Origin of the sequence: Rhodococcus sp. 14-1411-2a, from assembly GCF_002259485.1 — a bacterium.
GTDB lineage: Bacteria > Actinomycetota > Actinomycetes > Mycobacteriales > Mycobacteriaceae > Rhodococcoides.
In genome coordinates this window covers 1-57671 of the sequence record NZ_NPGA01000022.1, presented here as the reverse complement: position 1 = coordinate 57671, position 57671 = coordinate 1, and the positions used below count along the sequence as shown (strand labels likewise).

Annotated in this window: 50 protein-coding genes and 1 pseudogene (1 of these 51 running past the window's edge); 26 read left to right on the top strand and 25 right to left on the bottom strand. The window is 63.8% G+C overall.

Annotation, left to right across the window (positions count from 1 at the left end):
* The 3 genes in view from CH291_RS25825 to CH291_RS25815 are tightly spaced (at most 35 nt apart) and all read right to left on the bottom strand, a layout consistent with a single transcriptional unit that may run on beyond the window.
* Positions 1-621: the 5' portion of a hypothetical protein gene (locus CH291_RS25825; protein WP_032386825.1), read on the bottom strand. 1473 nt of this gene lie to the left of the window's left edge; 621 of the gene's 2094 nt are visible here — the first part of the coding sequence; the start codon lies at positions 619-621; the stop codon falls past the left edge of the window.
* Positions 618-2399 carry a hypothetical protein gene (locus CH291_RS25820; protein WP_141214453.1) on the bottom strand — a complete coding sequence of 594 codons (1782 nt, stop codon included), beginning with the start codon at positions 2397-2399 and terminating at the stop codon, positions 618-620. The genes CH291_RS25825 and CH291_RS25820 overlap by 4 nt, the downstream gene beginning before the upstream one ends.
* 35 nt (positions 2400-2434) lie before the next feature.
* Positions 2435-3919 (bottom strand): tyrosine-type recombinase/integrase, encoded by a 1485-nt coding sequence (locus CH291_RS25815; RefSeq protein WP_255175799.1) that lies wholly within the window; start codon positions 3917-3919, stop codon positions 2435-2437.
* Positions 3920-4270: 351 nt separating this feature from the next.
* On the opposite strand from CH291_RS25815, the gene CH291_RS25805 reads away from it, so the two are divergent.
* The 3 genes from CH291_RS25805 (at position 4271) to CH291_RS25795 (ending at position 6835) form a co-directional block, all read left to right on the top strand.
* Entirely contained in the window at positions 4271-4657 is a 387-nt protein-coding gene (locus CH291_RS25805; protein ID WP_094689009.1) for a hypothetical protein, read from the top strand.
* A 150-nt stretch (positions 4658-4807) separates the two neighbouring features.
* Complete coding sequence (locus CH291_RS25800) at positions 4808-5092, top strand: hypothetical protein (protein WP_094689008.1); 285 nt, start codon at positions 4808-4810, stop codon at positions 5090-5092.
* Between the two features lie 90 nt (positions 5093-5182).
* Positions 5183-6835 (top strand): ParB/RepB/Spo0J family partition protein, encoded by a 1653-nt coding sequence (locus CH291_RS25795; protein ID WP_094689007.1) that lies wholly within the window; start codon positions 5183-5185, stop codon positions 6833-6835.
* Positions 6836-6937: 102 nt separating this feature from the next.
* Here the strand turns inward: CH291_RS25795 and CH291_RS25790 are convergent, their stop codons facing one another.
* Positions 6938-7156, bottom strand: a complete 219-nt coding sequence (locus CH291_RS25790) for a helix-turn-helix transcriptional regulator (RefSeq protein WP_094689006.1) — start codon at positions 7154-7156, stop codon at positions 6938-6940.
* 110 nt (positions 7157-7266) lie between these two features.
* Between CH291_RS25790 and CH291_RS25785 the strand changes: the two genes are divergently transcribed.
* The 11 genes from CH291_RS25785 (at position 7267) to CH291_RS25735 (ending at position 12943) form a co-directional block, all read left to right on the top strand.
* Complete coding sequence (locus tag CH291_RS25785; RefSeq protein WP_094689005.1) at positions 7267-7644, top strand: hypothetical protein; 378 nt, start codon at positions 7267-7269, stop codon at positions 7642-7644.
* Positions 7645-7767: 123 nt separating this feature from the next.
* A complete protein-coding gene (locus CH291_RS25780; protein ID WP_141214454.1) occupies positions 7768-7983 on the top strand; it encodes a hypothetical protein in 216 nt (71 codons plus the stop codon).
* The gene (locus CH291_RS25775; protein ID WP_094689003.1) at positions 7983-8639 is read left to right on the top strand and encodes a DUF6349 family protein; all 657 of its coding nucleotides are present in this window, start codon (positions 7983-7985) and stop codon (positions 8637-8639) included. The genes CH291_RS25780 and CH291_RS25775 overlap by 1 nt, the downstream gene beginning before the upstream one ends.
* Positions 8640-8677: 38 nt before the next feature.
* Positions 8678-9625 carry a hypothetical protein gene (locus tag CH291_RS25770; protein ID WP_094689002.1) on the top strand — a complete coding sequence of 316 codons (948 nt, stop codon included), beginning with the start codon at positions 8678-8680 and terminating at the stop codon, positions 9623-9625.
* A 133-nt stretch (positions 9626-9758) separates the two neighbouring features.
* On the top strand, positions 9759-10091 hold the full coding sequence (locus tag CH291_RS25765; protein WP_094689001.1) for a hypothetical protein: 333 nt from the start codon (positions 9759-9761) through the stop codon (positions 10089-10091).
* Positions 10088-10468 (top strand): hypothetical protein, encoded by a 381-nt coding sequence (locus tag CH291_RS25760; protein WP_094689000.1) that lies wholly within the window; start codon positions 10088-10090, stop codon positions 10466-10468. The genes CH291_RS25765 and CH291_RS25760 overlap by 4 nt, the downstream gene beginning before the upstream one ends.
* A 33-nt stretch (positions 10469-10501) precedes the next feature.
* Positions 10502-10858, top strand: coding sequence for a hypothetical protein (locus CH291_RS25755; protein ID WP_094688999.1), 357 nt, complete (start codon positions 10502-10504; stop codon positions 10856-10858).
* Positions 10859-11249: 391 nt separating this feature from the next.
* Positions 11250-11507 (top strand): glutaredoxin family protein, encoded by a 258-nt coding sequence (locus tag CH291_RS25750; protein WP_094688998.1) that lies wholly within the window; start codon positions 11250-11252, stop codon positions 11505-11507.
* 52 nt (positions 11508-11559) lie between these two features.
* The gene (locus CH291_RS25745; RefSeq protein ID WP_094688997.1) at positions 11560-12156 is read left to right on the top strand and encodes a DnaB-like helicase N-terminal domain-containing protein; all 597 of its coding nucleotides are present in this window, start codon (positions 11560-11562) and stop codon (positions 12154-12156) included.
* Entirely contained in the window at positions 12153-12638 is a 486-nt protein-coding gene (locus tag CH291_RS25740; protein ID WP_094688996.1) for a hypothetical protein, read from the top strand. The genes CH291_RS25745 and CH291_RS25740 overlap by 4 nt, the downstream gene beginning before the upstream one ends.
* A gap of 101 nt (positions 12639-12739) precedes the next feature.
* The gene (locus CH291_RS25735; RefSeq protein WP_141214456.1) at positions 12740-12943 is read left to right on the top strand and encodes a hypothetical protein; all 204 of its coding nucleotides are present in this window, start codon (positions 12740-12742) and stop codon (positions 12941-12943) included.
* Between the two features lie 149 nt (positions 12944-13092).
* Here CH291_RS25735 and CH291_RS25730 read toward each other — a convergent pair whose 3' ends face one another.
* The 3 genes from CH291_RS25730 to CH291_RS25720 form a co-directional block, all read right to left on the bottom strand.
* Positions 13093-13398, bottom strand: coding sequence for a hypothetical protein (locus tag CH291_RS25730; RefSeq protein WP_094688994.1), 306 nt, complete (start codon positions 13396-13398; stop codon positions 13093-13095).
* Between the two features lie 9 nt (positions 13399-13407).
* Positions 13408-14361, bottom strand: a complete 954-nt coding sequence (locus CH291_RS25725) for a hypothetical protein (RefSeq protein ID WP_094688993.1) — start codon at positions 14359-14361, stop codon at positions 13408-13410.
* Positions 14362-14479: 118 nt separating this feature from the next.
* Positions 14480-14905, bottom strand: a complete 426-nt coding sequence (locus CH291_RS25720; protein ID WP_094688992.1) for a hypothetical protein — start codon at positions 14903-14905, stop codon at positions 14480-14482.
* A 276-nt stretch (positions 14906-15181) separates the two neighbouring features.
* On the opposite strand from CH291_RS25720, the gene CH291_RS26630 reads away from it, so the two are divergent.
* The gene (locus CH291_RS26630; RefSeq protein WP_143545968.1) at positions 15182-15580 is read left to right on the top strand and encodes a hypothetical protein; all 399 of its coding nucleotides are present in this window, start codon (positions 15182-15184) and stop codon (positions 15578-15580) included.
* A gap of 332 nt (positions 15581-15912) precedes the next feature.
* On the opposite strand, the gene CH291_RS25715 is transcribed toward CH291_RS26630, so the two are convergent.
* The 4 genes from CH291_RS25715 to CH291_RS25700 form a co-directional block, all read right to left on the bottom strand.
* On the bottom strand, positions 15913-16248 hold the full coding sequence (locus CH291_RS25715) for a hypothetical protein (protein ID WP_094688991.1): 336 nt from the start codon (positions 16246-16248) through the stop codon (positions 15913-15915).
* A 110-nt stretch (positions 16249-16358) separates the two neighbouring features.
* The gene (locus CH291_RS26965; protein ID WP_176456966.1) at positions 16359-16913 is read right to left on the bottom strand and encodes a hypothetical protein; all 555 of its coding nucleotides are present in this window, start codon (positions 16911-16913) and stop codon (positions 16359-16361) included.
* A 2-nt stretch (positions 16914-16915) separates the two neighbouring features.
* Entirely contained in the window at positions 16916-17734 is an 819-nt protein-coding gene (locus CH291_RS25705; RefSeq protein ID WP_094688990.1) for a hypothetical protein, read from the bottom strand.
* Positions 17731-18102, bottom strand: coding sequence for a hypothetical protein (locus CH291_RS25700; protein WP_141214458.1), 372 nt, complete (start codon positions 18100-18102; stop codon positions 17731-17733). Before CH291_RS25700 ends, CH291_RS25705 begins: the two co-directional genes overlap by 4 nt.
* A gap of 201 nt (positions 18103-18303) precedes the next feature.
* On the opposite strand from CH291_RS25700, the gene mobF reads away from it, so the two are divergent.
* Entirely contained in the window at positions 18304-24552 is a 6249-nt protein-coding gene (gene mobF / locus CH291_RS25695; RefSeq protein WP_176456967.1) for a MobF family relaxase, read from the top strand.
* 78 nt (positions 24553-24630) lie between these two features.
* Here mobF and CH291_RS26625 read toward each other — a convergent pair whose 3' ends face one another.
* The 9 genes from CH291_RS26625 to CH291_RS25645 all read right to left on the bottom strand — a co-directional run bounded on the left by CH291_RS26625 (position 24631) and on the right by CH291_RS25645 (position 40840).
* Positions 24631-25407, bottom strand: coding sequence for a hypothetical protein (locus tag CH291_RS26625; protein WP_143545967.1), 777 nt, complete (start codon positions 25405-25407; stop codon positions 24631-24633).
* A 300-nt stretch (positions 25408-25707) separates the two neighbouring features.
* Positions 25708-31725 carry a helicase-related protein gene (locus tag CH291_RS25685; RefSeq protein ID WP_255175798.1) on the bottom strand — a complete coding sequence of 2006 codons (6018 nt, stop codon included), beginning with the start codon at positions 31723-31725 and terminating at the stop codon, positions 25708-25710.
* 158 nt (positions 31726-31883) lie between these two features.
* Positions 31884-32498 carry a hypothetical protein gene (locus CH291_RS25680; protein WP_094688986.1) on the bottom strand — a complete coding sequence of 205 codons (615 nt, stop codon included), beginning with the start codon at positions 32496-32498 and terminating at the stop codon, positions 31884-31886.
* Positions 32499-32743: 245 nt separating this feature from the next.
* The gene (locus tag CH291_RS25675) at positions 32744-33193 is read right to left on the bottom strand and encodes a DUF4913 domain-containing protein (protein ID WP_176456968.1); all 450 of its coding nucleotides are present in this window, start codon (positions 33191-33193) and stop codon (positions 32744-32746) included.
* Positions 33190-35088 carry a type IV secretory system conjugative DNA transfer family protein gene (locus tag CH291_RS25670; RefSeq protein WP_094688984.1) on the bottom strand — a complete coding sequence of 633 codons (1899 nt, stop codon included), beginning with the start codon at positions 35086-35088 and terminating at the stop codon, positions 33190-33192. The genes CH291_RS25675 and CH291_RS25670 overlap by 4 nt, the downstream gene beginning before the upstream one ends.
* A complete protein-coding gene (locus CH291_RS25665) occupies positions 35082-35744 on the bottom strand; it encodes a TraI DNA relaxase (RefSeq protein WP_094688983.1) in 663 nt (220 codons plus the stop codon). Before CH291_RS25665 ends, CH291_RS25670 begins: the two co-directional genes overlap by 7 nt.
* 617 nt (positions 35745-36361) lie before the next feature.
* Complete coding sequence (locus CH291_RS25660; RefSeq protein WP_176456969.1) at positions 36362-38140, bottom strand: cutinase family protein; 1779 nt, start codon at positions 38138-38140, stop codon at positions 36362-36364.
* 904 nt (positions 38141-39044) lie between these two features.
* Complete coding sequence (locus CH291_RS25650) at positions 39045-39620, bottom strand: hypothetical protein (RefSeq protein WP_094688980.1); 576 nt, start codon at positions 39618-39620, stop codon at positions 39045-39047.
* A gap of 47 nt (positions 39621-39667) precedes the next feature.
* Complete coding sequence (locus CH291_RS25645; RefSeq protein WP_094688979.1) at positions 39668-40840, bottom strand: ATP-binding protein; 1173 nt, start codon at positions 40838-40840, stop codon at positions 39668-39670.
* Between the two features lie 405 nt (positions 40841-41245).
* On the opposite strand from CH291_RS25645, the gene CH291_RS26620 reads away from it, so the two are divergent.
* Together CH291_RS26620 and CH291_RS25635 are read left to right on the top strand one after the other, a co-directional pair.
* A complete protein-coding gene (locus CH291_RS26620; RefSeq protein WP_094714460.1) occupies positions 41246-41839 on the top strand; it encodes a hypothetical protein in 594 nt (197 codons plus the stop codon).
* Between the two features lie 52 nt (positions 41840-41891).
* Complete coding sequence (locus CH291_RS25635; protein WP_094688977.1) at positions 41892-42512, top strand: HNH endonuclease; 621 nt, start codon at positions 41892-41894, stop codon at positions 42510-42512.
* A 290-nt stretch (positions 42513-42802) separates the two neighbouring features.
* Here CH291_RS25635 and CH291_RS25630 read toward each other — a convergent pair whose 3' ends face one another.
* The 4 genes from CH291_RS25630 to CH291_RS25615 form a co-directional block, all read right to left on the bottom strand.
* Positions 42803-43003, bottom strand: coding sequence for a helix-turn-helix transcriptional regulator (locus tag CH291_RS25630; RefSeq protein ID WP_094639444.1), 201 nt, complete (start codon positions 43001-43003; stop codon positions 42803-42805).
* Positions 43000-46119 carry a type I restriction endonuclease subunit R gene (locus CH291_RS25625; protein ID WP_094688976.1) on the bottom strand — a complete coding sequence of 1040 codons (3120 nt, stop codon included), beginning with the start codon at positions 46117-46119 and terminating at the stop codon, positions 43000-43002. Before CH291_RS25625 ends, CH291_RS25630 begins: the two co-directional genes overlap by 4 nt.
* Positions 46116-47225 carry a restriction endonuclease subunit S gene (locus CH291_RS26615; protein ID WP_179276674.1) on the bottom strand — a complete coding sequence of 370 codons (1110 nt, stop codon included), beginning with the start codon at positions 47223-47225 and terminating at the stop codon, positions 46116-46118. The genes CH291_RS25625 and CH291_RS26615 overlap by 4 nt, the downstream gene beginning before the upstream one ends.
* A gap of 89 nt (positions 47226-47314) precedes the next feature.
* Positions 47315-49270 carry a type I restriction-modification system subunit M gene (locus CH291_RS25615; RefSeq protein WP_094639446.1) on the bottom strand — a complete coding sequence of 652 codons (1956 nt, stop codon included), beginning with the start codon at positions 49268-49270 and terminating at the stop codon, positions 47315-47317.
* A gap of 1346 nt (positions 49271-50616) precedes the next feature.
* Here CH291_RS25615 and CH291_RS25605 point away from each other — a divergent pair.
* The 8 genes from CH291_RS25605 (at position 50617) to CH291_RS25570 (ending at position 57201) form a co-directional block, all read left to right on the top strand.
* A complete protein-coding gene (locus CH291_RS25605) occupies positions 50617-52683 on the top strand; it encodes an MMPL family transporter (protein ID WP_230074946.1) in 2067 nt (688 codons plus the stop codon).
* A gap of 28 nt (positions 52684-52711) precedes the next feature.
* The gene (locus CH291_RS25600) at positions 52712-52963 is read left to right on the top strand and encodes a YgaP-like transmembrane domain (RefSeq protein ID WP_094688975.1); all 252 of its coding nucleotides are present in this window, start codon (positions 52712-52714) and stop codon (positions 52961-52963) included.
* Positions 52964-53005: 42 nt separating this feature from the next.
* Positions 53006-53425 (top strand): DUF302 domain-containing protein, encoded by a 420-nt coding sequence (locus tag CH291_RS25595; protein ID WP_027494150.1) that lies wholly within the window; start codon positions 53006-53008, stop codon positions 53423-53425.
* Positions 53425-54198, top strand: a complete 774-nt coding sequence (locus tag CH291_RS25590; protein ID WP_027494149.1) for a sulfite exporter TauE/SafE family protein — start codon at positions 53425-53427, stop codon at positions 54196-54198. Before CH291_RS25595 ends, CH291_RS25590 begins: the two co-directional genes overlap by 1 nt.
* Before the next feature lie 79 nt (positions 54199-54277).
* Complete coding sequence (locus tag CH291_RS25585) at positions 54278-54547, top strand: metal-sensitive transcriptional regulator (RefSeq protein ID WP_027494148.1); 270 nt, start codon at positions 54278-54280, stop codon at positions 54545-54547.
* A gap of 57 nt (positions 54548-54604) precedes the next feature.
* Complete coding sequence (locus CH291_RS25580) at positions 54605-55966, top strand: MBL fold metallo-hydrolase (RefSeq protein WP_008720030.1); 1362 nt, start codon at positions 54605-54607, stop codon at positions 55964-55966.
* A 73-nt stretch (positions 55967-56039) separates the two neighbouring features.
* The gene (locus CH291_RS25575) at positions 56040-56462 is read left to right on the top strand and encodes a DUF6153 family protein (protein ID WP_094688974.1); all 423 of its coding nucleotides are present in this window, start codon (positions 56040-56042) and stop codon (positions 56460-56462) included.
* An 85-nt stretch (positions 56463-56547) separates the two neighbouring features.
* Positions 56548-57201: a DUF305 domain-containing protein gene (locus tag CH291_RS25570; protein WP_094689067.1), complete on the top strand. Its 654-nt coding sequence runs from the start codon at positions 56548-56550 to the stop codon at positions 57199-57201.
* Between the two features lie 106 nt (positions 57202-57307).
* On the opposite strand, the pseudogene CH291_RS25565 reads toward CH291_RS25570, so the two are convergent.
* Positions 57308-57671 (bottom strand): annotated as a pseudogene (locus tag CH291_RS25565) (heavy metal translocating P-type ATPase); the annotation flags it as partial.

Here is a 57671-nt window from a genome sequence, read left to right as displayed (position 1 = left end):
CAGACTCCATGTGAGTAGGGGTCCGAGCACCGCCTCCGGAATTCTGGCGGTCGCGTTGTCTGGTCCGCTCCTGTCGCCGGACTCGCTCCAACCATCGATGTGGTACGGGTCGAAAGTCAGCTGATCGGTAACCATGAGTCCGCGGTAGCGATAGAGCGACCGAACCGAACTGCGATAGCGATCACGAACCGTGAGAGTGGGTTGCGTCGCGAGCAAATGCATTTGGTACGCAATCAAATCGGAAGGTTGCAACTCCGATAGCAGCGGCTGGCGCAGGTTGGGTCGCGAGGCGAGCCAGGAGAAGAAGTGGCGTAGCGTGGGCAACATCGAGGCAATCGTTGCTACCTTCGGTAAGCCGCGTCCTCTGGCGGGTGCAGGCCCGCCCAGTAGCCCGATGAAAAGTTCTTTGGCCACGGTGCGATAGACAGATGGCACGGATGTGAAGTCGAGGATCAGAGCAACATGATGTTGCTGAAAGAAAGCTGGACTGAGATCCCAGACGTCGTCTACGAATCGGGAAGCTCGGCTGAGTTCTGTCTCCGGGCGCACCGGCCGCCCGTTCAATACGCATCGTTCGTCGAACGGATGCGACGTCGACGGTTGAGGGTGGGCGTTGGTCATGTTTGCTCCCATGGTGATTCGACGAGATCGAGAAGTGCATCGGTGGGTTTGATCTCCGTTGCCGCCAGGATCTCGGACCGATTGAACTTCGAGAGAACGTCATGGCGGATGGCCGCCCACGTCGGTCCGTATCGGACCCACCAATCGGCCTCCGACAGCTGATCGCGGCGGGCCGCCAGCGCATCGAGCAATCCGAGCAGTCCAGGAAGGTGATCCGGTGTGACCACGCAGTTTCCGCAGTGAAAGCAGTCGAGAAACGATGCGCGACAGCTTCTCCCGGTGGCGGGATGGTGGTCGTGATCCCGGCACGCTGACCAGGCGGTATCGGCTGCGTCTGCATGCGTCGACGGGGTTTCACCATCGGGATCGGTGGCGGAGCGTTCCGGCTGCACGTTCAGTGTGCCTCCTGCAACGTGCAGCGCCCGTCTGTGTGCTGCCAGAGCGCTCGATTCGGCGTCGCTGACGGCAGCCGCAACAACGGTGTGTGCCCATTCCTGTGTTGTCGGGTCTCCGCGTAGATAGTTCCGGAACAGAACCGGGATGGTGTTGCTCCGGGCAGCGGACGGGAGGTGACCGCCGATCTGTTTGGTACGGCGCACGTCTGCCGTGGTCTTGATCCGGTTGCCGGTGACCGCAAGCGGAGCCGGGGGCGTTCCGTCGACGACGTCAGCGTGGAGGCAATGCCGGGTGCGCCATCCGGCAAGGTTGATTGCTGTCGCGGTCAGTTCGCGAGCGAATGGGTCGAAATGTTCTTCGATACCGCGAAGGCCGGTGTTGTGGCCGCTACGCCAGATCGACCAAACGGATGCGCTGCCAGAAGTGTTCCTGCTGCGAGTGGTCAGTTCGTGTAGCAGTAGGTAAAGACCGCCGGGATAGTGCAGTTCGCGACCCGGTGGCCCGATCTCCCACGTCGCGGTCTCGAACCATCGGTGATTGCCGCGGCGGCGTTTGATGACACGAACTTCGACGGCGCGTGTCTCCAGGATTCGGTGTTCCCAGGGGAGCTCTTTGATGGTTTCGATATTGCGGCCGGTCAGCGCCACCATCAACACGAGCATCGGCGCGAGGTCCCGGATCGTCATATAGAGCCGGCTCGCAAGCTCCAGTCTGACAACGTGCGCGCTGAAGCTCCGGCTCGGGGGTACGACTCCTGATTCCGCAATCGCGACGAGCTCTTTGTCGCCCTCCAAGCCTTCCCGTTCACCCGTTTGTCCTATTGCAGCTTCCGAGAGTCGAATCCGATCGCGCAATGCGGTGATGTCAGACCGAGCGGCTGAGAGAATACGATCGAACTCTCCGTCCGAGTAGCCAGGTTGGCCAATCCGGGTCTGCCCGATCTGGCGGCAGGTGTAGTCGATCACTGATGAATTCACCGTATCGACCAGCGGTGGCAACGTCAGGAACTGTCCGAAAAGTGCGATGCCTCGCCAGGCGTAGACGTCCTTCTGCGTTACTCTGCGCTGGTTGTAGACAGATTGGAGGTGGGCGGTCTCCAGCAACGGTGGTCCGGTCGGCGGATCCCGCAGTTCCGAGAGGGATCGCAGCATGGATCGCACCCTCGTAACCAGTCCCTTCGCTGAGCTGAGCGTCCTGCTGCGTCCCGTCGCCCCGAGGGCAAGGGCCAGAGCCTCTGCAACTGCCGTGTGCCAACCGGGCAGCGCCATCTTCGCGACGTCCACCAGCAGAGTCCGGCCGTCTTCACCATCGAATCGGACCGTGAGGCCGGAGGCGATGGCGTGTTCGCCTTCGGTCGGTGTGTACGGGCCAGATGGGAGCATCGCGCGGCGCCCGGTCCCGGTACTGCCGCGACCGCTCACTGCGTTTTGTTCTCAGTGGCGACGTCGAAGACATCGAGTGGAGTGTCGCGGGGATCTTCCCATGTGTTGGGCACCAACATCATTCGCGTTTCCATTTCCAATTCCGACAGCGCGTGTAAGTAGATCTGTGTTGTCACCACGGAGCGGTGCCCGAGCCGACGTCGCACCCAGTCCAGAGGGTCACCGAAGATCTGTGTCCATTGCCCTCGCTGTTCGGCAGTCATCTCAGTCATCGCGCTGATATGTCCGCGCTGAAGCTGTTCCAGAGTCACCACCGCGAACGTGTGCCGCAGGAGGTGAGCATGTGCAGACAGAGGAACTCCTGCTCGACGACACCGTGTGTTGGCGACTGCGAACATGTCTTTCCAGGTCGAGACCGCCATGGGGGTGCCGAACTCCGACAGCCAGAACGCGGCCGGCGTCAAACCATCGGGCCCGTCGATGAGCAAACGGCGGCGCTCGTCGGCATCGAGGTTGGAAACTTTCACGGTCGATCTCAGACCGGACCGAGTCTGCACGACGACCGGCGAATGCGGATCAGGGATCACGAGCGGGCGGCGAACCTGTTCGTACCGTCCGCAGGCGCGTGCGCGGTCGACGACCTCCGCGCGATCGAGTGTCACGTACCCGATCAGGTCGGCGATCACGGATTCAGGAACGTAGACCCGGCGGGCCGAACGACCTTTGGAGATGGCCGTCGGCAACCAAAAACGTTGATAGCCCCCCAGACTGCGAGCTGCGGGCACATCGAATACCGTCAGCGCCGCTTGCTCGGACAACCGCATCCCGGTGCGCACCATCAAGTCGCAGAATGACGCGTTGCGCGCCGCCCAGCGACCGCGAAACCCGGTGTCGTGGACACCGTCGGCGCGATATCCGCGAATCCCGACATCGCGCCACAAACGGTAGGACTGGGGTGGGAGCCACTCGATACGATCCGTCGCGGCATCGTGCGAGTAGGTTGCCGGTGTTGTGGTCGAAGAGTCATGACGGACGAAGCCCGCGCCGAACGGTGTTGGCTGTCGAACTCTGTGCGGCACAGGGTTTGTCAATATGTGGCCCGCGCGGACCTGCCATTGGTAGAACTTGTCGACTGCGGCAACCTCTCGGTCCCATGTCGCACCTTGTATGTGCGGCCCTTGGGGGTCGATCCTGCGCCAGCGCCAGTACGCCAGATGGTCAGCCTCGTTGACGTCGCGCCAACGAGTTCTGTCTCGTGAGACAGCAACGAAGTTCAAAAACGCGGCTAGATCGCGGGCGTAGCCCACCTGGGTGTTGCGCGCCTTCGTCTGCATATCGACTGATCTGAAGAAGGCATTTAGTTCGACGTCGTACTCGAATACCGGGTCGATGAGGAACGGCGTGCCGGCCACCAACTCTGGCCGCGCGAACCCAGGCCACTCCAAATTTGTGTCCGGAACCGCTGGCCGCGGCACCAACTCGTGTGGAGTGATACAAACACGCCAACCAGGTTTCGGCATGGTGGGCAACAGTACGTGGACATCTGTCCATCCGTGCACAAAACATAGCGCTCACCGTTGCAGGTTCGTCCGGAGGCGGCTCTTTCCGTGACGGGACACCTCTCAAAATCCGTTCCGAAGGTTTGGCAATGGACGTCAAGGTCCCCGGTCTGCTCTCGGCGTGGGTGAAAACATCACGGGGACAGTGGCTTTGCTGTTTGAGCTTCGACATCCCCATTGGTAACGGTAAAGGCTTTCTTCGTCTCGAAGGCCAGTGGTGCCCTGCCGAGGCAGCGACTCCCGTCGACTGACACTCGACCAATCGTCAACATATCTTGACGATATGGAGAGCGTCAAGATATGTTGACGATTATGGAATCGGAGAAGGCCCTCACCGCAACCGAGCTGACGGAGCTCTACGTCCAGTACAAGGACGCTCTCGTCGACGTCGACCTGGCCGATATGGTGCGCGAGCAGGGGCGCAAGGACGCCGGGACGTGGACCGCGAACGCCCAACGACGCATGGACGACGCGGTCTCCGATGTCGACGCACTCGAGATCAACGCCTTCCTCGCCTCGACGATGATCGCCGACCGCTACGCCATCATCGGACGCCTCCGCAGCCAGGAGCGACCCGTGCCGTGGTCGAAGATCGGCGAGATCCTCGGCATGAGCAAGCAAGCCGCACAGCAGTGGTACGACACCTACAATCTGCGCCCTCGCATCGAGAACCCCACCCGCCGCACCGACCCGGCGTGAGTCGCAGGCTCGATCATCCTGCGCTGTAAGCGATCCGAGTGTGCGCGATGCCACCTCTCGAAACCCGCAACGAATCAGCTCCCCTGCGCGTTGGCATCGAAATACGTTGCAGCACTTGACTATACAGTCTGAGACTGTAAGGTTAGGGGCATGGGAGAAACGCAGCGCGACCTCACAGCAGTCACCTCCGAATACGGCGACGAACGCCCCGAACGCGGCCTGGGAGTGTCCATCCGACGGGGCGGCATCGAGGTCGAGTACATCGACGCGACCGGCATCGAGGAGCACGCACCGATGGACTGGACCCCGGACATGGCGCAGGTGCTGCTCGACCGCCGCGGATACGCGGTCACCGGGCGCTGGGTCGACATCAGCGCCCCCTGTGCAGAAGATCCGATCTGGGAACTACCTGTCGCGAAGACCGCCGACCGCTGACCCTCGCTCGACCCTCCACCTGCGAGGCACCGGGCAGCTGATATCTGCCCGGTGCCTCACCTGCACACACTAACCAGGGAGACCGCCATCATGACCATCGCCACGGCTGCACAATCGGCACCGACCTCGACCGGCTACACCCTCGTCCACGCCGACCCGCACGACCTCGACATCACCGCCAACGTCCGCGACGGCGTCGACATCACCGCCGACCCCGAGTTCGTCGCCTCCATCGCCGCCCACGGTGTCCTCCAGGCCGTCTCGGCGGTCCGCCGCACCGACGGAACCCTGGTCGTCCACGACGGACAGCGCAGAACTCTCGGGGCCCGCGAAGCCGGTCTCACCTCGATACCGGTGATGGTCCGGGAGCAGTCCGACGACGAGAAGGCCGCAGGCATCGAACGCATCACCGAGCAGGTCGTATCCAACGATCAGCGCGAAGACCTCACCACCGGGCAACGCGCCGCCGCCGTCACCGGCCTGCTCGACCTGGGTCTGAACGTGCAGAAGGTCGCGACAGCACTGCACGTCCCCAAGGCCTACGTCGAAAAGGCCGGTCGCGCGGGGAGATCCGAGCGCGCTCGCCGCCAGCTCGACGACCGTCAGCTCACCCTCGAAGGGGCCGCGATTCTGGCCGATCTCGAAGACGCCGCGCAGACGGAGCCGTGGATCACCGAGGCAATCGAGCAGATCTTCGACAACAGATTCGGCTTCGAGTACCGCCTGGCCACCCTCCAGCGCCGCATCGACGAACGCGCCGAGACCACTGCCGCCGCAGCCGACTACATCGCGCGCGGCTTCACCCTGCTCCACGACGAACCGTCCACCAGCGAGGGGGAGTGGTACACCCTCGTAGACCTGCGCACCGCCGACGGCGCGGCAGTCCCGGCCGACGCCCCGGAGCAAGCACCGCACCTGTGGCACGTCCACGTCCACGAGACCGGCATCATCTGGGTCGACAAGACCACCCGCGAGGAAGTCGACGAGGACGACATCGACTTCGACACCGAGGGCGATGACGAGGCCGAGGCCGAGGCGTACGAGGAGCTGCGGCACGCAAACACGGTCGAGAAGGTGACCGCCTGGGGCCACGAGTTCTTCCTCCATCACGACAGACGGACTGCGGCCGGCCTCGAACTCTCCCCCGAGAAGATCGCCGCCGCCGACACAGAGGGTGGTGGAGACGCTGAGGACGGGTTGACCCCGGCGCAGCGGAAAGCGGCCCGTGCCGAAGCCGAACGCATCGAGAAAGAGCGGGCCGAACGCCGAAAGGTCAAGGCACTCAATCGCGCCGGAGCGACCGCGACCGAGGCACGGCGTACGTTCCTCACCGGCCTGCTCTCACGCAAGGACGTCCCGAAGAACGCCACCAAGTGGATGGTGACCACCCTGTCCACCCATGGTGATGTGTTCACCGAATCAAAGTGCTCGGAGCGGTACGCCGAGATCATGGGCTCCTCCCTACGTGAGGTCACCCGAAAGGTCGACGGTGCCACCGCCGCCCGCGCCGAGGTGCTGCTCCTTGCTCGCGTGCTCACCGCGTTCGAGGCCCGACTCACCGGCCCCCAGGACGCCAAGGACTACTGGCGCTTCTCCTCCAAGCACTACCGAGGCATGGTCGGCATCGACAGTTACCTGACCTTCCTCGCCGACAGCGGGCACACCCTGACCCCGGTGGAACAGGCCGCGATCGGCAACATCACCGTCGACACCGCCTACGCCGCCGTCGACGACGACGCCTGATCGAACCGCAACAACAGAAGGGCCCCGACCATCACCCGATGGCAGGGGCCCTTCCTGTTCGTCAAGAGATGTTGACGATCGAGGGGTTGGTGGGTTCGCTCGTCACGGTCGGAGGTCGGTCCTTGCACCGCTCCCTGGCCGGTCGGTGATCCACTGCTCGATGTCCTCCCGCGCATACAGCGGCGTGCGCGAGAGGTGTCGCGCCGGTTTCGGGGCCTGCCCGCGCGCGACGTACGACGACCACGTCTTGGTCGATATGGCCTTGCCGGTTTTGTCTTCGATCAGCGCCAGCACGTCGGCGGTGGTGAGTTCGTCGGGCATCGGGTGCTTCCTGGGTCGTGGTTGGCGATGCCCTGACCTTACAGGCTCCGACTGTAAGGACTTTGGTTCCGCACCTTGCACCTTACAGTCTCAGACTGTAAGGTTGGGGCATGGCCACGACACGCACCGAATCACACCAATGTGACTGGCAGTCAACGCTGTTCGATGACTGCGCATTGCCCGGTTGTGCTACCCCCGTTGCCGTGCCGGGGGACGTGTGCCAGTCCTGCCGCGCGGCGTTCGGGGACATGCTGACCGTGCGAGCCGATGGTCCTGACCTCGACCCAGAGCAGGTCCGCGCCGACCTCGCCGCCCGCGACGCGAGCACCCGCGACCAGTACCGAGCGCAGGCCGCGACCGTGGCTGCGGCGCAGCAGGTTTCGGCCCGCAAGCGAAACCAGATCTGCTGGCTCTGCAACGAGCGGCGAACCTGCACCTCTACCGGCGGACGCTGGGAATGCACCGACTGCCAGGCCCTGCCGGTCTGAGTAGCTGCACAGAGCCCGCGCCTCTCTCCCTCATCTTTTCTCCACCCGACCTGGGGAGTACTCATGACCGCCACCCTCACCGCGCCCACTATGCCCACGCGCCGCCGCCTCAAAGGAGTTGGAATGAAACTGATTTCGCTCGACACCCAGTTCGACGGAACGGTTGTCGACATTCTCGGCTACCGCACCGCGCCCGCAGGCCGCGTCGAGGTCACCGCCATCCTCGACGCACCCGGTGCCTGGTACAGCCGCACCCACCCCGTCGTCCTCGATGCCAGCGACGTACGACTCTCGCTCGCCCTGCAGTCCCTCACCCGCCCCGAGCTGGGCGTGCGGTGATGGCCGAGACCGTAGGCCAGATCGACATCTTCGAGGTGCTCGCCGCCGCCGAAGCCGAGGTGCAGAACAGCCGCGTCGACCGCCATGGCATCCCGATCCTGTTCGCCAGCCCCACCCGAGGGGTGGCAGCTCGCATCGCCGAATTCGAGACCTGGGCGACCACCTGGGGACGGCACGGCTCGAGCGCCGCTTCCCACGCGTTCGCACCGGGGATCTGCGACCCCACCACACCCACCGACACCTGCCAACCAACCTGCATCGCAGCGGACCTCGACTGCCAGTGCCCGGACACGAGCAGGGACGCTCCATGTCAGTGCGTCGGCGGCGACCTCTACCGCGGCGCGTGCACCGGCTGCCCGTGGGAAGGGGAGAACCGCGCCGACGAACACGAAGCAGTCTGCGACGCCCTCGATCACGCCCACCCCGGCTGGATCGACGACCTCCCGACCGTGATCCCCGAACGCAGACCGTCGCAGAAGGACCAGGTGTGGGCAGCGAAGGTCATCGAGGTCGTCGGGGAACGCCCCACCGGATGGCCCGTCATCACCCGACGTGGAGACACCATCGGCCTGCGCTCGGTCCCGAACCGCTCACCGTGGGGTGGCTACGACGTCGCCGCCGCCTCTGCTGACGCACACCTCGCCCGCCACTCCTGATCTTGATGCCCCACCGAGCCGGAAAGGCCCCATCTCCGATGAACAACCCGATACCTCAGCCGCCTCTCGCCTATACCGCCGATCTGGAAGTGTTCCTGTCGTACGTCCTGTGGGGATGCACCGCGCTCGGTATCGCGGGCATGATTTACGGCGGAGCCACGCTCTACTGGTCCCGCATGTCAGGTGGAGAGGCCAGGACAGCCCCGCAAATGTGCGGGGGAGGGCTCCTCGTTGCCGTCGCCGCCACCGCAGTCCGAGTGGTCCTCTTGCCGGTGTCGACCGAGGAGGCGACGGATCTCCCGTCCGCCGACCCGCTCGCGATTCCGGCAGCCGCCCCGGCACCGCCGATAGTCGATGCCGCACCCGACGTTCCGATGGACTGGACTCCGTTGGTCGGGATGGTCGTGGTTGTGCTTGCCCTCGCGCTGGCCGCGTACCTGAGCGTTCGGACCCGCAGCCATGTCGTCGACCGACGCAACGCCAAGAAGGCACTCGAAGCCGACTACGCCGCCGCCCACGCCGTCTACAGCGAGGTCGCGGACGCCTACGCCGCCTACCTGGCCGACCCGTACTCCATCTTCATCAGGCCCCTGCTCGACGACCTCACCGAGCCGCGCACCGCAGCGTTCATCGACGCCTTTGCCGCCATGAACGATGTCCGGCCCGAACAGTGCCCCGACACCGCAGAGCGCGTGCAGGCCTTCGCCGTCGCTGCGCAGAAAGCACGTACCGCCTGGCGCAGCGCCGACGGCTACGCCCGCACCATGGGGCTGCGCGTGACAAGCGTCGAGGGCCAACGAACCGTTCGCCGGATCCGCAGCGCACTCGGTATCGCCCTCGACACCTCGGCCACCGGGCAGGAACGCGAGACTGCGCTACGCACCGTCGAGGAACTCGCGGTCGGCATTGTCACCGTCCCCGACCGCATCTACGACAACGTCAAGATCGCCATAGAGACCACCACGCGCAAACAGCTCACCAGCTGACCCCAACCCGGCCCCGGTGGTGTCGACACCCAGCAGTGTGTCGGCACCACCTGGCAACATGACCCATCAACGACACAACAACGAACACAACCGTCGACTACGACTGGACCACAGCTCGAAACGGAGACACCCCATGAATCTCGTCAACCCCACAGCGCTGACCGTGTTCGTGGTAGCCGTCACCGGGGCCTACGCCCTCGGTATCCTCTACATACGCAGACCGTCCCGCACCGCACTGCATAGCAACGCACTTGCTCTCATCAGCCTCGCCGTAGTCGCTGCCACTGTCTTTGCCCTTACCTATCCAGACCTCGCTTGGGGATGGAAAGCCGCCCTTATTGCAGGCTTCATCTTGTTCGGCTACCAGTGCGCACGGATGTTCAACAGCACCCGTGAGGAGTACGAGGCCAGCCAGCAGCGCAGCTTCGTCCAGGCCACCGTCGAAGAAGACAGGAACCACCGATGAACCCGTTCACCACCTTCCGCGACCACCGCCGGATCCGCCAGGAATTCCTGTCCGACGACAGCGAAGAGAATGCGGCACGTTACTTCGAGTCAGCGGACGCAATGGACGGGCTTCGGATCGGGCTCAACAGATTCGCCGCTGTTGTGGTGGGCATCCTCGGGATCGCCGCTGCCGCGTACAACGTCAAGATGCGCTTCGACGGATCTGACGTCAGCATCATCGAACTCTTATTTCCCGCTCTTGCAGTGGCATTGGTGTTCGCTCTTGTCCGTATCGGCAACGAGCTGGGCTCGAAAGGGACGAAAGAGATCGTCGCCACCGCGAACAGGGCAAAGTTCGTCGGCGATCAACGCCGCAACAACCCGTCAGACCACTGACCGGCCGACCTCGACACAACGAACGGAGACACCATGGACATCGCCACCGCTGCGGACGGACACCAGAAAGCTCTCGATCTGGTGATGGACGAACCCACACTCGACAATCTCGAACAGTACGACGCCGCAGCGACCATCTACACGGGTTTCCTCAATCATCGAATCAGCCTCTATTTCCGGATCGGCATGGCGGGATTCGTCGCTCTCGGAGCGTTGTACTTCCTTCTCAACGCCCCGCCGGTCCCGGCCACCATCGCGATATGGGTGTGGGTGATCGCGGCAATGGTGCCGATTACCTGGAACATGCGCTGGCTACTCATGGTCCGCAAGCTCGTTGTCTCGGCACATGTCTTCGTGGACACGGCCAGCTCTCTTCGGAACGAAGGCTGACCGCGAACACGAACGTCGCCCGCACCCGACGCTACGAACTCGACCACTGACGAGCCTCGTCACCCTCCATCGCTCCCACGCAGAATCCCCGCCCGCTGTATCCCACAACGCCGCCGTAGAGCACCAGCTCCGGCGGCGTTTCGCATTTCCTGACAACGATGTCTCCTCGGGAATGCCGACGCAATTGAAACTCTATTTCGGCGCTCGAATAAATTCTTGGAATGCCTAATGCACAACCCCCTCGAGTGCATGTTGCGCCTTGTGGTTTCTATTCGTAAAGTCAAGGGCTGCAATGAAATCGAAGGAATATACATCTATGTTACCCATGGCCTATTCGCGCTTTTTGAGATAGAATTGAACCCATCACCGACATTCTTTCGAGGAGTTGTTCATGTCGATCACCGTGTACACGAAGCCTGAATGCAACAACTGCGATCAAACGAAACGGCGTCTGAACAAGCACGGCCTCGAATACGAAACGGTCGATGTCACCGAAGATGAGGCGGCGCGCGAGTTCGTCGCCGATCGACTCGGGTACCGGCAGATGCCCGTCGTGGTCGTCGAAGAGGCCACCGAGAACGGCACACACCTCGAACACTGGAGTGGCTTCCGGATCGACGCACTCGACAAGCTCGCCGCCACCGCCTGACCGATTCGCCTCTGTCCCTGCTCGAAACCCCGCCAGCGAAACGAGTCTTTCGATGACGCCCCTGAGTGCAGTTCCCTCACCCGCCGACGAGCCCACCGGCATCACCGCGCAGGGTCTGGTGTCCGTGGACGACGACGGCGCGGTCGATGACTGGAGCGCAGCCCACCGACCCTCCACCGACCCCGAGGCCCTGCTGCTGTCGGCATTGATGTGGAGCAATCACCCCGACGGGCCTACCGCCGAGACCCGGCGCATCGCCGCCACTGTCACCGCCGCCGACTTCGATACCGCCGCCTACGCGAGTCTGTACGAGGTCATCGCCGCACTCGTCGCGGCCGACGAGCAGCACGACCCGGCCAGTGTCACCCACGCTCTTGCCCGCGCCGGATCCGGCGGACCCGCCGGAGACTCGCTACGTCACCGCCTCACCGGCGTGGCCACCGCCGGTGGTCACGCCGCCGCTGCGGCCCACTACGCCGACATGGTGCTCTCGCAGGCCTACCGACGCAGCTACCGCACCGTAGGCGAGGCCATCGCTCAGGCAGCCGACGAGCTACCCGAGGAGTATCTGTTCGACCACATGGTCGAGCGCGGACGCATTCAACGCGCACTGTGGAACCGGCTCAACACTTTTCGCGGTGAACGATGACCGTCTCCGACACCACCCCGAGCGGCTCACCGCCACGCCGTCACTCATCCGCACCGACGACCCACATCTCCGACTACCGGCCCGAGCGAGGAACCATGACCATCCAGCGACCCTCCGCCGTCGACGACGACGCGACCCCGGCGTGCAGCGCCGACCCGTCGTCCTGGGATCTCGACGCCTCGACGAAGGATCGGTTGAAAATCGCCGTCCGAACCTGCCGGTTCGAGTGCCCGGTCTACCAGGCGTGCCGGGACGCGCTCGCGGCCGGCGCAGTGACACCCGTGTCGATGGTCGTGGCCGGGATCGCCTACGACTACAACGGTGACGTCGTCGACCTCGACAGTCCCCGCGCCCGCACCGGGCCCCGCAACGAACGCGACACCCGATGGATCGACGAACGCGGATACTCCTACAACGGGCACACCGGACGCTGGGAACCACCGGTGAGCGCCACCGAACAACGCCGCCGACGTATCGCCTGACCAACGACTGTCGAGACCCCTGCCTCGTAACAGATTGCGTTCGTAGAACCCTATTTTCGTCAGCAACACGAGCGTCAACGAAACCTGGAAGGTGAAATTCGATGCCCGAATGCATGATCGCAGGCGGTGGCACCCTTTCACCGCCCGCGGACTACCTCGTCTGGTGCAGCGGTGTCGGTGCCGATCCCTTCGACGTCGAGGCGCTCCAAGACTGGGACTACCTCCGCGCCTTCGAGATGACCGAAGCCGAGCAACGCGCCGTGACCGCATGGGCCGTCGGACTGGACCTCTACAGCGCAGCCTGAGACATACGCCGCCGGGCACTGGACTCCACCACATACTGCCCCTGCCGGAACTGAGGTCCTGAACGAAAGGAGACACCCGCACGATCGTGCAGGTGCCTCCTTGTCGTGGCAGTGATTCGGTGGCCATCTTCGGTGGTGCGGTGTGGACGCTACCGATCACACACGTCGACGTCTGCGTCCCAGTCGACCTGGTAGTCCACGAAATACGGGGCGTCGTCCATGCCGCTGCTCTCGAACATCGGGTACGCCCCCTTCTGCTGATCGGTTTGCAGCACCGCGATGTGAATCTCGTCCGCCGACATGTGTATCTGTCGTAGCTCGCCGGTCATCGCAGTGTCGGTCCACCGCAGTGGCGCGAACGTCACCCGGCAGCCGATGTCGCCGCCGTGTAGCCGATGAGCAGGCTTGGTTCCGATCTGTGGTTCGGTTCGCAGCCGATGCCGCCCGTGACCCATGTTCGGCGCTCATCCGAGTCCGTGATCGACCACGCGCGATGTCGCTGCGGTGTGCGCCGCGGGCGGTGGTGTGTGCAGTGTCGGGGAGTCCGCCCGCAGCGATCCGGTCGAGCGGGCCTGCGGGGGAGTGACCAACCCACGAGGCCGCGTCGATGCACGGTCGGCCTTGACCGCGTGCATCACGGGTGACGTCGATACCGAGGCGGACACAGTCGCATTCGCAGTGTCGTCCGGACGGGCGGCCGGCCTCGACCGTGCCCGCAGATCCTCGAGGTCGGCGGCGAGTGCGGTGATGTGTTCGGCGTCGGCGACCGGGTCGAGGACGGCGAGGTTCGCGCGCAGGTTCCGCACCTGCACGGACCGCTCGGCGGCGATGCGATCGGTGTCCGAGACATCCGCTGTGTGGGTCACGCGCAGGACGGTGTCGTTGCGCATCGGTTCGATGGTGCCGCCGAGATCGGCGGCGAGCTGCTCGGCGATGCGGTGCGCGTCATCGGGGGTGTATGAGCCGACGTCGGTGCGTGAGTTGGGGATCGGGCCGGGTCGGGTGGAGTACACCTCCACGTCGAGAACTGCGACTGCGTCGGGACCGTCGACCGCCGAATCGGGAAGCGGCGGTGACGCTTCGACGACGGCGGCTACTGCGGCGGTGACGTTGCGGGGTGCGGGGATGACGGTGCGCCGTGCACCGGAGGCGTAGGCCGGGAGTGCGGTCAGTTCGGCGGCGAGCTCGCCGGGGCTGCCGATGAACTCGACATCACGGCGTGAGGTTCCCTCGTCGACTGCGTCGATGACGACCGAGACGGTGTCGAGCTCGTAGGTGTCTGCCAGTGCTGCTGCTTGGGTGAGGGCGAACTGTCCGGCGGAGCGGGAGGTGTAGAACGCGCCGCGGTAGTGCACGAAACCGGGATCGCCGTTGCGGTCGAGGGTGGCTACTTCGACGTTGAATTCGGGCTGGCTCATAGTCGGTGGTCCTTCTCAGTGATGTGGGTGCGCCCGCACGAGAAGACGTGGCGAGCGCGCAAATGGCAGGGCAGTGGCGCGACCAGTACCGGTCGCAGGTGGTGCGAGAGCGGAAGTGTCAGTGCGCGTCTGCAGCCGAGGTCTGCGGTTCGGACGGCGTACCGGGTGTCGTCGACGAGGCGTCGTCGGGTCGGCGGTCGAGGCCGGTGGTGTTCTCGGCACCGACGCGGCGGCGCGGCGCACCGCGACCGGTCGTCCGCTTGGAGGTCTTGGATGATTTCTTGCCCACCGGTGTCGGAGCGGTCAGACCACTTCCGGTGAGTTCGGCGACCGTCCATCCGGCATCGAGCGCTTCTTTGTACGCGGCCGCGTGGTCGGCGTTCGCGCGTTCGGCCGCGCGGTTTGCGTCGGCGACCTTCTCGCGCGCATCAGCGGACGCCTGGGCGGCGTCGAAGAGTGACTCGATGTATTTGGTGCGGTTCTCGATCGCGGCGCGGGCGCGCGCCAGCGCGGTGTCTTTGTCGACAGCGGGAGAGACAGACATGGTGAGGGCCTTCCAGATTCGGTGCGCGGATATCCCCCACCGGACTGGCACCGATCGCTCACAGAGCTGCACAACCGGCAGTGCGGTGAACGCAGTGCGGAGTCAATCGGTACGGGTGGGGCGCGCTCGAACGTGACCCTCATCGACGCTCGAACTTGGTCTACAGCTTAGGGCAAACCAGTGTGTCCCGCCATGAGTCGCAACCGACGTCTGGGCTTTTGGTTCACAGCGCCCTGGAGGGGTGCAGCCAAAAGCTGGATGCGCCACAATTCCATGATGAGTATGGCGGACGACATCAACTCTCACCGCAGCAGCGTGGAGCGCGACCGACTTGAATGGGAAGCGAAACGTGCCGCTGCGCGCGGCACACTTAAGAAGCATCTCGAAGATCAGGCTGAGGACTTCATTGCCTCAGCTCGCCGTCTGAAAATAAAGCCCACAAATGGGTGGGTTCGACCTCGCTGGGACCTTGACCTCAGCGTCCCCAACGGGGAGATCTTCGATGATGGTTACATAAGTTCCAACGGTGCCAAGGTGCGGATATACAGCAATGGCACGGTTGTCCTGTGCAATCACGGCGGCATGCCCAGCTCCGATCCCAGCTACTCCTCGCTGACGCCTCCAACCGCAGGGCAGGTCCGTGGTGCGCTTATGAGTTGGCTTCGAGCGCGCTGACGACGTTCGCAGTTCCCAAAGGGTGTGTAGTGAGCGCCCGGAAACGTGCGTCACCAGCGTATGTCCAATCAGCTACTGCGAGTGTGTCTGCACCCGGTGGGTTGATGTTTCCCGTAGGCGTCTGCTGGCACTCTGTCGACCGTGACCGACGACGACGTCACCAGTTGGACGCGCGGCAAGGAGGCGTCGACAACCGTGCACCGGCCGCTGGAGGCGGCGCACGCAACGGTTGCATGAACACCGTTTCACGCATACTCAGTTGGCGTTGCATCGCGTGCGCATCGCACAAAGTGCGGTGTGTGCAGAAGCTTCGGTGCGTGCGCTGCGGTCGGTCAGTAGTAGTCGTTGCCGTAGGGGTCGCGGTGGTACCCGCGTCGGGGTCGGCGGTCGGCGACTCCGCTGGCACCGCCGAGTGCGAACAGGGGAAGCATGAACAGCATCACTGCGATGAACGCGCCGATCACTGCGATGAACGCGCCGAACACAACAGCGAGGACGACGAGGTACGCGCCGACGCCGATGACGGTGAGAATGTTCGCCACGAAACCTTTCCATCCGGGGTCGTTCTCGCCGAGGTATCGCACGTACCAGATCAGGAGTCCGGCACCGGCGACGGCGAGCAGGGGCAGCGGTCCGACGTCGTCGGTGAAAAGCGAGGAGAGCGTCATGTCGTACGTCCTTTTCGTTGAGGACTGCTCTCACCGGTGCGGCGGCGCGGCCCAGGCCTGATGGATCTATCTCTACCGAACGCCACCGACATGTGTCGGTGGCGTTCGGTTCAGAACAAGGTTGGTGGTGCTTGTGCGTCGAAGCTGTATCCGGCGAGGGCGGCGCGCAGTCGCTCGGCGTCGTAGCCGTTTTTGAGCGCATCACGGATCGCCACGGCCCGCCCGTAGCGCCCGCGCGGATCGCCGCCTGCGGGCGTCGGTCCGATGTGGCGTCCGGTTGCAACAGCGTGTGCAAGGTTCGCCGATTGGGTGCCCCGCTTGAGGTGACCGTCGTCGACTCGTACACACAAGGTTTCGTCGCAGTCGTGCTCGCCGACGATCCCGTCACCGAGGTCGCCGTGCGCGAGCAACAGCGCGAACCGGTGCGCCGACAACGTTCGTGGTGTGTCGCCGTCGGTGAAGGTGTAGCGACCGTAGCCGTCGGGAAAACTGACGGCCGATCGCCACAGCCAGCACGTCGGAGTGATGACCACTTTCGTCCAGAACCGGGCCACGGTCTTGGCGGTCAACGGTCCCTGCAACGGACGCCACGATCGACGTACCGACATCTCCGGTTCGACGATGGTGTCCCCGCCGAACAGTGCCAGTTGCGTCGTCGCGGTCACGATCAGCGTCCCGATAAGTGGTGACTGTCGGCGAGGTGTCGACGCCGCGCGTTCCGCAGCACAACGAACGCAACGGAGGACGCGTCGGCAAAGGTCGATCTCGTATTCGATCCTCCGGCCGCGAGTTCGATCGTCGGGGCGTGGAAGTCACGAAAACGCGCGTCGGGAACGGACGGTTGCGCGGGTTTCTCACGTCCGCCGAATCGGATCGTGGCTCGCTCCATGAACCCTCGGGTGTCGCGGAAGGAGATCGCGGGCCGCCACATTCCGGAGCTCTGCCCGGCCGACGCGTAGGCGAGGTCGGCGTTGATCATCACCGTTCCCAGGTGTGCCGAGTGCAGCGGAGACAGCACCGACGGTGTGATGCCGAGTTGGTGTCCGCGGGCGGTGCCGAACAAGTCGGTTGCGGTCTCGACGCCGATCTTGTCCGACACGCGGATGCGTGCGTTGTCGGTGTAGACCGCGTAGGTCCCGTGACTGGCGAAATCGGGTTCGAGCCACACCAGCGCCGCGCTGCGCTGCACGACCGACGCGGGTTCGGCGATCACAGTGCCGGTCGCGGCGGCGACACGTGTTGCGAGGTGCGGGTGCAGCAGTGCGACCCAGTCGGCGGCGGACTGACGCTGCGGGCCGAGGGTGAATTGCGCGTCGAGGCGTGCCGCGGTGTGCACGCGCACCCGGCCGGTGTCGTCGACATGGATATGCGGAACGGTGCCGTCGCTGCTCCAGGCGAGCACATTCGGATCCGTGTCCGGTGTGTGGGGAGCGGGGTAGCCCGCGTCGGTCAATGCCGCCACCAGTTCGCCGGTGTAGACGCTCATCTGTGTCCTCCGTTCGTGTCGTCGGCCGGTGCCTCGACGGTGTCCGGCGACGAGCCGGTGCCGGTGTCGGAGTCGTCCGAGGAGTCGGTGTCGGCGGTGTCGCTGAGCAGGGCCAGAAGTTTGCGTGCTTCGCCGGTCGTGATCTGGGTCAGTGTCGCGGCGGCGACGAGTGTTCCTTCGCGGGCGCGGATGTCGTCGAGCGCGCGGGCCATCGCGAGTTTCGCGGCGTCGATCTGCTCGGCGGCGGTGAAGAACGCCGTCAACGACGCCATGTTCGCCGCGTCCCGGCGCTGACGATCCGCGAGCACTTTCTGTTGCGCCGCACGCGCCCGAGCACGCGCAGTCATCCGAGCCTGTGTCGACGCCATGCGGCCAACCATAGCCCCAGACACCGTCAATTTCACAGATCCTGACACAACCTCCCGCCACATCACCGATCCACCACCAACGAAACCCCAGTTCACCCACCCACTCCGACCCATCACCTTTTACCGATCCGAAGCCAAAACCAACCCACAGACCTCATGCATTCAGGACAGTTTGTGGATTTCGCTGGTAAGGTCCGGTCCATGATGGGTCTGCACAAGCTCACCGCCGGGGACGGGTATACGTACCTGACCAGGCAGGTTGCAGCGGCAGATTCCACCGAACGAGGGGCCGCATCATTGGCCGAGTACTACTCCGAAAAAGGCGAATCTCCGGGCCGCTGGACCGGGTCCGGACTCGCCGAGCTGGAAACCATCGGCGCAGGGGAGCAGGTGTCCGAGGCGCACATGAAGGCGCTGTTCGGTGACGGCCTGCACCCCGAGGCCGACACGATGTACGCGGAAAAGTTCGCGGCCGAGCTCGCTGCCGGTGCGTCGACGAAGAACGCAGAGCGCGCGGCATCGGCGGCGATCAAGCTCGGTCGCGCGTTCAAGATCGACAACGGAGCGTCGGACTATCGGGTCGCGTGCGCGAAGGCGTTCGTCGAGCACAACCTCGCGGCCGGCGAGAAATGGAACGCACCGATCGAGGCCGAATCGCGCGCAACGATCCGCACCCGCGTCGCGAGGGAGATGTTCGAGCGCGAGTACGGACGCGTCCCGGCCGACGAGCGTGAACTGTCCGGGTGGGTCGCCAAATCGGGGCGGCAGAACACCAAAGCCGTCGCCGGGTTCGACCTCACGTTCACTCCGGTCAAGTCGGTCTCGGCGCTGTGGGCGGTTGCGCCGCGGGAGATCTCGCAGGAGATCGAAGCAGCGCACGACGCCGCGATCGCAGCAGCCCTCGAATACCTCGAAGAGCACGCCTGCTTCACCCGTCTCGGCAACGGCGGTGTCGCGCAGGTCGACGCGAACGGATTGATTGCCGCAGCGTTCACTCACCGCGATTCGCGCGCGGGTGATCCGAACCTGCACACCCACGTCGCGATCTCGAACAAGGTCTCCACGACTCTGCCGGACGGGACGACGAAGTGGCTCGCGCTCGACGGGGCCGCGTTGTACCGCAACAACGTTCCCGCCTCCGAGGTCTACAACACCGCCCTCGAAGCGCAACTACGTGAACGCATCGGAGTCGACTTCACTGAGCGCCCGAGCGAGGACCGGTCGAAGCGACCCGTCCGCGAAATCGTCGGCCTGGACACACGATTGGCCGAACGCTGGTCTTCGCGCAACGCCGCCATCGTCGTGCGCACCGCCGAGCTCGCACGCGCGTTCCAGGCCGAGCATCACCGCGAACCGACCGCCATCGAAGCGATACGGCTTGCGCAGCGCGCGACCCTGGAGACCCGGCAGGCCAAACACGAACCGCGCTCGCACGCCGAGCAACGCAGCGGGTGGCGCGCTGAGGCGGTCGACGTTCTCGGTTCACCGAAAGAACTGTCGAAGATGGTGGCCGAGGTGACCGGTAAGAAACGCACCCGGGCAAGCGTGGACATCGACGACCCACGCTGGATCGACTACACCGCCGCCGAAGTCGTCGAGGTCGTCTCCCGTGCACGCTCGCGCTACCAACGACACAACATTCGCGCCGAAGCGATCCGTCAGGTCCGCACCGCCAACCCGCCGGCCGATCGGATCACCGAACTCGTCGATGCGATCACAGACCGCGCGTGCAGCACCGACCTTGCCGTCACCCTGGGGGACGAGACAGGCGACGACGTTGCGGCAGACATCGCCCCGAATGTGATGCGCCGCCGCGACGGCGCAGACGTGCACACCCGCCACGAAGCGACGTTGTTCACCACCACTGCCGTACTCGACGCCGAAGCACGCATCGTCGCCCTTGCACAGCGCAACGACGGTGTGGCCCTCCCCGGCAAGCACGTGGAGATGGCACTGCTCGAGTCCGCGGCGAACGGCCGCGAACTCAACGCCGGGCAGCGCTCACTGGTGCGGGCGATGGCCACGTCCGGTGCGAAACTTCAGCTCGCACTCGCTCCCGCCGGAACCGGCAAGACCACCGCCATGACTGCGCTGACACGGTCGTGGCAGAACGCAGGCGGACACGTTGTCGGGTTCGCGCCGACTGCTGCTGCCGCCGCAGTCCTGCGTCAAGATATCTTGACGACTACCGATACGTTGGCGAAGTTCGTCGACATCACCAAGCGGTTGCGCAACGGCGATCCGGTGTCCGTTCCCGAGTGGTACACCGACATCGGCGAGGACACTCTCGTCATCGTCGACGAAGCGGGGATGACCGGCACCCTCGACCTCGACGACGCAGTCACCGCCCTCGCTGAACGCGGTGCAACGGTGCGGTTGATCGGCGATGATCAACAGCTCGCGTCCGTCGCTTCCGGTGGTGTCCTGCGCGACATCCACGACCGCGTCGGTGCGCTCACCCTCTCGCAGGTGGTGCGCTTCCGCGACAAGGCAACCGGCGCGGCCGAAGGCGCGGCATCGCTCGCACTGCGCGACGGCGACGACGCCGCGATCGGCTTCTACATCGACCACTCCCGGCTGCATGTCGGCTCCATCGCCACCGTCACCGACGACGCATACAGCGCGTGGAGCGCCGACCGCGCCGCCGGCAAGGACGCACTGCTGCTCGCCCCCACTCGTGAACTCGTCGCCGAACTCAACACCCGTGCCCGCACCGACCGCCTCGCCGCCGCCGACGCGAAGGTCGGACGTGAAGCCGTCCTCGCCGACGGCCTCCGCGCGAGCGTCGGGGACATCGTCCGCACCCGCTCCAACGATCGCCGCAACCCGCTCTCGCAGACCGACTGGGTCCGCAACGGTGACCGCTGGACCGTCGAGAAAGTCGGTCGCGACGGATCGCTGATAGTGCGGCACCTCGAACTCGGACGCACCGTCACCCTGTCACCGGACTACGTCCAGTCCGCTACCGAACTCGGCTACGCCGGAACGGTGCACTCCGCGCAAGGCTCGACCGCCGACACCTGCCACGTCGTGGCCACCGGCGACGAAACCCGACAGCTCGCCTACGTCGCACTCACACGCGGGCGACTGAACAACCACATGTATCTCGCGACCGCATCGGACGGCGACCTGCACACCGCGATGACCGAACGCGGAATGCTGCCCCCGACCGCCGTCGACGACTTCCGGGCGATCCTGCGCCGCGACGGCGCGCAGGTCTCCGCGCACTCCACCCTCACTGCAGCCGACGACCCTCACACGCATCTGGCACCGGCCGCGAACGCCTACGACTACTCCGTCGCCACCGCCTGCGAAGTCCTCGCCGGACCCACAGTGATGGCCGCGATCGACACCGCCGCCGACGCCGCGGTCGCCGGCCTCACCGACGACGCCGCATGGCCGGTCCTGCGTGGACACCTCGCGATCCTCGCCGCACACGGACGGGACCCGGTCGACGCACTGAACACCGCAATCACCGAACGCGAACTCGGCAGCGCCTTCGACCGGGCCGCAGTCCTGGACTGGCGACTCGACTCCACCGGACGCCACTCGACAGCACGTGGAGCGTCGGCGCAGGGACCGTTGCCGTGGCTGCCCGCCATCCCCGAGGTATTGCGCAAAGAACCGGAGTGGGCGAGCTACCTCGACGCCCGCGCCGACGCCATCACCGGTCACCGAGACCGCATCGCCGCCGACATCGCCACGTGGACACCGACGACTGCACCGGTGTGGGCGCGCCCGCTGCTCACCGACGAACCCGACCGGGGGCTGCTCACCGATCTCGCGGTGTTCCGCGCCGCACACGACGTCGACCCGGCCGACCGTCGCCCGACCGGACCCGAGCAGCTCGCCGCCGCATCGGCGAAAGCGCAACGCAGCCTCGACCGCCGCGCCGAGACCGTCATCGGCACCACCAACGACGCCGTGAAGCGGTGGCGACCGTTCGTCGACGAACTCGACACCCACATCGCCCGCGATCCGTACTTCCCGATCCTCGCCGACCGACTCTCCGCCGCCGCCCGCGCCGGAATCGAAGTCCACACCCTCGTCCGCGACTCCCTCGCCGCATCGCCGCTGCCCGACGAGCTGCCCGCTGCCGCCCTGTGGTGGCGACTGTCCGGTGAACTCTCCGCCGCCGCGGTCGACGCGGACACGGACGGCCCGGTCCTCGAACCATCCTGGGCACCGGTACTGACCGAACTGCTCGGCTACACCGCCGCCGTCCGAGTCATGTCCGATCCGGCGTGGCCCTCGCTCGTGGCGACCGTCGACGACGCCGACCCGGCACTGTGGACACCGGGACAGTTGCTCGGGACCGCGTACGAGTTCCTGCACGGCGGCATCGACCCGGTCGATCACGGTGTCACCCTGCCCGCCCACGAACTCGCCACCGCGCTGACGTGGCGGGCCGAGATGCTGGTGCGTGAGAACCACCTCGCCCGCACCTACACCCCACCCACCGCCGAACCACTGTCGATCGAGGACGAAGAAGCCGTTCTCGTGGTCGACGAGGCGGTCTCCGACACCGTCGGCGGTGAGCTGCCGGACGAGTTCGTCATCCCGACAGCACTACCGACCGAGGCTGCTGCGTCCGACACCGTCGTCGACGGCTCGACCGCATCGGTTCCGGTCGATGCTGATGCCGACTACCTCGCCTCCCTCGATGCACTCGACGCCCCCGTAGACTACGACCAGCCGCCCCCGCCGGAATACGACGGCGGCTACGACGACGAGTTCCCCGGAATCGACCACGAGGCCGACGCAACACCACTCGGCATCGAGGACACCACGGTCGAGGGCGGCACCGACGACACCGACGCCGAAGTAGACGTGTGGGAGGCGCTGCGCTCGTACGTCGAGACGATCGAGCTGCCGTACCCGACGGTCACCACCGACGAACGAGTCCGCCTGCTCACCCAAGATCTCGACGACGCAAAAACCACGTACCGAGAGCTGCGCGGTCGGATTTCCGACGGCACCAGCCCGGCACAGTTCCATGCCCGCACGATGCTGTCCGAGCTGCAGGAGCGAGCCGACCGGCAACGACCCGCCCGGATCGCGATGCTCGACACCCGCCAGGAATGGACCGACCGCGAGTTCGAGGCCGAAGCGCTCTGGCATCACATCGACACCGTCATCCGGCCCGCAGTCGCCGCCGACGTCGAAGCCGCCGGGGACGACGACGATGCCCGCGCCCTCGCTCAGCGCGGTCTCGACTGGGAGATCTGGCGCGCCGGATTCGTCGACGACACCGCGACCGCCGCGCGCACCCGCGCACACGAAGCCGCCGCCGAGTACGAGCGCGTCACCGCCGCAGACGGGGGAGAAGTCACCGCAGTCGACGTCACCACCGCACGCCTGGCGGCCGAGAGCATCGACCTCGCCGCGCTCGCCGAGCTCAAGGCCGATGTCGACCGCACTGAAGCGATGCTGTGGCGGGCCGAACAGGCAGCGAAGCGTTCCGCGATGACCGACACTCCGACCTTGACGACGCAGGAGCAGCCCACTGCCACCACCGCGGCGGTTGACGCATCACAAATCGATACCGTGGTCGAGCAGCTCGAGCACGAAGCGCCTGCCCAGACAGAACTGGCGGTGAAGGACACCAGCGAGACCGCCAACGATCCGCAACCGGTGCTCTCGCCGGCCGACGCCGCTCTACACGCGAAGATGGAACAGGACCCGATCCGGCTCGTCCCGGACGCCGAGTTGATCGCGTTCGTCGACCGCGCTGGACGATCGCGCACCGCACCCACCGTCGTCGCGGACACCGAGAAGCTGTACGCCCGACTCGACGAGCAAGCTGCAGCCATCGCCGACGCCCGCGAACTCGCAGCCGAACTCCGCCGAGTCACCGCGCAATACGAAGCCGCACACACCGAACACACGACGCTCACCGAGCAGCTGTCGACCGCGAAGAGACGTGAACGCAAGACCCTCGAACCCGCAGCCGCCGAAGCGCGTCTACGGGAAGAACGCCTCACCCGCCAGGTGCGAGACACTCAACGCGCCGCACGCGACGCCGCCGGACGTGTCCAGGCCGAGACCGGCGAGTGGCCGGCGATCGTTCAACGCGCCACTGACCCTGAACGCCGCGCCGCAGATCTCGCCGCCGCCGCGGTGTTCGATACCGCCATCACCGAACGCGGACGGCGTCTGCGAGCAGTGACTCTGGCGGGCGACCGCCATGCTGCTGAACAGCGCATTCGCGCCGGTGCCGGTGCCATCGAGATGATCGAAGCTTCTTCGATCCACGGAATCACAGACACCGGTAGCGGTGGGCGCAGCGCTGAGAATGTTGATCCGGAGGCGCAGAAGAGCATCGCGCGCCTGCTTGCGGACGCACCTGGACCCGGACGAGTGCGCGGAGCCACGGACACTCGGAAGCAGCCGATGGAGCTGGACTCGGCCACACAAGAGCGTGGGATCGACCACGATCATGGGCTGTGAGAAAGCAGTGAGTGCCGTCCCCTTTCCAGTCTCATTCGTTGCTGTCGCGAGGATGAGTCCGAGGTGTCCCTCAGCCAGCTACGGGTAGACGTAATCGCCGTCTTCTTCGACCAGCTCACCGCTCTGGACAGGGGGCGGAACTGCCCCGCACGCAGCGGCGTAGTCCTCCGCAATGGCGGGGTTGGAATCGCCCGGATTGTCCGCATACCAACCTGATAGCTGAGCGCACCGGCCGTCGTCGCTGTCCGAGCCGATCCAACCGAAGAACTGGACGGCAGCAAACCCGGCCGCCACGATCACAGCGATAATGCACAGACCAACAAAAGCCATTCCCACGCGCTCGCCGCCAGTAGCCGGCGCACTGGGATCTCGCACCCACATCCGTTCCTTCGCCGACCAGTAGTACCCATGAGCGCGGGTGAAATCAGACGGAGAATCCGGCCATTTCAAGTCTCGCAACAACTCGCCTGTCGGCAACTTCTTGTTGGGAGGAACGCCGGGAGGTGAACGCCGAGCTGAACGAGAGTTACGGCTTCGGCTCAGCCCAAAACCTCGATTCATGGAACGGCCTGCTGTGGATGAAGTGAGCGCTGCCGTAGCGCTCCGCCCTGCCATGTTGGATCGGACGACGGGTACGTATTCCCTTGCAGCATCACCGGCTTCGGGCGAAGTCACGAGCACACAGTGCCGGTTCTCTTCGGGGGCGAGACCCTCATCGTCGCCGGGCACATGAAAGATCACGTACCCCGGCGCTCCCGGCCCGGGGTAGAGAAACGTCACCGACTCGATGTGGCCATACGCGATGGCGACCTTGTCCGAACCCTTGCCCGCATCAGGATGGAACTCGAGCGTCACACCCTGGGAATCGACTGTCACGTTGCCGTCCGAACCTCGATACGTGGTCTCCACAGTCTGCCTCCAGGTGCACGGTGTGCTTGCCGGAAAGTCGTCCACAGGCGACCAACCGTTACATGCGCTCAATAGAGAACCGTGCCCTTGTTGGTCGCCCGGGTGCGGCCTTTCGACGACGGGATCGCCCGAAGTCCCCTCGCAAAGCCAGATCGATTCGGGGAACACAAAGCACCCCACATACTGCTGACCGTCAATGAATCTTGACGGTCAGCAGTATGTGTCTTGTCGACCGAGATTGTGGATCTAGGTATCGAGGCCGAAACCCGTGTCAGGTTCGCGCCCGGGCTCGGGTCGCCCGTTCTCGGTACCTTTCCATGGCTTCGCCGCTCCTGGGTTTTCGTCCACCGCACGAAGAAAATTGCCGGGACGAGTCGATGTGTCGCCCGGTTCCAGATGGTCGTTCCCGCCTGCGCTTTGCGCGGTAGCGAGCTGAGCAGCAATGGCTTTGTCGTGCATCATTGCCCGTACATCATCTGCGCTACCCATTCCGAGGTCTTCGACGAGTGCGGGGGTGGGGTTGAGCATGAGCGACCACTTGGGCTCGCGGCCTTTCCCTGCGGCGCGTTCGGCGCGTGCAGCATCGCGGGCGAGGGCTTCTGGGCTGGTTTCGGCTTCCTTGATCTCGCGCCGCAGACGGGAGACTTCGTTCGAGAGGTCCTTGAGCTGGACTGCTTTCGGGAAGTCGGAGAGCTCGACGAGTTCGAGGTCGTCGAGTCGTTGTTCGTCTCGATCGAGTGACCGTTCGGCCTTGGCCAGGTCGGTGTCGACGGTGTACGCCATATTCTCGACCCGCGTCAGCAGCCCGAAAGCGTGTTGGCTGCGATCACTGTCCCCGATCTTCGGGTGCAGGTCGCGAGCTTCGATCACTTTCGTCGACGACCCCAGTCCGGAGAACGACAGATACAGCGCACTGTCCTGGGCGGGACGGGACGCCTCGATCGGGAATCCGCTCATCTCCGCGATGACCACTGTCTTGGTCAACCCTGCGCCTTTGAGCGAGTGATAGGTGCCTTGCAGTGCAGAGGCCATCGCGTTCGCGGCGTCGCTCCGGTTGTCGTAGAACACACCGCGAACGGTCATGCCGGGCCACTGCTCGACCTCGCGCCGGCCTTTGAGCACCGGTGCCGCCTCGGTCAATTGGGCGACCCGCTGACGTGCTCGTGGCACTTCGCGGCGCAGGCGGTCGCGGTCTCGCTCGATCGAGCGTTGCTCGGCGAAATGCGAATCCGCCTCGGATTGGAGCTCCTGGAGCTGGGAGTCGAGTTCGATCTGCTGGATGTACCGATCGTCGCCGGTGGCGAGGGCTTTGGTCATGGCCGAGTTCTCGGCGAGCGAGTCGCTGTCGAGGTCGACCACGCGGCGCATCGAGCGATCTGCTTTCTTGAGCTGTTCGATGAAATACGCCTTGCGGTGCACGGTCTGCCACATGACGGTGTCGAAGGTCTTCTCGGCGACGTAGTTGAACACCTTCACGCGGGCGTTCTGGTTGCCCTGCCGGATGATTCGGCCCTCACGTTGTTCGAGGTCGGCCGGTCGCCACGGCACGTCGACGTGATGCAATGCGATCGCGCGATCCTGAATGTTGGTGCCGGTGCCCATCTTCTCGGTGGACCCGAACACCACCGATACCTTTCCGGTGCGGCACATCTCGAACAGGCGGGCCTTCTCCGACGGCTTCGGGTAGTCGTGGACGTACGCGATCTGCGCGGGCTCCATTCCGCCGGCGAGCAGCTCGTCGCGGATCCCGTCGTAGATCGACCACGACCCGTCGGCTTTCGGGGTGGAGCGGTCGCAGAACACGATCTGCAACGCACCCGGTGTCGGGTGCGGTTCACCGGAGGCATCGAGGTAGGTGTTCTCGTTGGAGTCGTTGTGCACGTGCAGGATTCGCTGCGCAACGATGTGCGCACGTGAATGCTCCGGCGGTGCCGAATTGAGGTGCGCGACCCTGGGGTCGAGGGTGGCGTTGCGGCCGTCGTTGGCGACCTTGAGCGCGTTGTCGATGTCCGGGCGTTTGACGTCGGCGTGATCGGCCCGGTAGCCCAGATCGGCGATGAAGTCCTGCACTTCCAGCGCTGGAGTGAACGTGACGTCGGTGTTGCGGCCACCGTCCTTGACCGGCAGGTTCGCCGGCACCTGATCGCGGGTGACGGCGTCGGTGTAGACGCTGGTCATACCGATCAGATCGCCGACGTTGGTGAATTCACCGACCCGGGTGATCGCCCGCAGTCTCGATCCGGACGAATTCAGCTCGACCCGCTCGACGGTGTCGGTGAATGTCGCTCCCCAGTCGTTGATCTGGGCGACCCCGGCGTCCTCAAGGAGATCCGGACGCAGGTAGTGCTGCATCACCCACAGCTCGGCGAGAGAGTTCGCGACCGGTGTGCCGGTGGCGAACGTGGCCACACGTTCGACGTACTCCTCCGGCGGGATGCCTTTGGTGATCGCTTCCTCGCGGCGCATCGACCGCAGATAGTTCAGCTTCAGATCGAGGTCGGTGGCCCGGTGCGAGCCTTCGTTGGCGAGCTCGGTGACCCCGGACGCGCGAGCGAGGTTCTTGAACTCGTGGGCTTCGTCGACGAACAGGTAGTCGCAGCCCGATGCCTCGAACGTGAGCCCGAGATCCTTCCCGGCCTGTTCGAGGGCCGTTTCGAGCTTCTCCTCGAGCTTGGCTTTCATCGCCTCGAGACGTTTGCCGGTCTGGATGCTCTCGACGTTGTCGAGCTCGGCGGCGATAGCCTCGACCTGGGTGCGGATGTATTCGGCTTTCGTGCCGGGATCGACCCCGATCGAGGAGAACGCCGACCGCGGCACGATCACCATGTCCCAGTCCTGTGAGGCGGACTGCGCGACCAGCAATCGGCGCCCTTCGGCGTCGGTGGCCGCCGATCCGGACAGGATCCGTGCGCCGGGATACCATTGGCCCGCTTCGCGGACGACCTGGTCGATGATGTGGTTGGGCACCACCACCCACGGCTTGTTCGCCAACCCGAGGCGCTTGAGCTCCATCGCACCCATCAAGATGGTGCCGGTCTTGCCGGCCCCGACGACGTGATCGAGCAGCACCGTCGGCTCGGAGACGATCCGGGCGGCGGCGTCGCGTTGGTACGGGTACGGCGAGTACTTCTCCCCGAGACCGGGAAAGGACATGTGCGCACCCGAATGCACCGGCGCAACAACGGAATTGAACTTGTCGTTGTAGATGTCGAGGAGCTGTTCGCGGCGCACCTCGTCGGCGTGCAACGCCCACTGCCCGAACTCCTGCGCCAGACGTCGCGCCTTGGACTGAGCGGCGCGTGTCGCAGCATCGTGCACCGTCGGTGCGCCCGCGCTGTCACGGAACTCTTTCGAGCTGGTGATCTCGATCGGGTCGCTGTTGAGCAGATCGGTGAGCATTGCGGGCCATTCGTAGTCCCCGGCGCGCATACCGGCGTTGCCGATACCGCGGTCTTCGGCCGGCCGGTGCTCGAAGTTGTACTTCGTCGACCACGCGCCCCGTTTGGGCACCAGACCCCATTTGAGATTCTGCGCTCCCGAGTCCGCGTAGTGCCCGACCGTGACCGACCATCGTCCCGATGCCCGCTCGATGGTCACCGGAACATCGGCCGGCACCTCGAACGTCTCGCGGACGAACTGGGTGTAAGTCTCGATCGGCACCCACGGAGCACCGAGAGCGACATCGACATCGGTCTTGCGCGGCGGGATGACCGCGGTCAACGCATCGACGTTGGCCTGGTAGCGGGGATCGAGGGCGGCGACCTCTTCGGCATCGGCGAGCTTGGTGCGAACATTGCCCGACAGATACCTCGACGACGACACCCACCGTGTCGGATCGGTCAACGTGCGGAAAGCACGGCCTTCCATCTGCGTCTCGGCCTGCTCGACGGTGGTCCCGAGCAGCTCGGCGATACGCCCGACGTCCAGACGCGCGTGCTCGTCGAGGCTGATGGCCATCGCCTCGTCGACCGTCTCGGCGTAACTGCGCAGCTCACGCGAGTGCAGGACATCGGTGTGGAAGATCGCCGCCTTGCGGGCCGTCATGGTCTCCTCGTCGAAATGCTCGAGGGAAAGCACCGCGGCGAACGTCGGGTCGGCGCGGATAGCTCGGCCGAGGTGACTCTGCAGCTTGGTCGGCTGTCGCGGGTTGATCCAGGCATCGTCGGACAGCCGGTCGTAGACGTCCTCGGGGATCTCCCCGGCATACGGGTCGCCGGCGACCCCTTCGTCCTTACGCCACGTCTCGATCAGCTTCGCCAGAGCGGCATCGTGCTGCGATTCGGTGAGGTCCTTGGGTATCGACATCTTGAACCGGTTGATCGGGCCGTAGCGGGCAACGTAGGCGTCGTACTGCTCACCCAGGATCTCCCGCAGCGCTTGCCGTTGGCCGGGGTCGGTGGGGCCGCGTTGCGCGTCGATCAGGGCATGGGTGGTGTCGCGCAGCGCGAGCAGCTCGCCCCATTCGGCGACCTGCTTGGCTCCACGAGTGTTCACCAGCTCCCACTCGCGGGAGTTCCAGCGTTCGATGGTCTCCATCTGCACGTCGTGCCGCAGCGTTCCCACCGCGAGCTCGTCCTGGTCCGGTCCGTTCCCGATCGCGAGGAGCCCGCGCTCGAAGTCCTCCCGGGTCGGCCCGAGGGTGTCGCGCCACGATGCGGTGAGCCCGAGCCCGTCGGTCTTCGCGACATCGACGATCGCGGTGAGCCGATCCTCGACCAGAGAAGCGAGGTCGACGTCGCTGTCGGTCGCGTCGACGGACAGAGTCTCGTTGCCGTACATGCCGTGCCCGACCCGCAGCTCACCGAGCACCCATTCCGGGTGATCGGTGTAGACGGCATTGATCGGTACGCCCTTGTCCTCGCCGGCATCATCGAGTGCAGTGGCGTTCTCGAGCTGCAGGAACCGCTCGGTCAATGGTGCGGGCTTCGCCCCGTCTGCGCGGCGACGCAACACGAGAATGTCGGTGACGACCTCGGTCCCGGCAACCCGCCGGAACGCGTTGGACGGCAATCTCACTGCGCCGACGAGGTCGCCGAGGGCGGCGATGTCGCGGCGGGCGCGCTGGTTCTGGGCGTCGAGGGTGTAGCGGGAGGTCAGGACGGTGACGTAACCGCCGGGTGCAGTCATCGCCAACGATTTGACGATGAAGTGGTTGTGGATCGAGTGCTTGGCCTGGTTGTGGACCGGGTCGTAGAGCCGATAGTCCCCGAACGGGACGTTGCCGATCGCCGCGGTGAACGAGGACGCCGGCGCGGTGGTCTTCTCGAATCCTTCGCCGCGGATCTGCGCCGACGGATTCAACGCCGCGGCGATCGCGGCAGTGGTGGCATCGAGCTCCACCCCGACCATCTGCGCCGAGCTAGGGGCGTGGGCGATGAATGTGCCAGCACCGCAACCCGGTTCGAGGACACGGCCGCCGGTGAACCCGGCCCGGATCGTCGCCCTCCACATCGCCGCCGCGATGGCCGGGTCGGTGTAATGGGCGTTGAGGATGGTGCGCTGTGCCTGAGCCCAGGCTGCGTCGTCGAGCAGGGTGCGTAGTTGCTCGCGTTCGGCGGTCCAATCGTCGCGTCGCGGGTCGAAGACCTGCGGGGTCGCGCCCCAACTCGACCAGCGAGCCAGGACCGCTTGCTCGTCGGCGGTGGCGTAGCGATCCTGCGCGGTGACGACAGCGAGGGTGCGCAGGGCGTCGATGTTCGCTGATACGCGGGCTTTCGCTCCGGACGGAACCAGAATCTCGGTGCCGGGCCGGAAGTCGACGGGATCGACATTCCACAATCGCTCGGCGACTGTCTGAGTGTCGACCACCATCCCCTCGGTGGCGTCAGGGACTGCGGTAGTCGCCGTGGGGTCGGGGGTCGGTTCGACTGTGGGGGAGTCGGTCTCGACGGTGGGTGGGGGAGTGCTCTGCGCGGCGAGGAGTTGGTCGACGTGGCGACCGTCGACGGCGATCAGGTGCCGACTCTGGTTGCCGTAGCTGATCGCGGCGGCGTGATCGTCGGGCCCGAGAGTCTTCTGATTCTCCTCGGGAATCAACGACACATCGCCTGCGCGGCGCAGCTCCATCAGTGCGTCGGTGACCTGCTCGGCGGTCAGTGTTCCGTCGAGGTCGGCGCGGATCCGCGCCAACCGCACGTACGCTTCGTCCTCGCGCGCCAGCCGACCGTAGGCGTCGCGCACCAGCTCGACCGGGGACGGCGGTAGCACCGCGGCGTCGACGGCGGTGTTCGCGACAACCTCTGGTGTGGGCTGCAACTTCGGCACCGGTTGGGAAGCGTCGGCCTCAGCGACCAGAACGTCGGGATCGACTGGTGTGGGCAGCGGTGTGCCGCCGACATCGACGGCAGTCGGGTCGATCGGCGCAGCACCGTCGGCGTCGAACGCGAACAGATCCAGCTGGGCGTCGGATTCGCTACGGCGGGTTACTTTCCGCTTGCCGCGTGCTCGGCCACCCGCTCGTCGAGCTGGCTCGTGAACGTGGGAAACAGTGGGTGCTCGGTCGTCGTCGGGTAGGGCTCGTTGTCCTCGATCCGCGCCGCGATCAAATGCGCTGCGTAGTACCGGAACCTCATCGGTTGCTCCGCCCACAATAGGTCCGTCAGCTGGTTCGCTTCCTTGTCCGGGTCCGCGCAGTTCAGTGGGTTGCGCCACCGCTCCGGATCGCTCTTGTGGACCTGGATCCGTGCTCGATCCCGCTCGGCTTCGGCTTCCGGGCTCTCCTGATCCGGCGGGTAGGCCTCCATGTCCTCCGGGAGCTGGTTGTAGATCTCCTCGTTGATCACGAAGTCCGTCGCCTGCGCCCAGGCCTGGTTGATCAACCCGACTTTCTCCATGTACGGGGGCGGTTGGCCGTTGTCGCGCATGTAGTTCCGCAGAACTTGGTCCTGCATATGGATCTTCATGTTGTCGATCCGCTCCGCGATCCGCTCGCTCTCGCTCTCGAGGAACGCCTGTTGATCCTCGGGGCTCAACTCCGGCGGCAGCCCCTGGTGCTGGAGATAGAGCTTCATGATGTCTTGCGTTATCGGGTCGATCATGGGTGTCACTGTCCTCTGTCTCGGCGAACAAATCGAGTTGGAAATCGTCGGAATCTTTGGCCACAGCGTGCGCTCCTGAAGTCGGGCGAGAGGTGTATGCGACCCGCGCAACCCGAGGCCGGGTGGGGGTCGTTAACGTCGTCGTCGGCTGGAGGCGCAATCTCCGGCCATTAAGGGCCCTGGTGGGTCATGCAGGACCCACCAGGGCTTCTGGCTGTTTCGGGTCAGGGGTTGTGTCAGGTTTTTCAGCCGGTGAGCTCGTCGAACCAGCCGGCCGGGGCCTGCGCCAGGTTCAGTCGTATCGGCGGTGTCTTCTGATGAGAGTCGCGGCTGCACAGGTACATCGGGCCGTGCTCGGCGTCGAGCATCGTGCGCAGTTGCGGGTCCGCGTGATGGACCCACCACGCCGACATCGCGGCACCGTCCTCGGCTGCGGACGCTGCCTCCCATGCCGTCCACAGTGCGTGCAGACGCACCACAACCTCGGGATGCTCGAACCAACGTGGGCAGAACACCCGGTTCTTCCCGGTAGACGACGAGAGCTTGCGGGCCACGATTGCCGACAGCCACGTCTCGAACCAGGCATCGAAGCTCGAGAACTTCGTCGACGCAGCCTTCTCGGGAACGGGATCGAAGTTGTCGGGATGGTCGCCGGGGAAGTCGTCGTCGGGGTGGAAGTCGTCGTCAGCGGTCACAGGAACGGCTCCTCGTCGACGTCGTCGATGGTGGCGGTGGCGTGTACTCGATCGGGGACGGGGATCTGGTCCTTGTCGGGGATCCCGTACATCTCGAACGAGGCATCGATCGCGTCGGCATTGGGGCCGTCGGACCAATACATCTTCTTCACCAATACCGGGCGATTACCGGAAATCTGCACCAAAGCTCGGGTTTTCGGGATCGCGGCGAGATCGTCGACGGTCAGGATCGCTTCCTTGGACCAGGACTGCGACTTCGACGACGACCCACTGTCGAACATTCCGCCACTACTCGATCGTGACCAGCGTTCGACGTCGTGATCACCGACGAGCGCCGACAGCTCGGAGAGCGTGTTCTTGTCCTTGACGCCGCCGCCGTACCAGAGGAAATTCGCGGCATCGAGAAGCTGCTTGACCCCGTCCTGGCCCCATACCTTCTGGGCCTGAGAGAGGTTCTGCACGATCGTCATCACGCAGATCCCTTGCGATCCGAGGTGGGAGTACCAGGCGGGGAGCTCGGGGAGTCGGCAGACGTTCGCGGCCTCGTCGAGGACGCCGAGCATCGGCACCGGAAGTCGCCCGCGCGGGCTGCGGCGAGCGACGCGCTGGGCGGCGTCGATGATCGACCCGATCAGCGCCGTGGTCAGCGCCGACGACGAGTCGGGGCCTTCCTTCGACAACGCATACAGCGTGTCGTTACTGGTGACGAAGTCCTCGACGACGAATTCGCGCATCGAGTGCGGGTACCGCACCGATCCACCGATCTTGGTGTCCGGTGCGCCCTCGAGGGAGATGTCGCGGCGGTTCGGTGGGAGCACCGACATCGCGTACGTGCGCTGTTCGAGCAGTCCGATGAATCGACGAGCCATGTCGTACAGGCCATCTCGCTGGCGCGGGTTGAGTTCGCTGGTCGACTTCAAACGGTTCGCAATGATGTGGTGTCCGTGGACCTCGAGCAGCCGCTGGGGAAGTTCGTTCCCCTCGTCGGAGAGCCAGCCGTAGACGTGCAACAGATCCCCGTCCGCACACGCCGCCGCGAGCATCATCTGCGCCAACAACTCCTGAGCTCCGCCGTCGAAGTAGGCATCGACGCGGGCCGAATCGTCCTTCGATGCGGCAGCGAAGTAGGAGGCCAGCTTGCGGGCGTCCATGATCGTCTCGATCGCGCGCAGCGGGTTCCACCAGAACCCGTCGTCGCCGGTGCGGGGGCCTTCGGCGATCCCCTGTAGGTCGTAGCGCAACACCGCGCCGAGCAACTCGCGGACACCTCGGGTGAAGTCGTGACCGTCACGCTTGTTGGAGGTGAACAATGCCGCGCCCGGTGCGGTGCACAGTGCGTCGATCGCCAGCGCTGCGGTCTTACCCATGCGAGGCCCGGCGAGGGCGAAGAGCATGTCTTCCCAGGACATGAATACCTTCTGGTTGCCTTGGACGGTGCGCCCGACGATGACCCCGATGTCGGCGTCGTCCAGGGTGTCCCGGTCGACGAGGTCCGGTCGCAGCTTCTTCGCTCGTTCCAGTGCCTGCTTGCCGGTCACTCCACTGAGCTTCGATGTGGGACCCATCAGTCGGGCCTTGGCGTCGACATCGTCTTTCTTGCCACTTCCGGTCGCGCGCGCCGCTGCGGCGACCCCGGTCAGACCGGAGGCGATGATCACCGTGATCACGAAGATCCATGTCGAGACGGTCGGCCAGGTCAGCTGTCCGCCGGCCACGGAGAACAGGGCAACGAACGGATTAGCGGGGATCTGCTGGCCGGTGTCGGTGAACGCGTGCCCGAGCCACAGCGACCCGTATCCGAGGGCGATAGTCGCGATCGCGAGCATGACTGCGATGAGCGGCAGCATCGACGAGGACGCGCCGGCACCCTTCGATGTCGCCTTCTTGGTCACCATGCGTCCACACCAGCCTCGACGGCTGTGTCGACGCCGCGGTCGATCTCGATGACGCGGGCGACCCGGTCGGTGATGTCGACGACCGAACCCGAGGACTGTTCCTGGCGCGGTGTGTCGAGCAAGAGATCGGCCAGACGGAGCGGTTCGACGTCGGCAGAGGTGGAGGACAAGTCGAGGGTGTGTTCGGCGATGTCGTCGAAATCGAGGCCGTCGAGCTCGGCAGGCAACTCCAGGACGTCCAGCGACAGACCCGGCCGGCGTACCGCGTCGTCGATACCGTTGTCGACCAGACGTTCCCGCCACGCATCCTCGTGCACCGCAGTGCGATCGACGGTGGCGTCCGCCCACTCCTGCTGAACGGGATCGGTGAAGGTCTGCGCGGTGATCAGCTCGTGCGCGACACCGGCCGCAGCGAGATATGCAGCGGCCCGCACCAGCGACACGTCAGTATCGAGCAGCCCGAATGCTCGACTGTCACTGCGCGGCTCGTAGGAGTGCGACCGAGTGCGGATCTCCTCGCGGCGGACGTGCGCGCGATCGGCCAGGCTGCGGCGTCGTGCGGCAGCCAGAGTGGCGCGGCGACCGCGTTCGTAGGCGGCGGCAGCGATCTGTGAGCGGCGCTGCAGCTCCGCGGTCGAGACAGAGCGAGTGTTCATCGACGGTCACCACCGTCGATGGTGAACGAGATGTGATGAGTGCTCGGCGAGAGCGCGTGAGAAATCGACATGGAGGGCCTTCACTGGGAGCGTCGGCCAGCCCACAGCACAATCGCACCGACACCCGAAAGAGGTGCGGTGCAGCGCTGTTGCTGGATGGACGCTCGACCGTGACCCTCATCGACGGTCGAACGGAGTCAGACTAGCTCATAGCCGCGTGCTACGCACCGTTCCAGGATGCTAACCCGACGCCGCACGTGTCCCGAGCAGATACGGCCACGGGGCAAGTGCAGCCACTGTGGTGCCGACCAGCGAGTACATCGCGGGAATGACGGCCCAATCTCCTAGTGCCGCATGCCGCGCCGTAAGTCGACACGTGGGGCGGAGACAGTCGCGACACGGGCGATGAGTCGGGGGGCGTGATGGATCGACTCGCACTATGGCGACCCAATTCGAGATCTTTCCGTTCCACGGAGGCGTGGGTTGGATAGGGACTACCCGATACCCCGACCATTGAGTGAGGGCGGGGTATCGCGTCAGCTCCATGAGATTGAGTCGACTGTAGGACGCGCCGCGATCGCATAGCTGGGAACGGACGCGCATATTGGGACGGTCAGTCAGCTGCTTCCGAATGGTGGGGAGGAGCTGCCTGCGGATGGAGTTTCGGGGATCGGACCGTCTCCCGAAAGCGGGATGTCGATGACGGGTCCTGGCGATCCGACTGCAGTGACAGTGATGGCCACGCGTGCGGCCTCACTGTTGTCGGCGCTTCGGATCACGATGTGGTGCTGACCAGGTTGTGCGTCGTCTGGGACAGTTATGTCTGTTGTGGCAGTGCCACTGCTGCTCGCAGTGACCGTGGTGAGAAGGACCGGGTCGGATTCGAAGTAGACGCCGTATGGGGCATCGCTGGCGAGGCCAGTGATGTTCAGGCGGAGCGCCTGGCCCCGCACATAGCCGGCGGTGACAGTCGGTGTTCCGGTGGCGAGTAGTCGCAGTCGCAGTGCCGGCGAATCCTGCCAGGTCTGAATCGGGTCGTTGTTGCTATCCATGATTTCGGCAAACCAGTTAGTTCCCGCACCGGTGGCATCAAGACCTCCACAGCGACCAGACAGTGTTTGCTCGTAAGCGGCGTACGCCTCGGTGCCATCGAATTTGCCGTTGCCGTTAAGGTCGAAACGCTCCTCGTCTGCGTACAGCGGTCCTTGCTGAAACTTCGTCAGGGCCGCGTTCCTCAGAGCATCACTGTCGAGCGTGATACGCACAGACACCGATGTCGATCCTGGGGTGAGTGCGATCGGGTCGCTATAGCCAAGCAGGCTCGCAGCGCTCGACAGTCTTTTCCCGTTGGCGGTGATCTGGATGATGTCGAGTGCGTTCGGGGGCTCAGTGCCGCTCCGGTTAGACATGCTCATTCCGACCTGGCATTGATCCAGCGCTCCGTAAAAGTTTTGCATCATCAACCGTTCCCCGGCCATGGCCGGGCGGTTCAGACTGTAGGTCGCGGTGACTGAATCTCCGACGCCGTATGCGTCCTTCACTGGCTCGATCCGTGGCCCCATCCCATACGCCAGTCGGGCTTTTGTGATGGTGGCCTGCAAGGACTTCGACATGAACTCGACCTCACTCGTAGTCGAGGGCGAAGCGCCGGCACTCGTAACGAACTTCATACCATCGTTGAAGTAGGTCAGGTGCGTATCTTCGTTGAAGGGTGGACCTACCGCGCAAATGACGTCTTCGTCGTGGCAGATTGAGATCCGATCGACACCGGGAAGCGCGTAGAACGTGTCGTTGTAGTCTCCAAGCAGAAGCCGAAATATTCCTTGCCCGTCCGATCCGGATCCGAAGACGCCGTCGGCATTTGGCTTTTGTAGCGGATCACCGACGGTGAATACACCTGCAACCCGGGATTCACCGGGGTAAACAATGTCGAGGGTATTTGCGGCAGCCCGGGCTGCCATCGCCCCTTGCGAGTAACCAATGAAAACGACCTTCGGGTCGGCGCAACCGGGTGCTTGACTGAACTCGCGGTACACCCGCAGGGCCGCGGCCGCACCCTCGTTCGCTGAGGTGATGATCTCTTCCGTGTTTTCGATCGTGCCGTCCTCCCAAATAACCACCGGCACCGCCCGGTAACCCTCCGTTCCCAGTGCACCTCCTGGGGCCGGGACATCCAAGATTGGCGCATCACGCAGGTAGCCGCCCCATGCAGCTTCACCGAGGAGTTTCTGGAGTGTCGGGCCTTCCCAACCACCCCCGGTCTGTCCGGGGTAGCTAGTCATTCCTACAGACGTCTCACCGGAACCCCGCAGCGGAATGATCACTACTGGCACACAGTTGGAGATTGCTGCCGCCGCGACGGGTGCACCCCACAGCGGAACAATGACAGACGCCACCACAGCCAACGCTGTCGACAGCACTACTCCCCGCCGTTTAAGGACCATCCTCGCTCCTTCAGATTACCGCCTACTTTCCGTAGGTGCTGGGATGTTAACCCTTTGTCCCCGGTCTGTTTGGATGTAGCTGGGCCAATAGAGCCACGGACTTTAACAAAATCCGTACAAGACCTGCACCGGAAGCATCCAACAATGGCGTGTCAAATTCACTTGTTTGAATGACTACGATTAATTGCTAGTGCGGTCACGTGCGTAGGAGCCGTCCCTGACGTAGGCGAGTGACGCCCGGGCCGCAGGCGGCCTTATCGGGGCTCAGAGTGGGAAGAATCTGCGACACGGGCCTTCGCGATTGACTAGGCGATGCCGCGATCTTTCCTTCCCAACCGCCTTGATCGCTGAACGGCACGTATTCGATGGACGTAGTGTCGAGAGAAAGATTGAGCACACGAAAACCCTGGTACCTCGTTGGCCTGGCCGGGTTCGTTGGCAGGATAGCCGCTGATTCGCACATGTCGCCGTAACCAGCGTTCACCGGCGAGATTGACTGCGTCGTAAACGGGTATGCCGCGCGTTCGACTTCGGCAGTCATAGACTCCGCGTTATGGATGGGCTGGACTTCGGAATGCCGAAGACATACAAGAACCGCAGCGGCAACGACGTCACCGAATGGCCGGATGGCCTCAAGCTCGTTCGCTTCGCCGACGGTCGGGTCAAGGTCGGCCGCCAGGGATCCGTTCTCCGTGGTGGCACACGCGGAGTCACTGCTCAGTCCGTTCCGGGAGCAACCCCACCGCGCATGTCATTGCTGCGTTCGACAACCCGGAAAACTAGGTACCGTCGCGCGCCCGAGCTGAACGGGCGGGTTTGCTAACGGGGGCAGAAAATTCGATGCGCGGGCCCGCGATCATCTGAACCACGTTTCGGGAGCATTTGCCGGTGGCCCGATCTTGCCGTCGTCGATGACGTACTCGCCCGGGTAGAGGCGGTTGGCAGCCGGACGCTCACGAGCGGGTATTTCCACCAGAAAGTTGTTGTCCCGCAACCGCGATGGCCTGTAGGTGCCGACGAACGTGACCATGACTGCGCCGCCGCGACCGGATGGCCCACCGTCGAGCGATTCTCGTCCGGTGTTGAACGTTTCGGCGATGTCGCGGCCGTCGTTCCCCACGGTGATTCTGCCGTCATGATGAAGCTCGACGAAGGTGCCGTTGTCCGCGGCCACGGTGGCCGCCGTGGCCTGCCCACCCTGTGGATCGAGGTCGACAGCGAAGTCGGGAACCTTGCCGGCACCGCTGGGCGGGTCCACGTCGAGCTCTCGGCCGACACCGAGGGTGACGTACTGACCCAGTGCGGTGTGCCTGCCGGTGTCGGTGATCTCCCAGAGATGTTTCCTGGACGCAACTTTGACGCGTCCGTCGAAAAAGATGCTGACCCAGTCGCGTCCGTTGGACAGTACGACGCGTTTGCTGTTCGGTGCCATCGCTACAGGATCGTGCACAGCGCTGCGCTGGGCAATCGCAGGGCTTTTCAGTCGGTGGGCTGGCGCCGGATGAAGTCCGACATCCCCGGCACGGTGAACGCGATCCGGCCGTGTTCGGGGGACCAGATCAGGCCTTTGCGGATCAGGGAGTCGCGGACGTCGCTGACACCGGTCGTCGTTTGTCCCATCGCCGCGGCGACGACTCCCGAACGCGGTGCCTCGTCTGAGGCAAGTGCTATCGCGCGCATGTAGCGGCGCTCCCTGTCGGAGGGGCGATTCCATCGTGAGGGGAAGAATCCCTCGTCCAGTGCCCGTCGTCCTTCCTCGACCGCGAGATGGGCGTCGTCTTCGTCGAATACTGCTGTGGCAGCAACGTTCCAGACGGCTTTGCCGTATTCCTGCAGGAAGTACGGGTACCCGCCGCTGGCCTCGACGAGAAGGGCCAGGGCATCGGGGGTGAAGGACCCGCCGTGCTGGTTGACTGGGATCTCCAGAGCTTCGGCGGCATCGGCCGGTGCCAGGGGACCGATGGTGCTGTAGGCGAACTGCCGCTCCGCGTAGGACCGGTTGTCGGCGAGCACCGACGGAAGGTTGGGCAGACCCGCGCCGATGACGAAGAACGGCCACTCCCGCTGGCTGGCCCGATGCTGCACCGACAGCAACGCGCCGAGGAGATCGGAATCGAGGTCCTGCATCTCGTCGATGAACAGCCCGAACGCGGTGCCCTTCTTCTTCATCGCGGCGCTGATCGCCTCGACGAGTTCTTCGAGATCGAGGTCGATGTCTCCGCTGGCGGCACCGTGATCGAGCGACACTTCGACCTTCGCCGGTCCCAGGCCGACACCGAGGGTGAACCCGCGGGCGAGGGAGATCAGGTCATCGAGCGCCTTCTGCATCTGATGTTTGCGGCTGAACCGGCGCAGGCCGGCGGCGAGTTCGGACCCGAGCTTGGCGCGCACGGCGCTGACGCCGGACTCGTTGGGTCGCGCCTCGAGGCCAATCGTCAACCAACCTTGACGTTCGGCGTGCTCGGACAAGTTGTTGAGAAGGGTGGTTTTGCCGACACCGCGGAGGCCGGACAGGATCATGCCGCGGTCATAGTTGCGGTTCTTGCTCCGAGCCACGAGAAGGTCGAATTCTTCGCGTTGGCGGGTTCGCCCCTCCAGCGCTGGTGGCCGCAGTCCTGATCCTGGTTTGAAGGGATTCAAGGCGGGGTCCATATGGAGAACTATAGTCATTTATGGTGTTCTGTCCATAAGTAGTCATAATGTTCCATACTGTGCGTTCGCAAACGCAACCCTTGGCGTTCTAGGTCGTCGTTGGACTGGACTGCGTGACAGAGGTGGCTGCGTCCGTGAGTGATTCCGCAGTTAAAGACTCGGCGCTACCGGTCGGGCGCTACCGACTCGCGATCGACGACGCACGCGGCGCGCTTGCCGTACGCACTGGTATCGGCCGATCGACCAGCGCGCGGCTACGTTCTTCTCGATACGGAAGTTTCGCCGCGCCGGTCGGTTCGATGCTCCTCCAACCCAAAGCTTCTGGTGCTTCAATGAGTCGAGAAATTTGAAGTGCCCCGGAGTGCTGGTTACGAGGATGGTCTCTTGAAGAAAAGTGTCGTCGCAGTGGGTGTGGCGAGTTTTCTGTTCGCGGTCGGATGTTCATCCGACGGACAGACGACAGCGGAGCTGGATCGGCCTACGCAGCAAGCAGCGACTTCCGAATCGACAAGTTCTCCTACAGCGACTGCAAACACCGGCGAGAGTCCGAGAGGGAACAAGGTCAAGGCGTTCGACGAACGGGCGGGCCTTGGCTGCGAGAGCGGCGGCGGGTTTCCCTGTGAGGTCGAATTCGTGGTCGGAGCGCCAATACCTGCGTCGGAATGCTCGACGACGCAGTACCAGCCGGAGTTCGGATCGATCCTGGCATTCCCCATTCGAGTCGAGATCTTGCCTGGTGTGAACGTAGCGCAATACATGGGCATGTTCACTCCCGATTCGTTTTCGGCCGTTCTTGAATCGGGAGTGACAATTCCCGAAATTACGTCGCCGGCGGCATGGGTGTGCGCCGAGTCCAACAATTCGATCCCTTCGCAGCTGTCGCCTGCATCCACGTACGAAGGTTTCATGGTGCTCGACGTTCCAACTGATTCGACCACGATCGTGTTCCAGCCAGTTGTCATGGAGCCTGGCCAGGGAGGGTGGGAATGGCCGCTGTAGCGGCAACGTGTTCGGCCATCGACCCGGTCGCCCGCATCAATGAGCTTCCCGCATGACCGGCGACATCGTCGTGGCCTCCGAATCGGCCCGGCCGCCACAGAAAGCGGACGTCCTCGCCCGGGCCTGCGCGGCCCTGACCGCCGGAGACGCTGACGCCGCCAAGGCCATCATCGGCACCGACTACCCACACGTCGTCGGCACGGCAGCGCAACGCCGATACACTCTCCCCGAGATGCTGCGCACGTTCTACCGCGACGGATTCCTCGACCGCTACTCCGGCGACCAATTGATTCACCCGGGAGCATTGAGGTTGCTGTCGGTCGTGCTGCCGAACGACTTTCCCGCACATTCGAATTGGAAGATGACCGAGACCCATTTCGCGTTCTGGGAGCTGTTCCCGACCATCGATCACATCCATCCGGTCGCCCGCGGGGGAGCCGACGAGGCCTCGAACTGGGTGACCACCTCGATGCTGCGCAACTCCGCCAAAGCGCACTGGACCCTGCCCGAGCTCGGCTGGACGCTGCACCCACCCGGCGACGCGCAACACTGGGACGGCCTGTCGGGCTGGTTCACCGACTACCTCACCGACCGCCCCGACCTAGCCGCCTCCTCGGCCTATCTAGGTCGGTGGCTGCGCGCCACCCGCGCTGTCCAGGTCGAACGCGCCTGAACCATCGGGCACGTCGAGACGGCAAACGCCAGCGCAGTCCCAGGGCCTGATGACAGCGTGGCCGCGACCGATAAGCAGCCCTTATGTCAGGCCATTTGGTTAGCCCCGAACGTCTTCGGGATTCGGTACAGCTTTTTGTCGAGTCTGCTCTCTAGCCACATTTCCATAGGCACCATCCATAGCCGGCCCGCTGTCCAGGCCTTTGAGGACCGTAGGAAATGTTCGATGGCGAATTTTTCAGTGATTTTCGAGTCTGGTATGCGCACAGTGGACTGATGTAGCGCTGTTTGTCACTTCAGCTCCAGTGTGAGCCCCAATGCCTGGGCAATCTTGGCAATCGTAGCGGTCGTGACATCGTAGTTCGCCTCCACTCGCGCGATTGTCGGGCGGGAAACCCCCGATTTCTCGCCAAGCTCCGCCTGCGACCAGCCGTGTTTCTTGCGGGCGTAGCGGATGGTTTCGCCAAAGCCCACCTGCCCGGGCTCGCTCATGACTCCAACTCCGACTCGACCATTGAGCCCGGATCAGCGCGATGTTGGGTATGAAGGGCGTCCGCGGCGATCTCGGCGATCTGTTCAAGAAACGCAGGGTCGGTCATGTAGGACTGGATCTCCTGCGACTCGCTCACCGTCTTTAGTACAGCGAGTCCAACGGCTCCGCTGAATCCTTCGGAAGCCTTGAGCTGCGCGACGGTGTTGTTCTTTGCCATCGCCACGGCCTCTTCGTTTGTGTCGAGGAACCCCCAGAAAGTCGTGATGAAGCCGGAGACGCTCTTGGGGCTCACGTCCACGCCCTTGGCTTGGAACATTTCGTTCACTTTGTCGATGGCCTCGTCCAAGGGGCCGCGTTTCGGCGTGTTCCCCGGCTTGTGCTCACCTTCGAACGTTGGAAGCTTGATCCCTTCGCTGCTGCCCTCGCTCAACGAGTGGTCCTCACTAATAGCGGACGGCACGAGCTTGACTCCCGAAAGCTGCACGCCCTCAAGGTAGCTGTCGTCGTAGTCAATGTCGTCGGTGTGGAGGTTGCGCCCTAGCAAGGTTGCAAGGATCGCTCGACGGTGTAGCTCGGGGTCCTGGTAGTCGACGATCTGGCTGAGAAACTGCCACGCGTTGCGGTAGCTGAGCACGTCCGTCCGGAAGCCGTTGAGAGCTTCCCTCTGCTCTTTGTCTTTAGTCAGCACAGCCTGCCGCCAACGGCCACTCCAGCGGTTTTTGATCGGCGAGAGAGCCTTAGCGATCGCTTCCCCTCCGGCGTCGCTCAGGAAGGCTTTAGCGACTTTATCCATCTCGTCTTGGTCGTAGAGCGCAGCCGTGTCCAGCCGCTCGCCGATCGTGTACAGCGCGTTGGGATCGACGTCTCCGTCAACGTAAGCATCTACGTAGTAGAGCTTGAAATCTTCCTGAACGCTCGCTGGGGTGTTGCGGAAGTCGACAACCATCGGGGCGGTCTTGCCCGGATACATGCGGTTCAGCCTGGAAAGGGTCTGGACCGTGGCGACGCCGGAGAGCTTCTTGTCGACATACATTGCCATGAGGCGCGGCTCATCGAAACCTGTCTGGAACTTGTTGGCCACGATAAGAACCCGGTAGATGCCCTCCTCTCGAAACGCTTTGGCGACTCCGCCGCGACCGTTGACCGAGACTTCGGTGACACTCTCGCCTGTCTCATCGGTAAGCGCGCCGGAGAAAGCCACCAACGTGCTCATGTCGGTGTAACCCTGGGTCGCGATGTAGTCGTCCATCTTCCTCGACCAGCTCAGCGCCTCCATCCGCGAGCTTGTTACGACCATGGCCTTTGCCTCACCGCCGAGCATCTGCATCACGTTCCGCCGGAAGTGCTCGATCACGACGCGGACTTTCTGCGCGATCGCGGTCGGGTGGAGACGGGCGTAGCGCACGATATTTGAGACTGCCTCGCCTGTATTAACCCGGATCTCGGTCTCGGACCCTTCCGCCTCAAGCGTGTTCTTCACCCGGAGGAACATGTCGTACGTCGAGTAGTTGGTCAGCACATCGAGGATGAAGCCCTCCTCGATCGCCTGGGCCATCGTGTAGGTGTCGAAGGCTTCCCAGCGGCCATCTCGCTCGGTGCCGAACAGGCGCAGCGTCTTTGCCTTCGGAGTCGCGGTGAGCGCGACAAACGTGATGTTGCTAGAGGCTGCAATCGCCGAATCCTTAGCCAACAACAGGTCATCGGCGCTGATGGTGTCCTCGTCGGCGTCAAGCTCGACGTCCGCCAGCAGCTCCTTTAGCTGACGCGCAGTGGAACCAGACTGCGAGGAATGCGCCTCGTCCGCCACCACGGCCCAGTGCCTGCCGCGCAGCTCTTGGGTGTCCTCGATGAGTTTCATGACTTCGGGGAACGTCTGTAGGGTGCACGTGATGATGTGATCGCCCTCAAGCAGCGATTTCTTGAGCTGCGGCGACTTGGCACCCGACTTCTCGCCAACGGCCACGACGAGGCCCTTGCTCGACTGCACAAGGTTCATGTCTTCGCGGATGTTCTCGTCGAGCACGGTGCGGTCGGTGACGACAATGACCGAGTCGAACGTCGACTTCGAATCGGGGCTCATGTGGCGGATCAGTCGATGGCTGAGCCAAGCGATGGTCTTCGTCTTCCCTGAACCAGCCGAGTGCCAGATCAGATAGCGCTTCCCGGTGCCGTTGGTCTCGATGTCGGCAACGACTCGCTCGACAGCGCGTAGCTGGTGGAAGCGAGGAAAAACTAGACGTCCTTCGTTTTTGCCGGCCTTGCTTGGCTCGAAGAGTGCGAAGTCTTTGAGGATGCGCATGAACATCGGGCGGTCGAGGATCTCACGCCATAGATAGTTCGTCGAGGAGCCTGTGCTCGATGGTGGGTTGCCCCCGTGGCCTTCGTTGCCCTTGTTGAAGGGCAAAAACACTGTGTCCCCGCCCTGGAGTTTCGTGGTCATATAGACGAGGTCGTTGGACACCGCAAAATGGACCAGCGCGCGCCCCGGCGCGAGTAGTGCACGGTTCTTGCCTGGCTTCCGATCTTCTTTGTACTGCCGGATCGCGTGGTTGACCGTCTGAGTGTTGTCGGTCTTCAACTCCAGGGTCGCGACTGGTAGTCCGTTGGCGGTGAGTACCACGTCGAAGGTCTCATTGGACGTCGTGTCGAAGCGAACCTGGCGGAGGATGCGCAGACGAACAGCAGCCGCAGCCTCTACCACCTCGGTCAAGTTGGGGTTTGCTGGTGGGAAGGCCATCATCGGCCCGAATTTCGCGGCAGGACGGCCGATCTGGGCGTAGATGAAGCCCTTGCGTAGTACACCGAGCAACCCGCCGACCGGATGCCCGGTGGTCGGGTCCATCTTGGTTGTCTTGGCGAGTTCTTTAGTGACGTGCTGGAGCAGCTTGCGCTCAGCGTCTAACTTCTGCTCGTCGACAAGATCACCCGGCACGGCCTTCTCGAACTCACCTGGGTACTGGCTGCTGAGCCAGTGCAGCACGTCGTCATCGACCATAGCGAGGGCGATGTTCCAGCCGGTCGGCTTGCCGCTGTCCTCGTACCGCCACCCACGCTCGGCAAGTTCGGCGCAGAGGTTGCTTTCAAACTCTCGTTCCATTAGTTGCTCGTGGCTCATGCGACTTCTTTCTGTCCGGTCACCACGTCGGCTATGAGCGCGGCTCGGCGCTCAACGAGCAGGGACTTAAACTTTGCAACTTTCGCCATCATGACCTCGATCTGGTCGGTGATCTCATCGAGATGGTTGGCGATGCGCGTTTGCTCCGAGTGCGATAGATGTGGAACTGGCAATTCGCGAGCCTTCTGGGAAGACAAGGCCGGTATCGTCGCACCGCCGACGATAATGTCGATGAGCCCAGCCGTGAAGTGGCCTTTGATGCAGTAGTTAAGGAATCTGCCGTCTGAGTCTGGATGGGGGCGAACGCGGATCACGTGGTTCTGGAACCCCCAGTTAGGCATGTCGTCTTCGAGTACGACGCTCCGACCGTAGCCACCGCCCCCTTCGACAATTAGGACATCTGCGGCCCGCAGATCGTATTTGCTGAGTTCGTCGTCACTCATCCACATGCGCTGATCGTCAAGCTCAAGGCCGTAGGGCTGAATAGATGCGGCACGCACGTAGTTCACATAACTTTCGCGGTCGTGCTTCTGAGTACCCTGCACAGTTTTACCCAGCGAAACGTCGGCGCAGAACTTCAGGCGAGTAAACACCGCTGTACGGTTTACGGTCTCGCCCTGGATCATGGCCGACCTTCTAGCATTGAGCGTTTCGGCCAGTTCGTCTAATTTACCAATCATCGCGTCGATTTCACTCGTCTCGCGGTCGAGGTAGTCGGCGATGGCCCGCTGAGTGGGCTTGAGCGGAAAGGAAATCTCCAGCTTCGCGAGGGCGGCACGGTCGAACTGCGTTGAACGTTCTCGGATGCCCTTACCATTTGCCGCAATCCAGCCGGCTGCAGTAGCCGCACGCAGGTAATACGCAAGAAATTCGAGGTTACAGTCGTCGCTCCGATAAGCATGGACCACGGGAGACGCTTTGCCGTCAGAGTCCGAGACGCCAATGGCACCGAAGCCGCCATCCATCGAATGTATGACCAAGTCGCCTTGTGAAATATGTTGGTAGCCAATTTCTTTCAATGCGTTGGTGAACCCCTCTTGACGACGATTCCGGCGCAAAGTGACCTGACCGTCTCGGAACGCAGTAACAATCTCGTCGTCTTCCAACGGTTCACGCCAGACCGGCTGCAGGACATACTGGGCCCTGCATGTTGTCCAGTTAGCAGGTACAGACGGGGGCCACGAACCTGATTGGGTCATTCCTCACTCACCGCCTCGAACATCGCTGCCAGCTCGCCCATAATTTTCTGAACATCGGAGTCGATTTCGGCGAGCAGGCGGGGCTCCTCGGGCGTATAGAAGATTCGCGTGAACGGGATCTCGTTGCCATGCTTGGCTTTGCTGACATCCCACTGCGCGTCAGGAGCGAACGGCAGCACGTCGCGTTCCATATGCTCAACTACGTCCTCGCTCAGCGGTACCCGTTCAGTCATTTTCCAGTCGTCAGCGATAACCGGCATGCCCTTGCGGTCGACAGCCAGCGGCGCATCGGCGGCGGGCACCGCCAACGCGCTCATGACTGCGCCGATAAGGCTGATGGAGGACTTCAGCCCGGCAGCTTTCGCGGCTTGAGGGAATGACTTCGGCAGCTCGTTCCAGGGCGTGCGATCCAGTGACTTCAACACCGGGATGTACCCGTCGGCGAAGTCTCGGTGTTTGCGTAAAAGCTCGACACTCGTCTCGCTGAACCGAGTCGCGAGCCTGGCTTGCTTGAAAACCGGTACGTCCCGAAACATGAAGTCCTCGGGTCTCATTACCCGCGAGATGACGGGGTCGGCGTGCTCAAACGCCTTGTACGCCTCAAGCACCACAGTTCGGTTACCTTTACGCATCTCACGGCGTTTGTCGCCCATGCCCTTTCGCATTGAGGCCCATTGCCCGGAGCCATCGATGAGCTGGATCTTGCCCTGGCGCTCGGGGTCCTTTTTCGTGTCGAGAATCCAGACGTAGGTGGCAATCCCTGTGCCGTAGAACATACTCATCGGCAAAGCAATAATTGCGTCGATGAGGTCCGATTCAAGTAGCCACTGCCGTATCGCGTTGGGACCTTTATCGCTGGTGAACAACGGCGAGGCGTTGGAGACTACTGCAGCGCGGCCGCCTTGGCCGTTCTTCGCTGCAGGGCTGAGCTTCGATGCGCAGTGTGCGAGGAACAGCATCTGCCCGTCGCTCGTACTCGGTAGACCATGGCTGAAGCGCGTGCCAAGCGCTTTGGCCTGATCACGGATGGACCTCTCGTCCGCCGACCAATCCATTCCGAATGGCGGATTGGAAAGCACATAGTCGTAAGTTTGTCCCTCGTAGAGGTCCTCTACGAGGGTATTTCCTTGCTTGATAGCGTCCGGTCGGCCTCCCTGGATGAGCAGGTCCGCTTTGCCGAGCGCGAAAGCGGAGGGCATGAGCTCTTGGCCGTAGAGCGTCACATCGATCTTGTCGTTCATCCGTTTCAGTGCGTGATGAGCGATGAGCAGCATACCTCCGGATCCAGCAGTTGGGTCATAGACAGAGCGCGCCGCGCTTTCGCCTGCGAGAGTGTCGTCATCGTTGGTGATCAGGATGTCGACCATGAGCTTTATCGCGTCGCGCGGCGTGTAGAAATTGCCCGCGGCTTTGCCCTTCTTGTTGAAGGCGCGGTACATGATGTCCTCAAAGACGTCGCCCATCGTCGTGTTCTCAACATTGCTCGGCGCGAGGTCTAGCGTTGAAAAGTGCTTCACGACGGAATGCAGACGATTTGCCTCGGCAAGGACTTGCACTCGTCGGACGAAGTCGAAGGAGACCCAGATGTCGGCGATGTTATTCGAGAACCCAGCAATGTAGCTCTTCAACGACTTCTCGACGTTGTCGTCGACGGACGCGATAGTGGCGAGGTCGAGCGGCGAGACGTTGTAGAAACTGAGCTTGAACCGGTCCTTGACCGCGATGTCGATCAGGTGCGGAGGCAGCGCGCCCCGCGAGGCGACGAAATCGGTAACCTGCTCCTTCGAGTCGGCCAGCATGCATTCCAGGCGACGCAGCACTGTGAACGGAAGAATGAAATCTCCGTAGTCTTCTTCGTCGACGATGTTGCGAAGGAACTTGTCTGCGGTGTCCCAGACTATGCGTGCTGTCGTCGTGCTCGTGCTGGTGGACGCCGTCGTCGACTCTGCCATGTCTGCTCGTTCCTGCTCGCTGCGACCATTCTTGTATCAAAGACTTTACATCAAATGTGTATCACGAACGTGACATTCGGCTGTGCGGTCAAGGGGGAGATGAATCGCATCGATCTACTGAGCTTGACCTCGGGTTAGCAGGGGCCAGCTACCGGACGCACTTAATTTCGCGGATATCCAACACTTCGTCGGCCTCGTTGGCACCCACAAGAACGCGGACGGAGTCCCGGCGCGGGAAGCTGGTGCTCTGCATCGCATCGGCCGGCAACTTGTTCACCTGACGCACAACCGAGTTCTTTGCTCGCCCAGCGAGCCAACCTCACTCAGGCACGCAGGGTTGTCGCAGGCACGGGCCGACCGTGTCCCGAGGCGCATGTCGAGTAGTGCCTTGTCTAGAAAGCAAGTTGAATACGATATTCATTGCTGATAACGGATATTATGTCAGGTTGCAGTCGAAAGTCATTGTCATGCAACGTATGTCAATCCTACCTGCTGGCGCGACCGCCTGCCGGACATGATCTAGAAGTACCGCGGATCCGCCGTTGTGAAGCAGTTCCGTTTCGTGTTGCAAGCCGCGGTGCTGTTGCTCGAGATGGTTCGGATGCCAGCGGCGCGGGCATTCGTCGCCGATGCCCCCGAATCCGTTGTCTCCGATGCTTGCCACTGCTGGGCCGCTCCCGTCCGGACCGGCCTGGGTGTGGGAATGGAAGTGGGATGTAACTGCGCGGGTTCGCAGAAACTCGCGAACGATAGCGTCGCAACACGCGCGTACGTGGAGCATCAACCCGTGAGGGGCAACCGCATTCGCAGACTGGCGACCATCAAACGCCTTATGCGGCCGCCAGCACAGCCTCGCGTTTGATCCGGCAAGACCACTGCCGTCTACCGATCGGCTCCGGCCCACCCCTTCCCTCATACCCCCACGGGTACTTGCATACCCCCCTAGGTATGTGTCACAGTAGGGATGTACCCGCCAGAAAGGACCGCCATGTGCTACCCCGTCCCGTGCCCGGCATGCGGTAAGACCACCTGGGCTGGCTGCGGTCGACATGTCGACAGCGTTATGAAGAACGTTCCGCGGTCGCAGCAGTGCTCCTGCTCCATGGAGACACCCGCCCCAGCTACACGCGACAACTTCTTTCGTTCCCTGTTTCGTCGCTGACCCCCACCCCAACAGCACTCCACTGCATTTCGCAGGAATCTCTGGGCGTCTTCAACGCTTCTGAATACCCCCACCCGTATTAGGAGAAGTAATTGTGACCAAGCCCGCTACCGCGGCGGCCACCGGCCGCCACGACCGCCATCGGCCACCGGCACCCGGCGCACTAGGCCGCCTGGGAAGCACGATGGTCGCCCGCCGCAGGTGGGTGTTCGGCATCTGGCTGATCGCCCTCGTTGCCCTGGGATCGGCTGCGCCATCGGTGTTCTCATCCTTGGCCGGGGCCGGCTGGCAGGCCAACGGTTCCGAATCCGTCCAGGTCCGCGAGCTCGCCCAGCAGCATTTCGGTGGTAACTCCTCTGCGGCAGTGCAAGTGGTCGTTCACTCCGACACCGCCACGATCGAAGACGCAGCGGTGCAGCAGACACTCACCGACGTCGCGGCCGTATTCGACGGTGACACTCGCTTCGGCGAGATCATCGCCCCCCAGCCAGGCATGACCATCAGCCCCGACGGCCGCACCGGCATCCTCATCGCCGGCGCAAACGCAAGTACAGATGACATGGTCAAAGCCGTCGACGAGGTCAAAGGCGAACTGACCGAACTCTCCGGCGACGGCATCGAGGTCTACCCGACCGGGTCCTCCGCACTGTGGTCGGACTTCAACAAAGCCAACCACGATGCCATGATCCAAGCCGAATTGTTCTCCTGGCCGGTCACCTTGGCGATCATGGTGCTCGCGTTCGGATCGCTCGTCGCCGCAGGACTGCCGCTGCTACTCACCGTCGCCGGACTCGTCGCATCCGCCGGTGGTCTCGTGCTGCTCAACGGCGTCACCCCGATCTCGGTGTGGGCGATGAACTTCGCGATGATGTTCGCGCTCGCCCTCGGCATCGACTACGCCCTCTTCATCGTCGCCAGGTTCCGCGACGCACTACGCAACGCCGATCCCCGTGCCGCCGTCGCCGAAACCATGGACACCGCAGGCAAAGCCGTGGTCCTGTCCGGTCTGACAGTCCTGGTGAGCCTCTCGGCAGTGCTTCTCGTTCCCGCACCGGCCGTGCGGACCATGGCCGTCGGCATCATGCTCGCTGTCACGTTCGTGCTGATCGCCACCATGACCCTGCTCCCCGCAACCCTGGGGGCACTCGGCTCCAAGGTCAACGCCGCATCCCTGCCCTACGCCAAACGCCAGCAGCACCGCTCCCCGAAATTCGCAGCCTGGGGCGAACTACTCCACAAGCATCCCTGGCCGTTCGCACTGGTCTCCGTCGGCATCCTCATCGTCCTGGCACTGCCGGTCCTCGGACTGAAAGTCGCAATGCCCTCGATCACCGTCGTCCCAGAAGATGCACCGGTTCGCCAAGGCTACGAGCTCGTCCAAGCCCAGTTCGGCGACGGCGCACCCGGCGCACTGCAGATCGTCGTCCCCTCTTCCGACGCCGCCGCGACCGCCACCGCAGCCAGCAGCGTCGACGGGATCTCGATGGTGACTCCGCCCCAGCCTGCCGCGGACGGCTCGAACTACTCACTGCTACAAGCGCTTCCCGCCGTGGACCCCTCCGACGAGAGTATGGGCACCATCCTCGGTGACCTGCGCGCGCAGCTCCCGGAGTCGGCATTGGTCGGCGGGGCACCGGCGGAGAACCTCGATCTGCAGCAAGCCCTCAACGACTACCTGCCGCTGGTGATCGGGATCATCCTCGCGCTCGGTTTCATCCTGCTGCTCGTTGCACTGCAGGCACCGCTGATCGCGATCCTCGGCACCGCCGTCAGTCTGCTCTCGACCGCAGCCGCATTCGGAGTAGCGAAGCTGATCTTCCAAGACGGACACGGTGCATCACTGCTCGGCTTCACCCCACAGGGGTTCCTCGACGGCTGGGGACCGGTGTTCTTCTTCGCGATGATCTTCGCCATCGCCATGGACTACACCGTGTTCCTGCTCGCCACCGCCAAAGAGCACTACGAGAAGACCGGCGACCCGAAAGCCGCCCAGGTCGACGGCCTCGCCCACTCCGGCCGCGTCATCTTCGCCGCCGCCGCGGTCATGGTCGCCGTGTTCTTCACCTTCGCACTCTCCGATCCGCTCCCACCGAAAGAAATGGGCATCATTCTCGGTGTCGCGGTACTGCTCGACGCCTTCCTGATCAGGCTCATCCTGCTGCCGGTCCTGCTGCGTCTGACCGGTCACGCCGCATGGTGGTCACCAGCCTGGCTGCGCAAGGTGCTGCCCTCGATCAGCTTCTCTCACTGACACCCTCACCACACCCAACGGAGCAATCATGACCGATCCGAACACAACCCACTCGGCGGCATTCACAGGATGGCCGATCGAACGTATCGTCCCCGCCCTTGCTGCCGGTGTCACCGCCACCGGTCTGGCACTCGGCGAATTACACGCACCGCAATGGCGACTACTCAGCGCGTTCGCTGCCGCCAACCTCGCCCTCTACGCAGCGGTCGGCTGGTGCCCGGCCAGCGCGCTTCTCACCAGGGTGGGCGTGCCGAGTATTCGCCAGCCCCGAATCGGGTAGGCCCAGATCACCGCAGTTCGACCACCGAAAGGAACTTCCCTTATGAACATCGCACTCTCGACCACTCTGACCGACACCGACTTCGACACCGCAGTCGACGCCGTCAAAGCCTCCCTCGCAGATCAGGGCTTCGGTGTTCTCACCGAAATCGACATGCAGGCCACGTTGAAGGCCAAGCTCGGCGAGGACATGGAGCAGTATCTGATCCTCGGTGCCTGCAATCCGTCCCTCGCGCACCGCGCCGTCGGGGTCATGCGCCAGATCGGCTTGCTGTTGCCGTGCAATGTCGTCGTCCGCGCCGACACCTCCGCTTCCGGATCGGTCATTGTCGAAGCGATGAACCCCGACATCATGGTCCAAGCGACCGGCGAGCCAGCACTGTCCGACGTCGCGGCCGAGGCCACCACCAAGCTCCAGGCCGCCATCGACGCACTCGGTGGCCAGGACGCAGCCCACAGCTGATGACCCTGACGCTGGCACTGGTCCTCGGCGTCGCCGTCGGCATCCTGCTCGGTCTCCTCGGAGGCGGCGGGTCGATCCTCGCCGTCCCGGTTCTCGTCTACGCCCTGGGAATGGACCTGTCGGAGGCGATACCGACATCGTTGCTGGTGATCGGTGTCGCCTCGGCGACCGGGGCCATCCCCAAGGTGCGGGCGAAGCTCGTCGAATGGCGACTGGCGGCGATCTTCGCGGCCACCGGTATCGTCGGCACGCTGGTCGGCAGCGTCCTGGGCAGGCATCTGCCCGAGGCCGCAGTGATGATCGGCTTCGCGATCGTCATGATCATCGCCGGGGCGCGGATGCTGCGCAGCACCGACGATGTCGGAACCGCTTGCAAGACAGGAAGTTCCGGGATCGATTGGCGGCGATGCGCACCACGGTCCATACCGACCGGGTTCGGGGTCGGTGTCCTCACCGGACTGTTCGGCGTCGGCGGAGGATTTCTGATCATCCCCGCTCTGGTGCTGTTGCTGGGAATCGAGATGAGTGTCGCTGTCGGAACGTCGCTGGTGGTCATCGTCGCCAACTCCGCCGCCGGACTGATCGCTCAGGCCGACGGGCTCGGCGGGAACTGGCCACTGACAGCCGCGTTCGCCGGTGCGGCGATCGCAGGCTCGCTGGTCGCCGGAAAACTGAGCACACGCATCGACACCGACAAGCTGCGCACGTGGTTCGCCTACCTGGTGTTCGCCGTCGCGGGCTATGTACTTGTCGACACCCTCGTTCTTTCATGACCGACTGCACACACCGAACCGATGCCCCCGGGGGTAATCTGGAAGGACTACCACCATCACACACCCTCAGGAGACCGCAATGATCGGCGACGAAGACAGCATCGCATTGGTACTCAACCGTCTGCGCCGCGCACACGGCCAACTCGCCGGTGTGATCGGCATGATCGAGAACGGACGCGACTGCAAAGACGTCGTCACTCAACTCGCCGCCGTCTCCCGCGCCCTCGACAAAGCCGGATTCAAGATCGTGGCCACCGGCCTTCGTGAATGCATGACCGGCGACACCGCAGACAACAAAGAGCCCATGACCGAAGCAGAACTGGAAAAGCTCTTCCTCGCACTGGCCTGAACGAGGACGTTTCACGTCAGAAACGAGGCCGACCCGATTACACCGTAGGAGTACCCCGTGAGCACCACCGATCCAGACATCGCCATCATCGAAACGTCGAGCCTCGGCGACCGCAGCTACCTGATCAGCCACGACGGCATCGCCGTCGTGATCGATCCCCAACGTGACATCGACCGCGTCCTGGCACTGGCCACGGAGAAGAACGCCGCGATCACCCACGTACTCGAAACCCACATCCACAACGACTACGTCACCGGCGGACTCGAACTCGCACGCGCCACCGGAGCCGAATACGTTGTGCCCGAGGGTGACCCGGTCGAATTCGAGCGACGGGCAGTGGGGGACGGCGATGTCGTCGACGCGGGATCGGCGACGTTTCAGGTCATGCACACCCCGGGCCATACACATCATCACGTCAGCTACGTACTGCAACTCGGAGACGAACCGATCGCGATCTTCACCGGCGGCTCGATGCTCTACGGATCCACCGGCCGCACCGACCTACTCGGCTCCGAACACACCGACGAGCTCACCCATGCCCAGTTCCACTCGGTCCGTCGAATCGCCGCCGAACTCCCCGCCGACGTCGAGGTCTACCCCACCCACGGATTCGGTAGCTTCTGCTCCGCGACCCCCACCAGCGGCGACTCGTCGACCATCGGTGAACAGCAACAGTCCAATCCCGCGCTGACCCAGGACGAACAAACCTACGTCGACGAGTTGATCGCAGGACTGTCGGCCTACCCCGCGTACTACGCCCACATGGGCGTCATCAACACCGAAGGTCCGGCCCCGATCGACCTGTCCACCCCAGAACCCGTCGACCCCGACGAACTACGCCGCCGCATCGACGACGGACAATGGGTCGTCGACCTCCGCGCACGCACCGCCTTCGCTGCCGGACATCTCGACGGTTCCCTCGGCTTCGAGCTGTCGACGACATTCGTCACCTACCTCGGCTGGCTCTACCAGTGGGGTGCGCCGCTGACCTTGATCGGCGACACCTCCGATCAAATCGACGAGGCCACAAGGGAGTTGGCACGTATCGGCATCGACCACCCCTCCGGCTCCGCTGTCGGAGAGATTCACTCACTCGCCAGCGACGGGCGCGTACGGTCCTACGAAGTGTCCGACTTCGCCGGACTCGCCGCAGAGGACTCGGACATTGCAGTGCTCGACACCCGTCAACAGTCCGAATACGCGGACGGCCACATCCCCGGTGCGATCAACATTCCCCTCCACGAACTGCCGCACCGACTCGCAGAAGTTCCCGACGGCAAAGTGTGGGTGCACTGCGCCTCCGGCTATCGCGCCTCGATCGCGGCCTCACTACTCGACCGGGAACATCGCAGCGTGGTGCTCATCGACGACGACTACAACCGCGCAACAGATCTCGGACTCGACACCTCGAAGACATGACGAAATGCTTCGACGACCGAACGCGACGAGACAGGCGTACCCCCAGGGGGTATATGTTGGTATCATCGGCCGCATGCACTCAGTGAATCGGCACGGTCGACGGGGCACAGCTCCGACGGCAGCTTTACTGATTGCACTGACGGTGTTCGGTGTCCTGTTGATGCATTCGGTGACACCGATGTCGATGCCCGTGACCGGCTCGATGTCCACATCGATGAGCGGCGGCCATGCCTCGTTCGCAGCACCGTCCCACACGGACGCCACGGTTCCGGTGATGACCGGGGAACATGACTGCCCGTCGGGGTACCAGATGATGCATCCCTGTGTGGGTACGACAGCGTCGTGGCCCGCGCTGACGGTCCCGGTGACGAGCGCAGCCATCGACCCGGTACCGACGCTGCTTAACCGGATCGTTGGGCGCACCGACTCTGAGTGGGGGCGTGCGCCGCCGTGGACGTTGTGGGAGTTGGACAGATCGGTGACCTTGCGAGTGTGACAGGGAGCCCGGCAGACGCGTGTCTGTCGGCGGATCGAACGACATCGAATCCTCTGTACTACTCACTCTTGCAAGGAGTTTCCTCATGCGTACCAAAGTCATTGCCTCGATCGCTGCTGCCGCCGCGAGCGCGTTCCTCGTCGTCGGCTGTAGCGACAACGGGGCGGATTCGTCGATGGATGGCCATGCGATGGGATCGATGTCCTCGGCACCGATGTCCTCGGCCCAAGCAAGCGCGTCCGCAGAGTTCAACGATGCCGACGTGATGTTCGCGCAGATGATGTACCCGCATCACGCGCAAGCAGTGGAGATGGCCGACTTGGCGGACGGCCGCACCGACAACCCGGAGGTGCTGTCGCTGGCATCGGCGATCGCCGCCGCGCAACAGCCCGAGATGGACCAGATGACGGCATGGCTGACCGAGTGGGGCCAGCCCATGCCCGACATGGACAGGGGTGACATGGGTGACATGGGTGACATGGGTGACATGGGCGGGATGGACCACAGCTCCGGCAGCGGCATGATGACCGCTCAGGACATGGACGCGTTGATGGCAGCGTCGGGACCGGAATTCGACCGCCAGTGGTTGACGATGATGATCGCCCACCACACCGGCGCCATCGAGATGGCCAACACCGAAATCGCAGACGGTTCCAATCCTGACGCCCTGGAGATGGCCCGCACCATCGTCGCCACCCAGCAGCAGGAAATCGACACCATGCAGCGGCTGCTCGGCTGACCCGGCCCGCTATAGACAACGATGGCCGCATCCTCTCCGGCGGAGAAGGTGCGGCCATCAACGTTCCACAATTGTCAGAGCTGCGTTCCCGGTACGAGATCAGCTCTCACAGTGACGGTGTGCGCTGCGACGGAGGGTTGGAACTCCCCTCGTTCACCGCTCCGGTGATGGTGTCGGGTGTGAGGTCGAGTCGACGCAGTAATTGTGCGTTCGCAGCGACGATGATCGTCGACAGCGACATCAGGATCGCGCCGATCGACATCGGCAGCACGAACCCGACCGGCGCGAGCACTCCTGCCGCGAGCGGAACCGAGATGAGGTTGTATCCCGCTGCCCACCAGAGGTTTTGCTTCATCTTTCGGTACGAGGCGCGCGAGAGTTCGATCACCGACAACACCGACCTCGGGTCGTCGCTGGCGAGGATCACTCCGGCCGACGCGATAGCAACGTCGGTACCCGCGCCGATAGCG

What these genes read in the sequence shown, in the direction of transcription:
- CH291_RS25645 (WP_094688979.1), bottom strand. Translation starts at nt 40,840, where the DNA reads ATGGACCCCGCCTTGAATCCCTTCAAACCAGGATCAGGACTGCGGCCA.
- CH291_RS25730 (WP_094688994.1), bottom strand. Translation starts at nt 13,398, where the DNA reads ATGGGTCACGGGCGGCATCGGCTGCGAACCGAACCACAGATCGGAACC.
- CH291_RS25665 (WP_094688983.1), bottom strand. Translation starts at nt 35,744, where the DNA reads ATGAACACTCGCTCTGTCTCGACCGCGGAGCTGCAGCGCCGCTCACAG.
- CH291_RS25650 (WP_094688980.1), bottom strand. Translation starts at nt 39,620, where the DNA reads ATGGCACCGAACAGCAAACGCGTCGTACTGTCCAACGGACGCGACTGG.
- CH291_RS26630 (WP_143545968.1), top strand. Translation starts at nt 15,182, where the DNA reads ATGAGTATGGCGGACGACATCAACTCTCACCGCAGCAGCGTGGAGCGC.
- CH291_RS25585 (WP_027494148.1), top strand. Translation starts at nt 54,278, where the DNA reads ATGATCGGCGACGAAGACAGCATCGCATTGGTACTCAACCGTCTGCGC.
- CH291_RS25800 (WP_094689008.1), top strand. Translation starts at nt 4,808, where the DNA reads ATGGGAGAAACGCAGCGCGACCTCACAGCAGTCACCTCCGAATACGGC.
- CH291_RS25805 (WP_094689009.1), top strand. Translation starts at nt 4,271, where the DNA reads ATGGAATCGGAGAAGGCCCTCACCGCAACCGAGCTGACGGAGCTCTAC.
- CH291_RS25735 (WP_141214456.1), top strand. Translation starts at nt 12,740, where the DNA reads ATGCCCGAATGCATGATCGCAGGCGGTGGCACCCTTTCACCGCCCGCG.
- CH291_RS25820 (WP_141214453.1), bottom strand. Translation starts at nt 2,399, where the DNA reads ATGCTCCCATCTGGCCCGTACACACCGACCGAAGGCGAACACGCCATC.
- CH291_RS25605 (WP_230074946.1), top strand. Translation starts at nt 50,617, where the DNA reads ATGGTCGCCCGCCGCAGGTGGGTGTTCGGCATCTGGCTGATCGCCCTC.
- CH291_RS25680 (WP_094688986.1), bottom strand. Translation starts at nt 32,498, where the DNA reads ATGATCGACCCGATAACGCAAGACATCATGAAGCTCTATCTCCAGCAC.
- CH291_RS25700 (WP_141214458.1), bottom strand. Translation starts at nt 18,102, where the DNA reads ATGGCGTCGACACAGGCTCGGATGACTGCGCGTGCTCGGGCGCGTGCG.
- CH291_RS25760 (WP_094689000.1), top strand. Translation starts at nt 10,088, where the DNA reads ATGAACCCGTTCACCACCTTCCGCGACCACCGCCGGATCCGCCAGGAA.
- CH291_RS25750 (WP_094688998.1), top strand. Translation starts at nt 11,250, where the DNA reads ATGTCGATCACCGTGTACACGAAGCCTGAATGCAACAACTGCGATCAA.
- CH291_RS25720 (WP_094688992.1), bottom strand. Translation starts at nt 14,905, where the DNA reads ATGTCTGTCTCTCCCGCTGTCGACAAAGACACCGCGCTGGCGCGCGCC.
- CH291_RS25745 (WP_094688997.1), top strand. Translation starts at nt 11,560, where the DNA reads ATGACGCCCCTGAGTGCAGTTCCCTCACCCGCCGACGAGCCCACCGGC.
- CH291_RS25600 (WP_094688975.1), top strand. Translation starts at nt 52,712, where the DNA reads ATGACCGATCCGAACACAACCCACTCGGCGGCATTCACAGGATGGCCG.
- CH291_RS25765 (WP_094689001.1), top strand. Translation starts at nt 9,759, where the DNA reads ATGAATCTCGTCAACCCCACAGCGCTGACCGTGTTCGTGGTAGCCGTC.
- CH291_RS25570 (WP_094689067.1), top strand. Translation starts at nt 56,548, where the DNA reads ATGCGTACCAAAGTCATTGCCTCGATCGCTGCTGCCGCCGCGAGCGCG.
- CH291_RS25815 (WP_255175799.1), bottom strand. Translation starts at nt 3,919, where the DNA reads ATGCCGAAACCTGGTTGGCGTGTTTGTATCACTCCACACGAGTTGGTG.
- mobF (WP_176456967.1), top strand. Translation starts at nt 18,304, where the DNA reads ATGATGGGTCTGCACAAGCTCACCGCCGGGGACGGGTATACGTACCTG.
- CH291_RS25705 (WP_094688990.1), bottom strand. Translation starts at nt 17,734, where the DNA reads ATGAGCGTCTACACCGGCGAACTGGTGGCGGCATTGACCGACGCGGGC.
- CH291_RS25780 (WP_141214454.1), top strand. Translation starts at nt 7,768, where the DNA reads ATGAAACTGATTTCGCTCGACACCCAGTTCGACGGAACGGTTGTCGAC.
- CH291_RS25625 (WP_094688976.1), bottom strand. Translation starts at nt 46,119, where the DNA reads ATGAGCCACGAGCAACTAATGGAACGAGAGTTTGAAAGCAACCTCTGC.
- CH291_RS25715 (WP_094688991.1), bottom strand. Translation starts at nt 16,248, where the DNA reads ATGACGCTCTCCTCGCTTTTCACCGACGACGTCGGACCGCTGCCCCTG.
- CH291_RS25795 (WP_094689007.1), top strand. Translation starts at nt 5,183, where the DNA reads ATGACCATCGCCACGGCTGCACAATCGGCACCGACCTCGACCGGCTAC.
- CH291_RS25770 (WP_094689002.1), top strand. Translation starts at nt 8,678, where the DNA reads ATGAACAACCCGATACCTCAGCCGCCTCTCGCCTATACCGCCGATCTG.
- CH291_RS25630 (WP_094639444.1), bottom strand. Translation starts at nt 43,003, where the DNA reads ATGAGCGAGCCCGGGCAGGTGGGCTTTGGCGAAACCATCCGCTACGCC.
- CH291_RS25775 (WP_094689003.1), top strand. Translation starts at nt 7,983, where the DNA reads ATGGCCGAGACCGTAGGCCAGATCGACATCTTCGAGGTGCTCGCCGCC.
- CH291_RS25725 (WP_094688993.1), bottom strand. Translation starts at nt 14,361, where the DNA reads ATGAGCCAGCCCGAATTCAACGTCGAAGTAGCCACCCTCGACCGCAAC.
- CH291_RS25740 (WP_094688996.1), top strand. Translation starts at nt 12,153, where the DNA reads ATGACCGTCTCCGACACCACCCCGAGCGGCTCACCGCCACGCCGTCAC.
- CH291_RS25755 (WP_094688999.1), top strand. Translation starts at nt 10,502, where the DNA reads ATGGACATCGCCACCGCTGCGGACGGACACCAGAAAGCTCTCGATCTG.
- CH291_RS25595 (WP_027494150.1), top strand. Translation starts at nt 53,006, where the DNA reads ATGAACATCGCACTCTCGACCACTCTGACCGACACCGACTTCGACACC.
- CH291_RS25670 (WP_094688984.1), bottom strand. Translation starts at nt 35,088, where the DNA reads ATGGTGACCAAGAAGGCGACATCGAAGGGTGCCGGCGCGTCCTCGTCG.
- CH291_RS25635 (WP_094688977.1), top strand. Translation starts at nt 41,892, where the DNA reads ATGACCGGCGACATCGTCGTGGCCTCCGAATCGGCCCGGCCGCCACAG.
- CH291_RS25615 (WP_094639446.1), bottom strand. Translation starts at nt 49,270, where the DNA reads ATGGCAGAGTCGACGACGGCGTCCACCAGCACGAGCACGACGACAGCA.
- CH291_RS25575 (WP_094688974.1), top strand. Translation starts at nt 56,040, where the DNA reads ATGCACTCAGTGAATCGGCACGGTCGACGGGGCACAGCTCCGACGGCA.
- CH291_RS25785 (WP_094689005.1), top strand. Translation starts at nt 7,267, where the DNA reads ATGGCCACGACACGCACCGAATCACACCAATGTGACTGGCAGTCAACG.
- CH291_RS25790 (WP_094689006.1), bottom strand. Translation starts at nt 7,156, where the DNA reads ATGCCCGACGAACTCACCACCGCCGACGTGCTGGCGCTGATCGAAGAC.
- CH291_RS25590 (WP_027494149.1), top strand. Translation starts at nt 53,425, where the DNA reads ATGACCCTGACGCTGGCACTGGTCCTCGGCGTCGCCGTCGGCATCCTG.